Consider the following 57,671-nt stretch of genomic DNA (forward strand, 5'->3'; position numbering starts at 1 on the left):
CCCCCTATATTCTCTTTGATGTCGTGGAGCCACATACCCTCAAGCCGGTGGCATTCGGTGAACGTGGTCAGGTTGTTATGCACCACCTTAGCCGTTATGCTTTTTTCCCCAATATCCATGAACGCGATACTGCTATTCGCGTTCCACGTGACGATGACTTTCCCGGTGCGGCGGTAAGTCAGGTTAGCCCGCTATCAACCTTTGCCGGACATACGGTGATAGAGGGAGTTTATTAACGATGGATGTCTCTATTTCCCCGTCACCGGACGCCACTTGCGAGCCCCGTGACTGCCAGCGCATTGAGGTCTCTGCGTTAGGGCGCGACTATATGACGCAGCGGCGTGTTGCGGTCAACGATCTGCTCGGCGTACCCGTCGCGGACATGGCGGTTGCTCCGCCGATTTATATTCATAACACGGTCAATGCAATGAAGGCCGCACCGGCATTACCGCTCGCTGACATACATCAGGCTATGGCCCAGGCAGCGGATCGTTTCCAGCATGACACCATAGCGGGTTTATCCGCCGATGAATATTGTCGGCTAGTACAGCGCACGACGGGACTGCCGCTTGATGTACTTGAACATGCGCTTACTGCTATTGCAAATGCGTTGAGAACGATGCCGGAGATTATTGATGCCGGTATGCCTCGAGGTGCGCGGTGGTTATGGCGCGATCCTGATACATTGGCGGGTTGTAGCCTTTTTAGCCGTAGAGGAGATAGTTTCGCGGTTCTGGCGGCGGGCAATGGGCCTGGCATCCATGCTCTGTGGCCGCAGGCTGTGGCGTTAGGCTACCGTACACTAGTAAAGCCGTCCTCACGGGAGCCATTCACGGCGCAACGTGTGGTTTCGGCTATGGCTATGACAGGTCTGGAACACTATGTGGCGCTCATCCCCACGGATTATCGCGGTGCTGAGGAACTGGTCGCGTCGGCCGATCTGACATTGGCGTATGGCGGTCCGGATATTGTGGAAAAATACCGCGCTCATCCCACGGTGCGAGTGCAGGGGCCGGGGCGATCCAAGATGGTTATTGGGGTCGATGCCGACCGTGATGACGCTGCCTCGCTGGTAGCGAAAGCCATGACGGATCTCGGCGGCGCGGCCTGTGTGTCAACCAGCGCGGTGCTGGTTGAAGGCGAGGTGGCGGATTTTTGCCAGCGCTTAAGACAGGCGTTACAACAGGTGCCGCCGTACAGATTGCCGTACGCGTCGGCACAGACTGTAGAGAGGTTAAAACTCTCGCTGGGAGATGACGCCAGCTCGTCACTTCAGGCCATGCTAACACCGGAAGGCTATCTTCTTCATCCCGTCGTCATTGACGTTGCAGAACCGGACGACCCTCGCCTTCAGCGGGAGTTCCCCTTTCCCTGCGTCACCGTCGCTCCCTATCACGCCACGCGCAGCGTATCTGTGCTTGCAGGATCTTTGGTAGTCACGGTTTTTTCAGGGCGGCGTGAACTACTGGAGCCGATTCTGGAAGATGCCAGTATCAGTAATGTTTATATCGGGGATATTCCCACAACATGGATGTCACCTCTGGTTCCTCACGATGATTATCTCAGTGAATTCCTGATGTGCAATCGCGGGTTACGCGTCAGTGCCTCTTGGGCTGAAACGATGGGTAAAGGAAAAGAATTATGAGGATGCGTTATGCGCTGATTTTCGGACCTGCCGATGTTTCCCACATGATGGAGGATATGCATTGTCTCTATGAAAGCGATAGCGGCAAAAATACTGTACTCCGGCAAATAGCGTGTGTTGAAAGTAAGATGAGGGCGTCGCCGTCATCCTGTGCTACCCCACTTGGATTGAGGCAAAAATGAATAACGAAGAACAGTTACATGAAATATGCAACTTTATGAGTCAGGAGCGCGTATTAACACTAAGCGCCGCAGCTGAAGGAGAGGTGTGGTCAGCCAGTTGCTTTTATCACTTTCAGAAAGATGAAATGGCGGTGTACGTCATGAGCGACATCAATACACGCCACGCTAAATTGATGCTTAAAGCACCTGGCGTTTCAGGCACCATTATCGCCTCAGATACCTCAATGGTGCATTTGAAAGGGATTCAATATCAGGCCAGGGTCTCGCTTTTGTCGAGTGAACAGGAAACCGCTGCGCGGGCACGTTATTATCAGCGTTATCCGTTCAGTCGCATTATGGCTCTGCCAATTTGGTATTTGAAACTGATAGAGATCAAATACACGCAAAGCCGTGCGGGAATAAAGCGCCATATGCATTGGGCCTGTCTGCACATGCCGCAGGAAGTATCACGATGAAAAAACGAAATCTGGCCATCAATCGGCGGGAACCGTTGCCTCGGGTTTTTTGCACAAATAGCGTCCGACGCCTAAATTTACAGAACTTTTATTGAATGGGGCGGATCCGGATTTTTACTGGCAGAAATCACCCGGTATCAGCGGTATGGCGTTCTATAACAGCGATCGTTTCCCGCAGTGGAAAAATTCGCTGTTTATTGGCGCACTGGCCGAGAGGAATCTGATCCGGTTGACGCTGGAGGGTGACAAGGTCGTGGCGGAAGAGCGCTTATTGAATGACCGCGGCGAACGTATCCGCGAGGTGCGGCTGGGGCCGGATGGCTACCTTTATCTGCTGACCGATCATGATAACGGCAAGCTGCTGAAAGTGGGACTGGCCGCCGATTAAGCCGCCCTATGCCGGGCGCGTGCTACGCGACATGACATAAAAACGGCGGCATTCTGGCGCACGAAATAGACTCGGACGGTAACGCTTTCAAACGAATGCGCAACAAAGATTACGTCAACGGCAACATCACCGTTTGCTGATAAGCCGGGCGCTTGGTTAACTGTTGATACCAGCGTTCCAAATTTGGGTGGGGCTGACGTTCGATGTCCATGTTAAGCCAGCCATAGGCAATGCAGCCCAGCGGGATGTCGCCAATACCGAAATTATCGCCGGATAGCCACGGTTGATTTGCCAGGACGGTATCGACAATGCCCAATAATCGCTCACACTCCACCATGCCTTTCTGCACTAACGCCATATCGCGGTTTTCCGGCGCAACGCGCACCATAGTGATAAATACGCTGCCAAAAGCGACTGCCAGCGTGGCGGCCCAGTCCATCCATTTCTCAGCACTCGCCCGTGCGCCGGCATCAGCGAGATACAGTGACCCTTGTCCGTATTGCGCAGCCAAATAACGCACGATGGTATTGGATTCCCAAAGTACCCGTTCGCCGTCCTGCAAACAGGGGATCAGCCCGTTTGGGTTCATTGCCAGGTAGTCAGCATCATGATTGCGGCCAAACTGCCCACCCGCCAGAATGTGCCGATATGGCAAGGCTAATTCCGCCGCACACCAGAGAACTTTCTTGACGTTAGTCGAATTTTCCCGACCCCAGATTGTAAGCATATCGAACCTCGCCGTAAGAGAAGAAAATTTATTCTGCCAATGACCGGGCAGACAGGAAAGCCCAGGGAGATGAGAAATAATAATATGCCTTTTTAGTCTTTATGATTTAACTTATCGTTCTTAATAATGACAGTAAGTGATATTCAGACAGGAAAGCTATTCAATGAAATTGACGTATTCTCTTCGCGCAACATTAGGTATTGCGCTGCTAGCCGCTGGAATTCAACTGGCTTGCGCGAACAGCGATCCGCACACTATCGTCTTTGGCGTAGCGCCGGGGCCTTACGGCGATATGGTTAATCAGGCGATTAAGCCCGAACTGACGAAAAAAGGTTACAAAGTGGTGGTACGTGAGTTCAGCGATTATGTTCAGCCGAATCTCGCTCTGGCCAACGGCAGTATTGACGCCAATCTGTTTCAGCATACGCTGTATCTGGATAAATTCGCGGCCGATAAAAATTTGAAAATCACCAAATTGATAACCGTACCCACGGCCAGCATGGGGCTTTACTCTAATAAAATAAAATCGCTGGATGAACTGAAAAAAGGGGATGTGATCACCTTATCCAATGATGCCACCAATCTGGCTCGCGGCCTGCGCTTTCTGCAATCGCTGGGGTTGATCACCATCAAGCCCGATATTGACCCAACCAAGGCTTCGGAAAAAGATATTGTCGGCAATCCGCGGGGGTTGGTATTCAAACCCTTAGAAGCCGCACAGCTACCCCGCACGCTGGATAGCGTGACCGCTTCGCTGGTTAACGGTAATTTTGCCTTTGCCGCCGGACTGAAACTTTCTTCTGCGCTTAAGCTGGAAACGCTGGATGAAAACCTGAAAAACGTAATTGCGGTGCGTACGGACGATCTGGACAAGCCGTTTGTCAAAGATACCAAGGCCATCGTTGAGTCACCCGCTTATGCGGCGGTGATTAACCAGCCAGACTCAATGTTCAGTCAATTTCAGAAACCAGAATGGATGCAGGCGAAAACGCAGTAATATACAGGCCGATACTGATTGGCGATTAGCGTGCGGTATATGTCTGGCCGGTTATTGACCGGCTTTGTTCTTTTTTCCGCGGGTGGCAGGAGTTTGCGGATAATGATTCAGTTAGAGAGTGTGAGTGTTGATTTCCCACAGGGGAAGCAACAGGGAAATCGGGCTGTTGATAATGTGACGTTGCATATCCGGCCGGGAGAGGTTTATGGCATTGTCGGAACCAGCGGGGCAGGTAAAAGCACGCTGTTGCGCACGATCAATCTATTGCAGCGTCCCACTGCCGGGGTCGTCCGGGTCAATGGGGTAAAGATCAGCGATCTGAATGGCAAAAGTCTGCGTGAGCAGCGTCAGAAAATCGGCATGATCTTCCAGCATTTTAATTTAATGCAAACACGCACGGTGGCGGAGAACGTCGCGTTTAGCCTGAAAGCGGCGGGAAAGTCCAGCACGGAAATCGATCAGCGGGTGCCGGAAATTCTCAATTTGGTGGGGTTGTCCGATAAATATGCTGCTTTTCCGTCTCAGCTCAGTGGCGGACAGAAACAGCGCGTGGGGATTGCCAGAGCCATTGCCAATCACCCTGAAGTACTGTTGTGTGACGAGCCAACCTCGGCGCTTGATTTGGAAACGTCAGCGGCGATTTTGCTGTTGCTCAAAGAGATCAATCAGAAGCTTGGTATAACTATCATATTGATTTCACATGAAATGAGCGTCATAAAGTCAGTTTGTGACAGGGTTGCGGTGATGACCGGCGGTAAGGTTGTAGAAGAGGGGGATGTATTTGATATTTTCGCCGCGCCGCAGCATTCATACACCCGTCAATTGGTGGCGCATACGTTGAATCTTGAGCTTCCTCCCCGTCTGCTGCAAGATTTACAGGGAACCTTACTGAAAATCCTGTTCGTTGGTGAATCGGCGGAGCAGCCGGTGCTGTCTGATGTAGCGACCCGCTATGGTGTGTCCGTTAATATTCTGCACGGTAAAATTGAGTATATTGGCAATCGTGCATTGGGGATACTGGTTGCGCTGCTGACACATCCTTCCGATGCCGAAAAAGTTGTGGAAGCAGTGGAATATATTCAGATAAGGACGGCGCAGGTGGAGGTGTTGCATGGCTGATTTATGGATCGATCTGGTCGTGGCGTTCGGTGAGACATTCCAGATGGTCGGCATCTCAACCCTGTTTGCGATTGTCGGCGGTTTACCGCTGGGATTTCTTATTTATGTTACCGATCGTCACCTGTTTTGGCAGAACCGGGCGGTATATCTGCTCAGTACCGTGCTGGTGAATATTATTCGCTCAATTCCGTTTGTGATTTTGCTGGTGCTGTTGTTACCGCTGACGCAGATTCTGTTAGGGAATACCATTGGACCGGTGGCGGCAGCCGTACCCATGTCTGTGGCGGCAATTGCTTTCTATGCCCGTCTGGTTGACAGCGCGCTGCGCGAAGTGGATCCCGGCATTGTTGAAGCGGCTGAAGCCTTCGGCGCCAGCCCGATGCGGATTATCGGCACGGTGTTATTGCCGGAAGCCAAAGCCGGCTTATTGCGTGGTTTGACCATTACGTTGGTCAGCCTGATCGGCTATTCGGCTATGGCGGGGATTGTCGGCGGTGGCGGTGTGGGCGATCTGGCCATCCGCTTTGGCTATTATCGTTATGAAACCGAGGTCATGATTGTTACGGTTATCGCGCTGGTCATTCTGGTGCAAATCGTGCAAACGCTGGGCGATTGGCTGTCAAAGCAGGCAGATAAGCGCGAGCGGCGTTAAGTCAATAGCAAGGGCGCCTCAGGGAAGAGGTTGTCCCAGAAATATGAGGGCGTCCTCCTCAGTACCCTCTGCGTAAGTGCAATTCACCTAGTAAGACACTTCTCATTGCCAACGCCATTCCTATGTTTATCTTTGATTTTTTGACCTTTTCATTTCTTTGATTATCTTTACAGACTGAACGGTTTCCTTGAGGGAAATGAAACGTTACCTTTGGATGTTGCAAAAAGTTTTCAAAAGATATTGAAAAGTAATCATTTTTAACGACTTATGGATATCGCGGCGATCTCATGAAGACAACTATTTCCCATTCCAGTCTAAAATCTTTCATTGCGGGGACGGTATTACTGACAGGGCTGATGCCTTTAGTGTATGCCGAGCAAGTGCCAGCAGTTCCTCAGGTTGATGCTAAAGCCTTTATTTTGATGGATTATCACAGTGGAAAAGTGCTGGCTGAATCTAACGCGGATGAACGTCTTGATCCTGCTAGCCTGACGAAAATCATGGCGAGCTATGTCACCGGGCAGGCAATAAAAGCCGGGAAAATACGCCCCACGGATGAAGTCACCGTTGGGAAAGATGCCTGGGCAACCGGTAATCCGGTATTGCGTGGTTCATCACTGATGTTTCTCAAGCCTGGCGATCGCATTCCGGTTTCAGAACTGAATAAAGGTATCGTTATTCAATCGGGCAATGACGCCAGCATTGCTCTGGCTGACTATGTTGCCGGCAGTCAGGATGCCTTTGTCAGCCTGATGAATAATTATGTTAAAGCTCTGGGGTTAACCAATACCCATTTTCTCACCGTGCATGGACTGGATGCGCCGGGCCAGTACAGTACCGCGCGGGATATGGCATTGCTGGGCCAGGCATTAATCCGGGATGTGCCGGATGAATATGCGCTGCATAAAGAAAAAGAGTTCACGTTCAATAATATCCGTCAACCTAATCGTAATCGATTGTTGTGGAGCACCAACCTGAATGTGGACGGTATTAAAACCGGTCATACCAGCGGAGCCGGGCATAATCTGGTGGCATCGGCCACGGAAGGGAATATGCGCCTGATCTCCGTGGTGCTGGGGGCGCCGACCGATGCGACGAGATTTCGCGAAAGTGAAAAACTGCTGACCTGGGGATTCCGCTTCTACGAAACGGTAATACCAATCAAAGCGGGGGCGCCGTTTACCACGCAGCGGATCTGGTTTGGCACGCAAAAAGAGGCCCGACTCGGTGTGGCGCAAGATGCCGCATTGTCGATCCCCAAAGGGCAGATGAAAAACCTGAAAGCCAGCTTTACGCTGCTTCAACCACAGTTATCTGCGCCACTGGCGAAAAATCAGGTCGTCGGCACCATTGATTTTCAGCTTGAGGGGAAAAGCATAGGACAGCGACAACTGGTAGCGCTGGACGACATTCCCGAAGCAGGGATCTTCAGCAGACTGTGGGATTCAGTGATGATGAAACTCCAGCAGTGGTTTGGCGGTTTATTCAGTTAATGGCCAGCATTCATTAACATGATGCCGTTATCGCTGAAGTAGCGAATATAGTCTGCGGTTGGTTCACGGTTGGTTATCAGGGTATCAAACAGGGCCAGTGAGCCAATACACGCCGGTTTGATCTGGCCGAACTTGCTGGCGTCGGTAATCAGCATTGCCCGTTGAGACACTGCCAGCGCCCGCTGTTTCATGCTCAATTCAGCAAAGTTAAAGCAGGTTGCGCCAGCAGTCAGGTCGATGCCTGCTGCTGAAATAAACGTTTTATCGGGGCAGATATTATCAAGTTCGCTGTGTTGGCCGAGCGCTGTGAAAATGGCGTTGTCCGGGTGAAATTCCCCCCCGCAGAGGATCACGTTGCAGGCGGTTTTTTCCTGTAATGCCAGAAAGGTGTTCAGAGAATAGCAAACACCGGTAAAAGGCAAATCGTCTGGAATGGCTTTAATAACAAAGGGTGTGGTGGTGCCACAATCGAAAAAAACCGTATCCTTTGCATCAATCAGGCGGGCAGCCACTTCTCCGACTGCCTGTTTTTCTTCCACATGTTTGGTCTGTTGGTCGGACACAACGTAATTGGCGACATTATTATTTTTCAAATCACTGACGACATAGCCGCCGAGTAGCACCACGGCTGCGGATTCGGCGTTCAGATCGCGGCGAACGGTCATTTCCGAAACACCCAATAGCCGGGCAGCCTCTTTAAGATGGAGTTTATCGGCTTTTTTCAAAGCCTGAGCAAGTCTGTTGATCCGTTCTTCGCGCCGCGTTTCCATGTGATTTCCTGATAATGATCCTGCATTAGCGGGACAGTAATTAGTAGTTTCCTGTGGCAGCCGATTCGCCGCAAACAATCGCAACGCCGGAGCTGGTGCCGATACGGGTAGCGCCTGCGCGGATCATGATTTCTGCCGTCTGACGATCGCGTACTGCGCCTGATGCCTTAACCCCCATCTCCGGGCCTACCGTTTTGCGCATCAGTTTCACGTGTTCTTCACGAGCGCCGCCGGTGCTGAACCCCGTAGATGTTTTAACAAACGCCACCTCCAGTTCACGACAAAGGTTACAAACCAGGGCGATCTGTTCATCATCAAGCAGGCAGGTTTCCAGGATTACTTTCAATGGTATCGCGCCGCAAACCTGGCGAACGGCATGAATATCGGCTTTAACGGCGGTAACATTACCGCTTTTTAACCAGCCAATATTGATCACCATATCAATTTCCTGCGCGCCGGCATCAATGGCGGCTTTCGCTTCAAAGACTTTGGCCGACGTCAGGCCCGCGCCGAGCGGGAAACCAATCACCGAGCACACCTTGACGGTTGTACCTTTCAACTGATCGGCGGCTAACGGCACGTAGCCTGAGTTGACGCAAACTGCATAAAAGTGATGTGTTTTTGCCTCATCACATAGCTTGATGATTTGTTGTTCAGTGGCATCGGCGGCCAACAGGGTATGGTCGATATAGTGTGCGTAATTGCGCGTTTCAGTGATCATTACTGGCTCCCGGAGCTATTCAATAAAATCTTATTGTTATAATTATAACATTTTTATGGGAATTTATAACTATCATTTGTTTTTTGCATAAAATATCGTACTTTCTGGGTGGTTTATGTTGTTTTAATAACAAATGATTATTATTTTTTATTTAAGTAACATCGGAATTAAATTGGCTTGATGTCAGTGAGAGAGTGGTATTGAAGTCATTTCGGAGAAAAGAAAAGGCCCATCGATCTTGAACCTTAAGGGCGGGAACGATGGGCTCCTCAATATGGGGATATCTAAAGAAAAGCAGTGGCACTCATTCAGACTCTGGCCTTAAAGAAAAGTTCTGTCTTTTCTATGAAATATTAACGATTTTTTACATCTTTCATCAACCCGGCAATTCGGGCCAGATAATAACAATAAGTGAACCCGCTAATGTCAGCAATACGTTGGCGATGGCGTAGGTTCCGGCATATCCCAAAGCCGGAATATTACTGCGGGCGGTATCGCTGATAATTTCCATTGCCGGAGCGCAGGTTCGTGCGCCCATCATGGCGCCAAATAGCAGTGCACGATTCATCCGAAGAACATAAGCGCCGAACAGAAAGCAGATAACTACCGGCACCAGGCTGACAATCAACCCCGATATCAGCATTTGCGCGCCTATCTCACCAACACTACGACCGATGCTGCCGCCAGCGCTTAACCCAACGCCTGCCATAAATACCATCAGGCCAAACTCTTTCACCATATTCAGCGCCCCTTGCGGTATATAGCCGAAAGTCGGGTGGTTGGCCCGCAGAAAACCCAGCATAATGCCGGCAAACAATAAGCCCGCAGCATTTCCTACGCCGAATGTGAAATTACTGAACTGGAAGGTGATCAGGCCGACCATGATGCCGATGATAAAGAAAGCGCAGAAGGCCAGCAGGTCAGTCACCTGACTGTGAATAGAAATAAAACCGATTCTGTCAGCGATGCCTTTTACCCGTCGGGCGTCGCCGCTTACCTGCAATACATCACCTTTATTCAGTACCACGCCATCATCAATCGGCATTTCAATTTGGCTGCGAATGATGCGGTTAAGGAAACAGCCGTGGTCGGTCAGTTTTAACTGACTGAGGCGTTTACCGACAGCATTGTGGTTTTTCACCACAATCTCTTCGGTCACGATGCGCATATCCAACAGGTCACGGTCAAAGACCTCTTTCCCGTCGCGAAAGTTAGGATTGAGGCGGGCGTGAGCATCGGGGTAGCCAACAAGGGAAATCTCATCGCCGATTTGCAACACGGCGTCACCATCAGGGTTTGCCAGAATACCATTACGCCGGATACGTTCGATGTAGCAGCCCGTCTGGCGGTAAATTCCCAGTTCCCGCAGATTTTTACCATCAGCCCAGGCGACCAGTTCCGGCCCGACGCGGTAAGCGCGAATAACCGGAAGGTAGACTTTCCTTTGGCTGTCGGCATCAAGCCCTCGCTCACGGGCAATTTGCTGGGCACTGGTGGGTAAATCCTGATGCTGTAATTTGGGCAGGTAGCGCGCACCAAAAATCAGGCTGACTAAACCAATCAGATAGGTGAGGGCGTAACCCAGGCTAAGGTGATCCTGCTCTATACCGATCCGCACACCGATGCTGGGCATATTTCGCAAGGTATCACCGGCACCGACCAACACGGGCGTTGACGTCATGGAGCCTGCTAGCATACCTGCCGTCAGCCCGATCCCCCAGCCGAAAAACTTTCCTAGTCCAAGCGCTAAAAGCAGCGCGCTGCCAACCATTACCAGCGCCAGCATTAAATAATTTTTACCATCACGGAAAAAAATGGAAAAGAAATTAGGCCCGGCTTCAACGCCGACGCAGAAAATAAATAACATAAAACCAAGACTTAGTGCTTCAGTATTAATCGAAAAATGTTGTTGCCCTAGTAATAACGATACAACTAAAACACCAATAGAATTACCGAGTTGTATTGGCCCCAGGCGTAATTTTCCAAGACAGAGTCCTAATGAAAGAACCACGAATAGCAGCAGAATGTAATTCCCGTTTAACAAATCAGCGACGTTTATATTCATGGGATGTAACTTGTTGTTTACCAGTAAGCTCTTGATATAAATGGTTATAGGGACTAAATTTATCCATACATATACGTACAAAATTCCACTGACATCATAAATAACTGTCCGCTGTAAGGAATCAGACATGGCATGTCAGTATAAATTATTCAGTGCAATTATTGTGGCGCCACTATTCTAGATGTTTGTTGACCGGACAACCAGTATATGCCGAATAAATAGTGGTGATACCTCACTTTGTGTCATATCGGAGATGTTCAGACACGCTTGCTTATTGCGCCAGATTTAACCATTTTACGGTATCAGACAAGTATGCCGTGGGGCATATCAACAGAGGAAGTATATGGCAAGCGATAAAGGTTGGGGTGGTGCGACCTGCTGTTTTTTATTGTTTACCGTGGTTTTTTTGAGCCAAAAAATGAATGCGTCCGATACGGTTGCAGGGAATGGATTGCACGGCGACCCCGGAATGCTGTTTTTTTTATTACCCGGCATGATTGCCAGTTTTCTGTCTGCACGGGGACGGCTGCTTTATCCGTTGATAGGATCGTTGACAGCCATGCCGCTGTGCCTGTTTATACTGCATTTTTGGCGCTCACCGCCTCACTCTTTCTGGCAGGAGTTGGCCTATGTGTTGAGCGCCGTTTTCTGGAGTGTACTGGGTGCGTTGGGGTTTTTATTTTTTCATGCGATCTACCGGCGGTATTTTCGCTGAACAATCTTCTGTTTATGTATCAGCATATAGAAAAAGACGCATTTCGCGTCTTTTTCTATATGCTGAAGCCGTTGTTACTGAAACAAACGCTACTGGAACAAACTCAGGTTTTCTTTTGCGTAAGCTTCGAAATCAGTGCAACCGCCAATATGTCTTTCATCAAGGAAAATCTGTGGCACGGTTTCAACAGGTTTACCTACGGTATTCGATAAATCGTTTTTCGTGATGCCTTCCGCATGGATATCCACATAGCGGTATTTGAAGTCATCACGCTGTTCTGTCAGTTTTTCTGCCAATGCTTTCGCACGCACACAGTAAGGGCAGCCAAGACGCCCGAAAATAACAGCGAACATGTAAACTCCTTAATAAAATTGTGAAAAGATTATTTTTCTAAAAACTTTGGCCTAATGCCTATTTTTAATGGGGTTACTATGCCCACATTAGGCCATGAAAAAAAGCAGTAATTACCTGTTATAACGATTCGCCTTACCTATCGCTATGTCGTGATGCACAGACGGGCGTTGGTATGAGGTGCCGGCTGACATATAATAATCCTTGCGCTATGCGGATTATTATATGTTGATTGCGTCGGTCTGTCTGGGATTCAGATGGCATTATGAAGCGATTTATCACGGTTTTTCACCGTCAAGTACCTTAATTTGTGAGGGATATACAGCATGACGCCCACCATTGATCTACTACGACGCCATCGTTCCATCCGTGCTTTTACGTCACAGCCGCTGACGGATGAACAGCGCAGCGTGATTATTGCCGCCGCGCAGAGTGCGTCCAGCTCCAGCTTTTTACAGTGCAGTTCAATTATCCGCATTACCGATCCCGCGATTCGGCAAACACTGGTTCACTATACCGGTGAACAAGGTTATGTCGCGCAGGCGGCGGAATTTTGGGTTTTCTGTGCGGATTTCCATCGTCACCTGCAAATATTCCCACAGGCGGAAACCGGGCTGGCGGAGCAGTTGCTGATAGGCTGTGTCGACACGGCCATGATGGCGCAAAATGCCCTGATCGCCGCAGAATCATTAGGCCTGGGCGGCGTGTTTATCGGTGGGGTCCGTAATAACATTGCGGATGTCACTACGTTACTGAAACTGCCTCAACAGGTATTACCGCTATTTGGACTTTGCCTGGGATATCCTGATGCAAATCCTCTGTTAAAACCTCGGATGCCACCTGAAATGTTGATCCACGAGAATGGCTATCAGCCACTTGATCGTGAGAAATTGGCAGAATATGACCAGCAACTGATGGAGTATTACCTACAGCGTACCGGCGATCGCCGTGATAGCTGGAGTGCGCATGTACAGCGTTCGCTGAAAAAAGAGCTACGTCCGTTTATGCTGGATTACTTACATCAACAAGGATGGGCGATACGGTAGTATCCGTGCATTTATGAAGATAGCTATTCTGTCTCGTGACGGTTCGTTATATTCCTGCAAACGTCTGCGCGAAGCTGCGGAAGGGCGCAGACATCAGATTGATATTATTGATCCGCTGTCCTGCTATATGAATATTAATTCGGCGGCGCCTTCAGTGCATTATCGTGGCCGACGGTTAGCAAAATATGATGCGGTCATCCCGCGGATTGGTTCGCTTATCACATTTTATGGTACGGCAGTGCTGCGCCAGTTTGAAATGTTGGGCGGTTTCCCGCTGAATAATTCCGTCGCGGTTATCCGTGCCCGTGACAAACTACACTCCTTGCAGTTATTAGCCAGTGCAGGAATCGATTTGCCGGTTACTGGCTTTGCTCACTCTCCCGATGATACCGGTGACCTGATAGAGATGGTCGGTGGTGCGCCGCTGGTGGTTAAGCTGGTGGAAGGTACGCAAGGCATCGGCGTGGTGCTGGCTGAAACCCGGCAGGCCGCTGAAAGCGTTATCGATGCCTTTCGGGGACTGAATGCCCACATACTGGTACAAGAGTATGTTCGGGAAGCAAATGGCAAGGATATCCGCTGCCTGGTCATCGGCAACCGGGTGGTGGCGGCGATCGAGCGGCAGGCTAAACCGGGGGAGTTCCGTTCCAATCTGCATCGTGGCGGTTCGGCAAGTAAAGTCCGGATTACCGCCGGAGAGCGGGCCATTGCCATCAAAGCAGCAAAAACGCTGGGGCTGAACGTGGCGGGCGTGGATATTCTGCGCGCTGCAAGAGGCCCTTTAGTGATGGAAGTGAATGCCTCTCCGGGGCTGGAAGGAATCGAAACCACCACCGGGATTAATATTGCAGGCATGATGATTGAATTTATTGAACAGCATGTACGTGCGCTATCGGTGAAAAAAAGTTAGTTTTCCGAATGCCGGTCAGGGCGCTAAAATAGCAAACGGGTTGTTGGTGGTTTATCGCGGTTTAATCTGATTAAAGATGTGTTTATCATGGCATGAGAACGGAATATTCCGTAAGCTATGGCCCTTTTTAACAACAGTCAGTATGAGGCAGAAAATGATGGATTCACTCATCGTCCCGGATTTGGCTATGCTACGGCGGTGGCTGGATCAATTAAACATTGTTTTTTTTGAGTGCGATTCCTGCCAGGCGCTTCATTTGCCTCACATGCAAAATTTTGACGGGGTGTTTGATGCGAAAGTCGATCTGGTGGATAACGTGGTGCTGTTTTCTGCTCTGGCGGAAGTGAAACCCAGCGCGTTAATACCGTTAGTCGGCGATTTGAGCCAAATCAACGCCAGTTCCCTGACGGTAAAAGCATTTATTGATGTTCAGGATGATAATTTGCCGAAGTTGATTGTCTGCCAGTCTTTCAGCGTTGCCGCGGGTATGACGGTGGAACAGTTCAGGCATTTCATGCAGCAGTCTGAAGAGCAAATCTCAATGGTGATTTTAGAAGCCGGCGCCAATAATCTGCTGTTTATCGGGGATGAAGAAGATATCTCTGCTGGCAGAATGAATACATCTCACCTTCATTAATTCTATTTTTTTCAACGGTAGCAATCAGTTTTTCTTATTTTTCATTACCAGACGTTTATTCTGCATTTATAGCGGAATTGCCGGGCATTATCTCTGTTTACTGGTAAATGTCCGTATTACATAGATAAAACGTGAATAAATAATCGATAAAAACCATTTTTTACGTTCGACTATGGTATGACTGGTGCAGTGCGGTTATGCTTAATTTCTGTAGTCGTTACGCGATAATATCCTATTTATATCGGTGTCTACTATGATGAATTGAGTGCATAGCCATGCATGATTTTTATCGCTGCCGCATAGACGCAGGACGAGTTTTGTATCTGTATGGTACAAGTTTATTCCCATGAATCACCCCCTGGTATGGAGGAAGGAACGGATGTTCACCCAACGTAAAAAATGGTTATCGGGTGTTGTTGCCAGCTTGCTGATGGCCGCTTCCGTCACCGCATCTGCGCAAGAGAAAACGCTGCATATTTACAACTGGTCTGACTATATTGCACCGGAGACATTACAAAATTTCCAGAAGGAAACGGGCATTAAAGTGGTTTATGACGTGTTTGACTCCAATGAAGTATTGGAAGGCAAACTGATGGCTGGCAGCACCGGGTTTGATTTGGTCGTACCCTCTGCCAGCTTCCTGGAGCGCCAGCTTGCGGCGGGGGTATTTCAGCCATTGGATAAAACCAGGCTGCCAAATTACAAAAATCTTGATCCTGAACTGTTGAAGTTGATTGCCCAGCACGACCCAGATAACAAATTCGCGCTGCCCTACTTATGGGCGACTACCGGGATTGGTTATAACGTTGATAAAGTCAAAGCTGCGCTGGGGGCGGATGCGCCCGTGAACAGTTGGGATCTGGTGCTGAAACCAGAGAATCTGGAAAAACTGAAAAGCTGCGGCGTCTCTTTCCTGGATGCGCCCGAAGAAATTTTCGCCACCGTTTTGAACTATCAGGGCAAAGATCCTAACAGTACAAAAGCGGATGACTACACAACCTCAGCGACAGATTTGTTGTTAAAATTACGTCCCAGCATTCGTTACTTCCATTCATCTCAATATATTAACGATCTAGCCAACGGCGACATTTGTGTGGCCATTGGCTGGGCGGGGGATGTAATGCAGGCCGCTAACCGTGCCAAAGAAGCTAACAATGGCGTCAATATTCATTACAGTATCCCGAAAGAAGGGGCGATGGCTTTCTTTGACGTATTTGCTATGCCTGCTGACGCCAAGAATGTGGATTCTGCCTATCAGTTCCTGAATTATCTGCTGAAACCTGACGTTATCGCCAATATCAGCAATCATGTGTATTACGCCAGTGCGAACAAAGAATCGGTGCCATTGGTAAACGAGGATATTCGCAACGATCCGGGTATCTATCCGCCTGCGGATGTACGTGCCAAACTGTTCACGCTCAAGGTTCAATCACCACAGATTGATCGTACCCGTACCCGAGCGTGGACGAAGGTAAAAAGTGGTAAATAAACGCTTTTCATCATGATAAATAACAGGCGGCTAACCCCGCCTGTTTGTACTTTACTCTATGTGTCGCCGCCTTGATTAATGCGGTGGTGTGTTCTGCTTTTGCCGGAGAGCAATACTAAGTGAATGACGCTATTCCCCGCCCCCAGCCCAAGCCCCAAAAAGCGGTTACACCGTTGCTGGAAGTACGTAATCTGACCAAGTCATTTGATGGTCATGCCGCTGTTGATGATGTCAGTCTGACTATTTATAAAGGCGAGATATTTGCCCTGCTGGGCGCATCCGGCTGTGGAAAGTCCACGCTGTTGCGCATGTTGGCAGGTTTTGAACATCCAACGCAGGGACAAATAGTCCTGGATGGTGAGGATCTTTCGCTGGTTCCTCCCTACCAGCGACCAATCAACATGATGTTCCAGTCTTATGCTCTGTTTCCCCATATGTCGGTGGAAAAGAATATTGCTTTTGGTCTTAAGCAGGATCGGTTGTCCCATTCTGAAATCAAAGATCGGGTGGAAGAAATGCTGACGCTGGTGCATATGCAGGAGTATGCCGCCCGCAAACCGCACCAGCTTTCCGGTGGTCAGCGTCAGCGCGTGGCGCTGGCCCGCAGCCTGGCAAAACGCCCTAAACTGCTGTTGCTGGATGAACCTATGGGGGCGCTGGATAAAAAACTGCGTGACCGAATGCAGCTTGAGGTGGTCGATATTCTGGAGCGTGTCGGCGTAACCTGCGTAATGGTGACGCATGATCAGGAAGAAGCGATGACGATGGCAGGCCGAATCGCCATCATGAATCGCGGAAAATTTGTTCAGATCGGTGAGCCGGAAGAAATATACGAACACCCTAATACCCGTTTTAGCGCTGAATTTATTGGTTCAGTCAATATGTTTGAGGGAGTGCTGACAGAGCGCCGGGATGATGCACTGATTATCCAAAGTCCGGGGCTGGTACATCCGTTGAAGGTCGATTCCGATGCTTCCGTGGTGGATGGCGTGCCGGTTTATATCGCCCTCAGGCCAGAGAAAATCATGCTCTGTGATGAAACGCCGCCCGATGGCTGCAATTTTGCCGTTGGGGAAGTTATCCACATTGCCTATCTGGGTGATTTGTCGATTTATCATGTCAGACTGAACAGCGGGCAGATTATCAGCGCACAGTTGCAGAATGCCTATCGTTACCGCAAAGGTATGCCGACCTGGGGCGATGAAATGCGGTTGTGTTGGGATGCTGACAGTTGTGTCGTACTGACGGTGTAACGAGGAATGACGCCATGACAATGTTTCCTGAACATAACACCGTGGAGCCGCCGATCGAGGAAAGAGGGCGGCTAACCAGATTGATGGCTCGCTGGCGTCAGGATCACGGACGCAAGCTGGTGATCGCGCTGCCTTATTTTTGGTTGTTGTTGTTGTTTCTGCTGCCTTTCCTGATTGTATTCAAGATCAGCCTGGCGGAAATGGCGCGTGCGGTGCCGCCTTATACCGACCTGATTTCCTGGGTGGACGACCGGCTGGATATTTCATTAAATCTGGCGAACTATCTGCATTTGCTAAGTGACCCGCTCTATGTTGATGCCTACCTGCAATCATTGCAGGTCGCGGCGGTGTCAACGTTGTGCTGCCTGTTGATTGGTTATCCGCTGGCCTGGGCGGTGGCGCATAGCAAGCCTTCTACCCGTAATATCCTGCTGTTATTAGTGATTTTGCCTTCCTGGACATCATTTCTTATCCGTGTCTATGCCTGGATGGGGATTTTGAAAAATAACGGTATTCTGAATAATTTCCTGCTGTGGCTCGGCGTTATTGATCAGCCGCTGGTGATTCTGCATACCAATCTGGCGGTATATATCGGCGTGGTGTACTCCTATCTGCCCTTTATGGTGTTGCCGATCTATACCGCGCTTACCAGACTGGATTACTCGCTGGTTGAAGCCTCACTCGATTTAGGCGCCCGTCCGTTAAAAACTTTCTTTAGCGTTATCGTGCCGTTGACCAAAGGCGGGATCATTGCGGGGTCGATGCTGGTATTTATCCCAACCGTGGGCGAGTACGTGATCCCTGAACTGCTGGGAGGCCCGGATAGCATTATGATCGGCCGTATTCTCTGGCAGGAGTTCTTTAACAATCGTGACTGGCCGGTTGCGTCGTCTGTGGCAATTATTATGCTGTTGTTGCTGATCGTTCCGATTATCTGGTTCCACAAGCATCAGAGCAAAGCATCGGAGGGTGAAGCATGAACAGTTTGCCGGTTGTTCGTTCGCCGTGGCGCATCGTTATTCTGGTGCTGTGTTTTACGTTCCTCTACGCGCCCATGTTGATGCTGGTGATCTATTCATTCAACAGCTCCAAACTGGTGACGGTATGGGCGGGATGGTCGACGCGCTGGTATGTCGAGCTGTTCCATAATTCCGCCATGATCAGTGCAGTCGTTCTCAGCCTGACGATTGCGGCGGCCTCCGCCACAATGGCGGTGATATTAGGTACGCTGGCGGCGTTGGTGATGGTGAGGTTTGGCAGTTTTCGCGGTTCAAACGGCTTTGCATTTATGCTGACCGCGCCGCTGGTCATGCCGGATGTGATCACCGGGCTTTCGCTGTTGCTGCTGTTTGTGGCGCTGGGGCACGCTATCGGTTGGCCGGCGGAGCGCGGAATGCTCACCATCTGGCTGGCGCATGTGACATTCTGTACCGCCTATGTCACGGTGGTGGTTAGCGCACGTCTGCGTGAGCTGGATCGATCTATTGAAGAGGCGGCGATGGATCTGGGCGCCACGCCGTTAAAGGTTTTCTTCATTATTACGGTGCCAATGATTGCCCCGGCGTTGATCTCTGGCTGGTTGCTGGCGTTTACCCTTTCGCTGGACGATCTGGTTATTGCCAGTTTCGTTGCCGGGCCGGGATCAACCACGCTGCCGATGCTGGTGTTCTCCAGCGTGAGGATGGGAGTTAATCCGCAGATTAACGCACTGGCTTCTTTGATACTGTTGGTGGTAGGGGTTATTGGTTTTATTGCCTGGTGGTTTATGGCAAAGGCTGAGAAACAGCATCAGCGTGATATGCAAAAAGCGAGGCGAGGGTAATTCGCCGCACGTCTTTTTTTATCAATCCGCTGAGTTAACAACAACGCCGCCATAGTCTGGTGGCGTTGTTGTTATGTATCAAGAGAGAGGGGAAATTCTGGACCGTAAAAAAGAAGTTATACAGCGAAAAGCTTACGCCCCGGTTCCCATCATGGTAGCGGGGATCGCTATTATTGCGACCCGTTTTGTGGGCGTTTTATTGTTGGTCTGGGAATTAGGGTTGAGCGGCCTGGGGGACTGGGTAGGGAGCAGTGCGCAATCATGGGAGTCAACGCTGGTTTTACTGTTATCTATGGTGATTGTTTGTGCTGAGATACGCTGTGGATTTGCTGTGTTGACCGGCGCTAACTGGGGGCGTTGGGGCTATGTTGCCTGCCAGTGCCTGGTGGTACTGTATATGCTGCTTGCATCTGTGAGTGAATATTTCCCGGCAATATTCCATATTTCTGGCGAAAACAATGCAGCGGTGCTGCACCAACTGTTATTACAGAAAATACCGGATTTACTGGTGATCTTTCTGCTCTTCTTCCCGCGCCGTAGTCGGCGTTTTTTTACTCGTCTCATCCATTAGACTCGCCCTGCGGACCGCTGCAAGCGGCGTTGAAAACGCTGCTGGCGATAAAGGTCGATAATGCGGTAACTCAATCACTGACAAGGGGAACTTAGCGATATTTCAATGCACTCAATCAGGGCATTTTTATGCATTAATTAACCCTAATTGAGAGAGTTGAAATTTTGTATGGATAGAATCAACAGATACTCCCCTGCATCCACCTGGTCCTCTTCCTCTGTTTCATCTTCTGGTGTGGCGGCGGCTTCATCAAGTCGTTCAGCAGCGCTATCTGAACGAATTAGCGCACTGACAATAGAAATTGGCGACAGAACCCGTTTATCCACAACTGGCTATCAAATGGCGATGGATCGTATAAATAACCCGAACAAATTGGATTCTGATTCTCTTATGACGATGAGAAGAGCGCAACAATATACGGATGCGGCGAAAAGAGCGTATCCGACAGAAACGCTAAAATCTCTTGGATTGTTGCAACAATCCTATATTTATAATACCGCCGATCATGGCTTGCGCGGCGCGATTGAGATGTCACCTAAGGAACTGTCCAGATGTCTCGAAAAATGCAGGGAATACGGTTTTTCAAACTGCGATATGCAAGCATTAGAGGTTGCTATAGCTCTAAAATACCGGTTAGGTCTCGACGAATTCAAAATAGTAAGCAACCACAAACTGAGTCATAATTACATTGTTATTGATCCTTGTAATGATTTTCCTAAAGGGGTGATAGTTGATTCCTGGACCGGCCAGGGTGTTCTGGAGTTGAATTTGCGAACGAAATTGAAGTTTCAACATAAGGAGCAAAACTGCCATATAAATGAAAATATGCACGAATGGCTTGATAATTATGGGAAAAACTATGTTCTACCGCGATAAATAATGCTTTTACGGCAAGCGAAAGGCAGTTGCAAGGGGAAAAAACTTCCATAACCCCCTGGCCACGTGAGTAATAAAACCTGATATCGTCGTTTAAAAAGCCTCCGTCATTTGAACGTTCAATCAAAATTATTCCTTATTAATATCAGGCCATGATTGTCCCTGGTTCCATGTACTAAGGGTATCTTAAGACGCGCTGTGCTTTGCTGGCATTGATTCGAAACGTTATGAGGCACCTTATTTTATTTTCTGGGGGTGGTACAATCCGCCCCATCCAGTTTTGACCCCTCTTATCGTTAGATTTTGTCTATGCATTGTGCGCGATATAGCGCAGGAACCTGCCGTTCCTGCCAATGGTTGGAAAAAGCCTATCCACAGCAACTCTCTGATAAACAGCAACACCTTGCTGATTTACTACAGTCACGTGCTGTTCAGCAATGGATGCCCACCTGTCCTTCGGCGCAGTCCGCGTTTCGCAACAAAGCGAAAATGGTGGTCAGCGGGAGTGTTGAGCGGCCATTGCTGGGTATGCTGCATCGGGATGGTACGGCGGTCGATTTGTGTGATTGTCCGCTTTACCCCGACAGCTTTAGCCCGGTGTTTGACGTTTTGAAAATATTTATCGCCAGAGCAGGGTTGACGCCTTATAACGTCGCCCGTCGGCGTGGGGAGTTAAAGTATCTGCTTTTGACGGAAAGTACCCACCGTGGCGTCTTTATGTTGCGCTTTGTGCTACGTTCAGAAACCAAACTCGCACAATTGCGTGCGGCGCTACCGTGGTTGCAACAGCAGTTACCTCAGCTTGAGGTGATATCAGTGAATATTCAGCCGATACATCAGGCGATTATGGAAGGGAAAACGGAAATCATACTTAGCGACACGGCGTCGCTGGCGGAGCGGTTCAACCATGTTCCGCTCTATATCCGCCCGCAAAGTTTTTTCCAGACCAACCCACAGGTGGCGAGCGCCCTGTATGCTACCGCCCGTGATTGGGTGGCTGAATTGCATGTCAGCAGCATGTGGGATTTATTCTGCGGCGTGGGAGGATTTGGCCTGCACTGCGCATCACCACAGATGCGTCTGACCGGTATCGAGATCAGCGCCGAAGCCATTGCCTGCGCTCGTCTGTCTGCCGAACAATTAGGATTAACCCAGATAGCGTTTCAGGCGCTGGACTCAACACAGTTTGCCACTGGTAACGAACAGATCCCGCAACTGGTGCTGGTGAATCCGCCACGCCGGGGCATTGGCAGTGAGCTATGCGCCTATCTGAACCGTATGGCGCCCGACTATATTCTCTACTCCAGTTGCAATGCGCAAAGCATGGTCAAGGACATGGATGCACTGAGCCACTATCGTACCTTGCGTATACAACTGTTTGATATGTTCCCGCACACAGCCCATTATGAAGTATTGACGCTGTTGTACAGAGAGGGTGTGAACGGATAGCGGGGGAAGTAAGAAAGATTGCGCGGCATGTGCGGCCGCGCAGTGGACATCAGATAATTACTGTGGGAACCACTTATCGTTAATCGCCTGATAAGTACCGTTCGCTTTAATGGCGTCCAGGGCCATATTCAGTTTTTCCAGCAGGGCTTTGTCGTTCGGACGAACGGCAATACCCAATCCTGTACCGAAGTATTCCGCATCCGTTACATGTTCACCGACCACCGCCAGGTCCGGGTTGGTTTTCAGCCACGTATTCACGGCAGCGGTATCACCAAACACACCGTCGATGCGGCCATTTTTCAGATCCAGCACCGCATTTTGATAGTTATCGTAAGAAACGGTCTGAATCTCAGGATGCTTATCTTGCATGTATTTTTGATGGGTTGTGCCATTTTCCATGCCGATACGTTTACCTTTCATGGCGGAAAAATCGCTGAACTTGCCCTTTTGCGCGATAACAATTGCTGAATTTGCGTAATAGGGTTGAGTAAATGCCACCTGTTTACTACGTTCAGCCGTGATATCCATACCTGAAATAACCGCATCATAGCGTCGGAATTTGAGTGCGGGGATCAGGCTGTCAAATGCCTGATTGGTAAAGGTACAGGTGGCCTCAATCTGTTTACACAGCGCTTTCGCCAAATCGATATCGTAGCCTACGATATCGTTATTGGCATCCAGATATTCAAATGGTGGGTAGCCCGCTGATGAAGCGAAGCGGATCGTGTCTGCGGCCATTGCGCTGCATGTTATGCCAGCCAGTAAGGCGGCGATCAATATTTTCTTCATGTACTACTCCCGTCTGTTTTTATGTTTTGGAGATTAATTTCGCCGTTCAAACGCCAACGCACGTCGCTCAACCAAACGCATCAGCAAGGTCAGTAATCCATTGACGCAAAGATAGATAATGCCCGCAGCGCCGAAAACCAACACGTCGTAGGTGCGGCCATACATCAACTGGCTATAACCCATGACGTCCATCAGGGTAATGGTATAAGCCAGAGAGGTACTTTTAAACACCAGCACCACTTCATTTGAATAGGATGAGAGTGCGCGTTTGAACGCAAACGGCAATAAGATATGCAGTGTTTGCTTCTGTGACATGCCAAGTGCCGCACAGGATTGCCACTGCCCGTCAGGGATGGCTTTTACCGCACCATAAAATAGCTGCGTGGTATAGGCGGCGCTATTGAGCGCCAGTGCGGTCATGGCGCAAAGCCAGGGCTGTGACAGCAGGTGCCATAACCACGGAATTTGCTGGATAGCAGTGAACTGACCTGGCCCGTAGTAGATCAGGAATATCTGCACCAACAGCGGCGTACCGGTAAACAGCGTGATATAGCCTTTTGTCAGGGAGGATATCACCGGCGTTTTCAACGTCAGCGCCACCGTCAGCAGCAGCGACAGCAGCAGTGACACAATAAGGGCAACCACGGTGAGAGTCAGGCTGGTATGCAAGCCATTGAGCAGCGCAGGTAAGTAAGCGAGCATCAGCAGGGCCTCCGTTCAAAACGCGTGGTTCTCAGTTCAATTCGCTTTAGAACGTACTGGCTGATCAGCGTAATCACCAAATAAATGGCGGCGGCGATCACGTACCAGGTGAAGGGTTCCTGCGTTCGCGTAGCAATGCTTTTGGTTTGCAGCATCAGGTCATTGACGCTGATCAGTGAAACTAATGCGGTATCTTTCAACAATACCAGCCACTGGTTGCCCAGCCCCGGCAGAGCGTGACGCCACATCTGCGGCATGATCAGGCGGATAAAAATAACCGATTTACTTAGCCCCAGCGCCTGACCGGACTCCCATTGCCCCTGTGGCACGGCTTTCAGTGCGCCGCGCAGCGTTTGGGAAGCGTAAGCGGCATACAGCAGGGCCAGTGCAATGACGCCGCACAGGAACGGACTGACTTCAAACATCTCAATGTCCAGTTTTACCGGGATCTGCACCAGATACAGATTCAGGGTAAAGCCGTCTGCCAGCATCAGCAGTAATTGGGATGAGCCAAAATAGATAAACAGCACCACCAGAATTTCCGGCAGGCCGCGCAATAGCGTCACCAGCGCGGTTCCACACCAACTGACCGCTTTCCAGCGGGCGGTTTCCCAAATGGCAAACAGCATGGCAAGTATGAGTCCGAGCACCAGTGCACAAACGGCAAGGCCGACGGTCATCCCGGCGGCGCTGGCAAGAGGGTGAAATTCAATCATTGAGCGTCAGATTACTTACTGCTGGAACCATTTTTGGTAGATGGTCTGATAAGTGCCATCCTGCTTGATTTTGCTGAGAGCATCGTTGAATTTTTTCAACAGTTCATCGTTGTTCTGACGAACAGCAATGCCCAGACCAATGCCGAAATAGTCTTTGTCCGTCACGTTTTGACCCACGGCGGACAGATTGTCATTCTGTTTAAGCCATTCGTTCACCACGGCGGCATCGCCGAATACCGCATCCAGACGGCCATTTTTCAGATCCAAAACGGCATTCTGATAGCTGTCGTAAGGCACAGTGGCAATGTCGCTGTGCTTATCCATCAGGTACTTCTGATGTGTGGTGCCGTTTTGTACGCCGACGCGTTTCCCTTTCAGCGCGGCAACACCGGCGACTTTGCCCTTTTGGGCAATGAACAGTGCGGCGTTGTCATAGTACGGTTGGGTAAAAGACACCTGTTGCTCACGTTCCGGCGTGATATCCATCCCCGCGATAACCGCCTCAAAACGACGGAATTTCAGACCTGGAATCAAACTATCGAATGCCTGATTGCTGAATGTACAGGTCGCCTGTATTTCTTTGCACAGTGCGTTAGCCAGATCGATGTCAAAGCCCTGAATGTTATTGTCGGTGTCAATGAATTCGAACGGAGGGTAAGAGGCTTCGGTGGCAAAACGGATCGTCTCCGCTGCACTGGCGGAAATGCTGACTCCAGCGAATAATGCTGCAACGATTAATGTTTTCATTGTAATTTTCCCGGTATCAATCAATGTGATAAATAACTGGCGAATGCGGGCGACTGTGGCTGGGCGAAATGAGCGGCATCCCCTTGTTCCACGATATGCCCGTTTTCCATATACACCACTCTGCTGGCTGTTTTCCGTGCGAACTCTACCTCATGGGTTACGATCACCTGAGTAATGCCGGTTTGCGACAGCTCATGGATGATGCTCACCACCTGAGCGGTAATTTCAGGATCCAGTGCCGCGGTGGGTTCATCAAATAACAACACCTGTGGCTCCATCATCAGGGCTCGGGCAATGGCGACTCGCTGTTGCTGACCACCAGAAAGATGGAGGGGGTAACGGTCGGCAAAATCATTCAGACGTAAACGGGTCAGCAACTTTTCAGCACGGGCTTGGGCCTGATCTTTATTCAATCCAAGCACACGGCAGGGGGCTTCTATCAGGTTTTGTACGACCGTCAGGTGGGGCCAGAGATTATATTGCTGAAAAACCATGCCGACATTCTGACGCAATTCGCGAATGGCGTTTTCACCGGGGGCATGATCGAAATCAAATTGATTTCCCGCGATAGCCAGTGTGCCGGAACGCGGCATTTCCAGCAGATTCAGAACGCGCAGCAGAGAGCTTTTACCGGCGCCGCTTGGCCCAAGCAGAACCAGCGTTTCACCCGCAGGACAATCAAAAGTGATGTTGAACAACGCCTGATATGCGCCGTAGAAACAGTTAATGCTGTTTAGTTGAATACTCATGCGTAAGAATTGAATAGCCATTGATGCGGCGAATGTTAACGTCGGCAGAATACTTATGCAATCACCGTAGGTTAAAATATGCTAATAAGCGATTTATTGCTTAAATAATAGCACGAAATACTGGCTTCCGCGCAATCAGACCAGATTTGTCGGGGCAGAAATAAGTGGAACAGATAATTTGCTTAATAAGAGTAAAGGCCGTTAAACAGGGCGCCGTTCTGGTGAAAAAAGGTTATTTCAATTCAAGGCGTTCCGAGAAAAAAACGGTGTAGAGTGTATCACTCTCATCAACTGGGTAGCGGGAATCTTATGATCAAATGTATCACTATGCTGATGTTGGTATTGCTGACCGGCTGCCAGTCAACCTCTTCCCTAAAGGATCAGGGGCGCTATAAAGTAGACACGGCGCATCAGGCTACGGCGCAGTCGGCGCGGATCCGTTTTCTGGTGATCCACTACACGGCGGAGGATTTCCCCACCTCGCTGAATACGCTGACGGATGAACACGTCAGCGCGCATTACCTCATCCCTGCGCAGCCACCGTTTGAGCGGGGCAAACCGGTGGTATGGCAACTGGTGCCGGAATCGCAGGCGGCATGGCACGCCGGGGCCAGTAGCTGGCGCGGTTTTACCCGTCTTAATCTCTCATCGATTGGTATTGAGCTTGAAAACCCTGGCTATCAGCGGACGCTAATCGGAGTATCGTGGACGCCATTTCCTCCTTCTCAGATTGCGGTACTGACCGATATTGCCCGACAGATTGTTGAACGTTATCAGATTACGCCGCAAAACGTGGTGGCGCACAGCGATATTGCCCCACTGCGTAAGCAGGATCCCGGCCCGCTATTTCCGTGGCAACAGCTTGCTCAGGCTGACATTGGGGCATGGCCGGAAGCATCGAGGGTGATTTTTTACCTTAATGGCCGGGATAATACGCAGCCGGTCGATATGACCAGCCTGCTGGCGAAACTGGCCCGCTACGGTTACGCCGTACCGGAAGATATGACCGATCGTCAGAAGCGGCAGGTTATTTCGGCTTTTCAAATGCACTTCCGTCCACAGAATTATCGGGGGGAGGCGGATGCGCAGACTGAAGCTATTGTAGACGCGCTGCTGGAGAAATACGGCGGCGCAGATAATTAAATCAAGGGTGATGAGGGTTTCTCTGCCAGTTCGGTAATACGTGCCGCCATGCCGCGAAAAATAAACAGGTGAGCCGGCATCATTAAAAACCAGTAAATGAGTCCGTTGAGGCCGGCAGGGTGCCATCGTGCGCGTACATCCAGCGTGCGGTATGTGCTTTTATCTGTAATGGTAAACGTGAGTTTCCCCAGGCCCGGCGCTTTCATCCCAAACAGCATAACCAGTTGCCGCTGTGGTTTGATGGAGATAACTTTCCAGCCATCAATTTTATCGCCGATCTCAAGGGTAGGGCGATCCGGGCGACCATAGACCACGTGGTTGCCGCTGAGGTCGTCCAGCTTTGCCCGCAGTTTCCACAGTACATTTGCATAGAAATAGCCTTCTTTGCCGCCTATCTGTTGAACAACCTGCCACAGCGCCTGGCTGGACGCCGATGTGTTAACCGAATGCCCGGCCTGCTTGGGATAGAAGCCGTAGTCCGGCTTCCAGCGAGCCCGGACTTCAGTGTCGTCGCCCCAGTCTGCGCGTTGCATCGTTTCCATTTCACTTTGCAGCATAGTCCGCACCGCTTCATCAAAATTGATCAGTGTCTGAGGGATCAGGGCCTGCAACGCCGTACCATCGGCCTGAAGATCATACTTAAGCCCCTGTATAAGCGCCTGGGCAATGGCCGGGGGAACGGACGTAATCAAGTGCAGGAACCATACGGAAACCCGATGGGTAGGTATGGGGAGCGGGAGCAATAATCGTCGTTTACCACTGATCTGGATAAAGCGTTCAAACATGGTCTGATAGCTAATATATTCAGGGCCAGCGGCATCCATAATCCGGTTTTCTGACGAGGGGTGACGGATGATTTCTGTCAGGTAGACCAGTAAGTTTTCCAGCGCGATAGGGGACGATTTTGAACGCACCCAGCGAGGCGGAGTTAACACCGGCAGGTTGTAAACCATATCCCGCATGATTTCTAACGCAGCGGAGCCAGCGCCAATGATAATACCGGCCCGTAGTTCAGTAACCGGGATGCTGCTACTGCGTAAGATATCCCCTGTCGTTTTTCGGGCCTGTATATGTGGTGAACTGTCGCCTTTCGGCTGTAAGGCACCCAGATAAATAATGTGCTTTACCCTGCTGGACGAGAGCGCCAGTAGCAGGTTCATCCCGGCCAGACGCTCTTTGGCGACGAAGTTATCGCCATCACCCATGCTGTGCACCAGATAATACAGAATCTCCGCATCCCATAGGCCATCCGGCAGGGCATTGGGTTTGCAAAGATCAACCTGCCGACACTCGACTCCGGGCCACTTTTGCTCCGCCAGCGAGTCGATATGACGGGACGCCGCAATAACCCGGCCGCCCCGCGGGCTTAGTCGCTCGGTCAAGTGGCGGCCAATATAGCCGCTGGCGCCCAGAATCAACACTGGCGCAGGTTGAGATGTCATTAGTGATAAGCTCCACTGCTCAAGAAAATTAACAATACAGGTATTACTATAGCGGGGAAACGGGGAATGCAGCAGGATGAAGACAGCCTTCTGTTCAAACTATGACAGAAACAGGCCGAGTGGCAGATCGTTGATGCCGCCGCCCAATTTCTCAGCCAGCTTGACTGCCAGAATAATAGCGGAGTAGGCATCGGTGGTTATGAGGAAAAAAAGGCCATCAGGATCGGGCCGGCGAGGCTAAGTAGGAAACCATGCACAATGGCGGCTGGCACCATACCTACTCCCGCACTGCGTTGTAGCACGGGTAAAGTAAAATCCATGGATGTGGCGCCACAGATGCCTAAAGCACAGGAACGGTTGCGCCGTACCAGCGCCGGTATCAGCATAATGGCAATCAGCTCACGGGCCAGATCGTTAAAAAAGGCCGAGCTGCCAATAACCGGGCCTAAAGCGTCGGTCAGCAGGATGCCGGACAACGAATACCAGCCATAACCGGAGGCTAGCGCCAGCCCGGTTTTCAGTGGTAAATTGAGCAGCCATGCCGCCAGTATGCCGCCCGCAAGTGCGCTGACGCAGACCACCAGTGCGACCATCATACCGCGACGGTTCAAAACAATCTGGCGCAACGTCATGCCACTGTTACGTAACTGTATTCCTACCAGGAACAGCAACAATATCAGCGCGTATTCGCTACCCTGACTGGCATAAATCAGACCGGACCACTGGGTTAACCCCAGCAGAAATCCTCCGAAGACCACCCCGCACAATTTGAACGATTCCATGATCAAATGCAGCCGCGAGGGAAGCGCTTCCTGTTCATGGCTGCCATGCCATGCATAACGTTTTTCCAATAACCATAGCGCTGCAATATTCGCCGTGACAATACAGGCGGCGCAGACGACGGTGTAACGAAAAATCAGTAACAGGTTACTGCCGAGATTGTCCAGAAACGCCAGACTGATGCCCATTAAAAACAGAATGATATACACCATCCAGCTCAACAACTGATTAATTGACTGTAATGCTTTTTTGGCGCGCAGCGGCACCAGGTAGCCAAACATGAGCGGTAATAGAATGATTAATAACCCTGAATACATCACAGAATTGACGTCCTTAGAGAGAAAAGCCGGTTGCAGGCGGGAAAAATGACATAATCTATTAAAATTAAACAAATTATCATCTTGAGTAAAGTATCGCCTGGAGGCATAACCTATGCAATAGGTTCAGACTGCTAACAAAGTCCGATATTAGGGACAGCGCCCCTCGGTGCGATAAGCCCGGGTATCTCGATCTCACCGCTATGGGTTTGTCATCAACCTCACCTATGCCATAGGTTGTTTTATTATCACGGCCGTATCAGCGAGACAAAAACAGGAGACGTGGATGCATCTGGAAAACGTAGAAATTGTGGGGTTCCGGGGGATTAATCGTCTGTCATTGGGGCTGGATGATAATACTGTGCTGATTGGTGAGAATGCGTGGGGGAAGTCCAGCCTGCTTGATGCGTTATCTCTGCTGCTGGCGCCGACATTGCCGCTTTATCATTTTGATTTACAGGATTTTCATTTTACGCCGGGTGATGAAACCAGTCGTGAACGTCACCTACAGGTGATCTTCACTTTCTGTGAAACGGCCCCCGGGCACCACCTTATGCCGCGTTACCGTACCCTGAATCGCGTATGGGTAGAAGGGGACGCATCGTTATACCGCATTTTCTACCGTCTGGAAGGTGAAGTCGACGAGAGCCAATCGGTATTTACCTGGCGAAGTTTTCTAGATGCCGAAGGGCACCCGATACCACTCAATGATATTGATGAACTGGTCGGTGAAGTTATCCGTTTACATCCGGTGCTGCGCCTGCGGGATGCACGGTTTATGCGGCGTTTACGTTCGGGAGACCTGAACGTTACCACTGATAACAGTAATGAAAAACTGGCGCGGCAGTTTGAACAACTGATGGGCGAACTGCTTCAAAACCCGCAAAAGTTGACCGATAAGGAATTGCGGCAAGGGCTGGTGGCGATGCGTCAATTGCTTGAGCACTATTTTTCTGAGCAAAACGCCCCCTTCAATGAGCGGCGTCACCACCGGTATGCGCGCGCTCACAATGGTAAATACTGGCGTTCACTGGATAATATCAATCGTCTTATCGCTGACCCGAATAGCCGCAGCCGCCGAATTATTCTACTGGGATTATTTTCCACGTTATTGCAGGCCAAAGGTTCGGTGGCGCTGGATCTGCATTCACGTCCTCTGTTGGTCATTGAAGATCCGGAAACGCGGCTGCACCCGATCATGCTGTCGGTGGCATGGGGGTTATTGATGCAGTTGCCGTTGCAGAAAATCACTACCACCAATTCGGGCGAGCTATTGTCACTGGTTCCGATGGAGCAGGTTTGTCGTCTGGTTCGGGAATCATCACGTGTTGCAACGTACCGTATTGGCCGACAGGGGATGAGTGCGGAAGACAGTCGGCGAATTGCCTTTCATATTCGCTTCAACCGGCCAGCGTCGTTATTTGCTCGCTGCTGGCTGTTGGTGGAAGGCGAAACGGAAGTCTGGATGCTGAATGAGTTGGCGCGCCAGTGCGGCCATCATTTTGAGGCCGAAGGCGTTAAAGTTATTGAGTTTGCCCAATCGGGGTTACGGCCATTACTGAAGTTCGCCCGGCGAATGGGCATTGAATGGCATGTGCTGGTCGATGGTGATGAGGCGGGGAAAAAGTATGCTGCAACAGCGCAAAGCCTGTTAACGATGCAGGGCGAAAGCGATCGGGATCATCTGACGGTTTTGCCTGCGCCGGATATGGAACATTATATGTATCGTGCAGGATTCGGACATGTCTATCACCGTGTCGCGCAACTGCCTGAAAAGGTGCCGCTCTCGATGCATAAAATCATCGTCAAAGCGATTCACCGATCGTCAAAACCCGATTTGGCTATTGAGGTGGCGATGGAAGCCGCGACACGGGGAAGTGAATCTATACCGCCATTGATTCGCGGTATGTTTTCCAGAGTACTCTGGCTGGCCAGAGGGCGGGCGGATTGATGTTGTCTGCGCTGGCCCACCATAAAAATGCTGGTCGAACAGACCAGCATTTTTTGTACTAACCTATGTATGCGTTGAGGCGATTTTAGGTAAAGAACAGTACTTATCAGGCAACAGTTTCGCTGATCAGAGGTACGATCAGACTTGCATGATTCCCTTTCGGCCCTTGATGAACATCAAACCTGACAACCTGTCCAGCCTTTAGCGTTCGGTATCCGTCCATTTGAATTGTTGAGTAGTGAGCGAAGATATCTTCACCGCCCCCTTCAGGACAGATAAAACCAAAACCTTTGGCGTTATTGAACCATTTAACAGTACCTGTCTCCATGCATGACATCCTTCGCAAGAGTATTCTTTATATTAAGGTGTAGGTTATTTGGTTAAAGTGAATACGAATTGATTAAAACCTCATCAATTCAACTCTACACTTTAGTGAAATCGATCCCGGCGTCAAGCGATCCACATTTTAAGCCCTGGATCAGTTTGTCAAAATTTGATGCAGATAACGCTATTGGCGGCTTTTGTTCAGTGTTACGTAGCGAATTCGAGGGATAAGAAACAATGAGTCTTGCTTTCTGGCAGCGATTTTGGTTCCTGGATGGTAAAATAAAAACCAGACATGCTACTGTAAATACAGTTCAGTACGATGATATTCAGATGACGTTGGACAGACAATGGGAAACGACAAGACGTGGCCACAATCAGAGAACCTGACTGCAGATCAATACAAAGAAAAACTGCAACCGCCATCAATGTATAAAGTGTTATTGAACAACGATGATTACACGCCGATGGAATTTGTTATTGACGTTCTGCAAAAGTTCTTTTCTTATGATATTGAACGTGCAACGCAACTGATGCTGACCGTTCATTATCAGGGAAAAGCGATTTGTGGCGTATTCAGCGCTGAAGTGGCTGAAACCAAAGTTGTACAAGTAAATCGTTATGCCAGAGAAAATGAGCACCCGTTGCTCTGTACGCTGGAAAAAGCCTGAAGTCAGGCAATTTATTGGGGGAGGGGCCTATGCTCAATCAAGAACTGGAACTCAGTCTCAACATGGCTTTCGCCAGAGCGCGTGAGCACCGACACGAGTTTATGACCGTGGAGCATTTGCTGTTGGCTCTGCTCAGTAATCCGGCCGCACGTGAAGCACTGGAAGCCTGCACGGTGGATTTGACCGCGCTTCGCCAGGAGCTTGAAACCTTTATTGAACAAACCACGCCAACATTGCCGAAAAGTGATGATGAGCGTGAAACGCAGCCGACACTCAGCTTCCAGCGGGTGTTGCAGCGTGCGGTCTTTCATGTCCAGTCATCGGGGCGCAGCGAGGTTTCCGGGGCAAATGTCCTGGTCGCCATTTTCAGTGAACAGGAATCTCAGGCGGCATACCTGCTGCGTAAACATGATGTCAGCCGTCTGGACGTGGTGAATTATATCTCGCACGGCACGCGTAAAGAAGAGTCCGGGCAGGCGCCAAACCCGGAGCATCCCGTCAATGAAGAACAGGCCGGAGGGGAAGACCGTATGGAAAACTTCACCACCAATCTGAACCAGCTTGCGCGTGTTGGCGGTATTGATCCCCTTATTGGCCGGGACAAAGAACTGGAGCGAACCATTCAGGTTCTGTGCCGTCGCCGTAAGAATAACCCGCTGCTGGTGGGGGAATCGGGCGTTGGTAAAACGGCGATTGCCGAAGGGCTTGCCTGGCGTATTGTGCAGGGCGACGTGCCGGAAGTGATGGCGGAATGCACGCTGTATTCACTGGATATCGGCTCTTTGCTGGCCGGGACAAAATACCGGGGCGACTTTGAAAAACGGTTCAAGGCGTTGTTGAAACAGCTTGAACAAGATCAGAGCAGCATCCTGTTTATTGATGAAATTCATACGATTATTGGTGCGGGTGCGGCCTCCGGTGGTCAGGTTGATGCTGCCAACCTGATTAAACCTCTGTTATCCAGCGGCAAAATCCGCGTGATTGGATCTACAACGTATCAGGAATTCAGCAATATCTTTGAAAAGGATCGGGCGCTGGCGCGTCGTTTCCAGAAAATTGATATCACTGAGCCCAGCGTGGAAGAAACCGTACAGATCATTAACGGCCTAAAGCCGAAGTATGAAGCTCACCATGACGTACGTTATACGGCGAAGGCGGTACGTGCGGCAGTGGAACTGGCGGTGAAATACATCAACGATCGGCATCTGCCGGATAAAGCGATAGATGTGATTGATGAGGCGGGCGCCCGCAGCCGTTTGATGCCAATCAGCAAGCGAAAGAAAACGGTTAACGTGGCGGATATCGAATCTGTGGTGGCACGTATCGCCCGTATTCCTGAGAAAACGGTGTCGGCCAGCGATCGTGATGTACTGAGAAACCTGAGCGATCGCCTGAAAATGTTGGTGTTTGGTCAGGACAAAGCGATTGAAGCACTGTCTGAATCAATCAAGATGAGCCGGGCAGGGCTAGGGCAAGAGCGTAAGCCCGTTGGTTCTTTCCTGTTTGCCGGGCCGACTGGCGTGGGGAAAACGGAAGTCACGCTGCAACTGGCGAAAGCATTGGATATTGAGCTGCTGCGCTTCGACATGTCCGAGTATATGGAGCGTCACACCGTCAGCCGTTTGATTGGCGCGCCTCCGGGCTATGTCGGTTACGATCAGGGCGGTTTGCTGACTGATGCGGTGATTAAACACCCTCACTCTGTACTGCTGCTCGATGAAATCGAGAAAGCGCATCCTGATGTCTTCAACCTGCTGTTGCAGGTAATGGATAACGGTACGCTGACCGACAATAATGGCCGCAAAGCCGACTTCCGCAACGTTATCGTGGTGATGACCACCAACGCTGGCGTACGGGAAACCCAGCGTAACTCTATCGGGATCATCCAGCAGGATAACAGCACCGACGCGATGGAAGAGATCAAGAAAGTGTTTACGCCTGAATTCCGTAACCGTCTTGATGGCATTATCTGGTTCAATCATCTGTCTGCGGAGGTTATTCAGCAGGTGGTGGATAAATTCATCGTTGAACTACAGGCACAGTTGGATGCGAAAGGTGTATCGCTGGAAGTTAGTGACGAAGCGCGTGACTGGCTGGCAGAGAAGGGTTATGACAAAGCTATGGGCGCACGACCAATGGCGAGAGTGATGCAGGAAAACCTGAAAAAACCTTTAGCGAATGAACTGCTGTTTGGTTTGTTGGTCGATGGCGGCTCTGTCAAAGTTGAACTGGATAAAGAGTCTCAGCAACTGACTTATGGTTTCCAGAGCGCTCAGAAGCGTAAAACGGAAGGCGCAGTCCAATAAGGGGCAAGTCTGGTCGGTTATACGAAGTTAATAAGGTAAAGGGTGATGCTCAGGCATCACCCTTTTTTGTCAATGTTTTGCGCAAAGAGGCGTATCAATAGCCCAAACACAAAAGCCCTTGCCGATTACGGAAAGGGCAGCAGAGGTGGAACATCCTCGGATATCGCGTTATGTCAGCGATGGGTGAGCCGGTTAACGGCTACGGAAGACAATGCGGCCTTTGCTCAGGTCGTACGGGGTCAGCTCTACAGTGACTTTGTCACCCGTCAGGATGCGGATATAGTTTTTACGCATTTTACCGGAGATATGAGCGGTAACCACGTGCCCGTTTTCCAATTCAACGCGGAACATGGTATTGGGCAGCGTATCAAGCACGGTGCCTTGCATTTCAATATTGTCTTCTTTGGCCATCGAATCCTCTAGGTCTAACTACCTTTGTTTTTAACCGGCAAGATAATGCCGAAAAACCCACATTATGTAAAGGAGCGTTCATAAACTGAGTACTATTTATCAACTGCTGTTGTCTATTGTGGCATTGGTTGGGCTAGCGTTTGCGGCCACCAACAGCCATCAGCCATCGGGTTATCCCGCAACTGAAAAAGAAACTGCAAAAAGCGATCACGGGGGATTTCACATACTCCCAGGGAGGCGGTATGTGTGTTAAGCACCTGACAGTCGATCAGATAACCACCATGACGAATAAAATGTTGTTGAAATGTCAGCAAAGCGTATTTAGATGCATTATCGGCACGGCTGAACATTGACTCGCCGCAGAACAACCTACCTTGCGAAATACCATACAATCCGCCAACAAGCGTGCCATTCTGCCACACTTCGACAGAATGTGCTTGTCCTGACTGATGAAGTTCACTATAAGCCAAAATAATGTCCGGACTGATCCAGGTTCCGCCGTCCCGTTCATCGGCACAAGCGGTAATCACGTCATTAAATGCGTGGTTGAGCGTTACCTGAAAATCGTGCTTACGCAGAAATTTCTTCATGCTGCGACTGATATGAAATGCTCCCGGCAATAATACCGCCCGCGGATTAGGCGACCACCATAAAATAGGTTCGCCGGGGGAATACCAGGGAAATATCCCCTGCTGATAAGCCGCCCGCAGCCGGGCAGGAGAAAGATCGCCGCCTATCGCCAATAATCCATTTGGCTCATCCAATGCATTAATCGGGTCTGGAAAGCGAAGAGAGTCGGGTGAAAGCTGGTACAGTTGCATAATCGTCCGGGTGTAGGGTAAACAATGGCTTGCGCATGATACGCCATGCTATAAATTAAATGTGCTGATGAAATTGCCAGTAACGCCCCTGCCGGGACATTAATGCTTGATGATTCCCCTGTTCGATTATCTGACCGCCGTCCATTACACAAATACGATCCATTGATTCTAACGCATACAGCCGATGAGTAATCACAATCAGCGTTTTTCCTGCACAGTGCTGGCGCAGTAATTGTAAAATGCGCTGTTCGGTTTCAGCATCCAATCCTTCGGTTGGCTCATCCAGTAATACCAGCGGAGCCGCCGGCAACAAAGCCCGCGCAAGGCCGATACGACGCTGTTCGCCACCCGAGAGCTGGCGTCCGCCTTCACCAAGCCAGGCATTCAGCCCTTCATTCTCCAATAGCTTATCCAAACCGACCTGTTGCAACACCGTCACTAGCTGTTCATCACGGGCGGCGGGAGCGGCCAGTAACAGATTATCGCGTAACGTAGCGCTAAAAATATGAACACGCTGTGGCACGACGCTCATCATGCTGCGCAGATCATCCTCACGCCATGAAGATAATGGAAAACCGTTCAACGCTATTTCACCCTGTTCACAGTCCCATGCGCGGGTAAGCAGTTGCAGCAGGGTGGATTTACCACATCCGGTACGTCCAAGCAGCGCCAGATGCTCGCCAGCACGGATATTGAGCGAGATATCACTCAGGACGGGCAAGGGTTGATCCGGGTAGGTGAAGCTGACGCTATCTAAATCAAGCGAGGCCGCCTGTGCCACCGGCGGGCCTTGCTCCGGGAAGGTAATCTCCGTCGGCTGGCGGATGATCTGATCAACACGGGCGGCAGATGCGATGACCTGCCCCATATGCTGGAACGCGCCTGCTACCGGTGCCAGCGCTTCAAAGGCGGCCAGCGCGGCAAAGACGAATAGGGCAATCAACGCGCCGGGCTGCGTGTTTTCGCCAACGCCTGTCGCGGCCAGCCATAACATCAGGGTGACGGTCAGCCCACTACACAAAATCATCAGCGCCTGAGACAGGCCCGTCAGAGTAGCCTGCTGCTGTTGACGCGCCAGCCAGCGTATTTCTAACTGCGCCAATTGCTGACGCGAGGCTGATAGCGCGCCAAAGACGGTCAGTTCCGCCTGCCCCTGTAGCCAGCCTGTCAACTGGATACGATATTGCGCCCGTAAAGCCGTCAGTTCCTGCCCGATAGGCTGCCCTGCCCGATAAAACAGCACTGGCAGAAGCAGTAACAGGGACAGCATGATGGCGCACAATATCAGCGCCAGCGAAACGTCCAGCCAGCTTAAACCATAAGTGACGATCAGAATAACCAGCAGTGCGCTGACAATCGGAGAAATAACACGCAGGTATAAATGGTCGAGCGTATCGACATCGGCGACCAGCCGGTTCAGCAGGTCAGCTTGGCGAAACCTTGCGATACCGCCGGGAGAAAGGGGCAGGATACGAGAAAAGGTAAATACGCGCAGGTGTTGCAGAACGCGGAACGTCGCATCATGGCTGACCAGCCTTTCGGCGTAACGGCCTGCGGTTCGGGCAATGGCCGCGCCTCTCACCCCTGCTGCGGGCAGCATATAGTTAAAGGAGTATAATCCGGCGACACCTGCCAATGCCGCCCCGGCCAGAAACCAGCCGGACAACGCAAGCAGCCCGATGCTGGCCAACAGCGTCACGATGGCTAAAATGACGCCCAGACTCAAGCGCCAGATATGACGGCGATAGAGTGCCAGAAAGGGTTTTAAAACCTGCATTGCTTTTATTTGCGGCGACATATCATAACTCTCCCTGGCGTTGTGCCATCAGTTCAGCAAAGGCGCCGGATTGTGTGCTGAGTGCCTGATAATCACCCTGCTGCACTAACTGACCATGACTCATCACCCAAATGGCGTCGTAATCGATGGTGTCATTCAATTGATGCGTGACTAAGAGTGTGGTCTGATTACGCGCCGCCTCATTTAACGCCCCCATGACCCGCTGTTCACTGTGTGCATCCAGGCTGGCCGCCGGTTCATCGAGCAGCAGCAGGTGGCAGGGATTAATAAGCGCACGGGCCACCGCGACGCGTTGGGCCTGTCCCACTGAAAGACGTGCCGCGCCATCGCCAATGGGGGTATCTAAACCCTGTGGCAGTTGAGGCAGGAATTCATGTACATACGCCCGTTCAATGGCTTGTTGCAATTCATTGTCGGTGGCCTGCGGTTTTCCCAGCAAGATATTGGCCCGCAGGCTTTGTTCCGGCAGATGAGGGTTTTGTCCCACCCAGCTTAACTGCTTGCGCCACGATTCAGGTGAGAGCGTATTCAGCTCGATGCGGTTAACGGTCAGGGAACCGCGGTAAGGCAAGAAACCAAGCAGCGCATTCAGCAGAGAGCTTTTTCCCGCGCCGCTGATGCCAACCAGCGCGATACGTTTGCCCGCCCCCACGGTGAACGTCAATGGCTGAGTCAGCGGCGTACCATCAGGCGCCAGAATGATCAGATCGTTAGCACGGATTTCAATGGCGCCATCACTGCTGAATTCATGCTCTCCAGAACCGACGGTTTCGCCTTCCGCCGCCAGAAACGTCACCAATGATTCTGCGGCGCCGACAGCCTGAGCTTTGGCGTGGTAAAACGTGCCGAGATCGCGCAATGGCTGGAAGAATTCAGGCGCCAGAATCAACACCAGAAACCCGGCAAACAGTGTAACGCCCATACCGTAATGACCGAAATTCAGCTCTCCCAGATACGAAAAACCAAAGTAAACCGCTACTACAGCGATAGAAATAGAGGCGAAAAATTCCAGTACGCCGGAGGATAGGAAAGCCATGCGCAGCACTTCCATCGTGCGGATACGAAAGTCTTCGGAAGCGTTGCTGATTTGTTCCGTTTCCGCATCACCCCGATTAAACAGACGCAGGGTCTCTAATCCGCGCAGACGATCGAGAAAATGTCCGCTCAAACGCGCCAACGCCAGAAAATTACGACGGTTGGCATCGGCTGCCCCCATGCCCACCAGCGCCATAAAGAGTGGAATCAGGGGAGCGGTCAGCAACAGAATAAGACCTGCGGCCCAATTGATTGGAAAGATTGCGATCAGAATAAGCAGCGGGATCAGTGCAGCAAGATACATCTGGGGAAGATAGCGGGAATAGTAATCCTGCATATCTTCAACCTGTTCCAGAATCATGGTAGCCCAGCTTCCCGCCGGTTTCCCCTGAACCCAGGCCGGGCCTAACTGCTGTAGTCTGTCTAACACCAGCTTACGGATTTGTTGCCGTACAGCCTGCCCGCACATAAAACCCACCCGCTCCCGCAGCAGGCTATTTAATGCCCGCAGAACAAACGTGGCGACAAGCAGCAGAAAGGGCGAGAGCAAGGAATCACGCGGCGTATGATCCATAATCAAGGCATGTAGCAGCGAAGCTAATAGCCATGCCTGCGCAATAATCAGAACTCCACTCAGAAAACCGAGCAGCAGTGAAAGTCGCAACCAGCGCTGCGCCAGCGTGCTTTGTTGTTTTAGCCAATGCGTGAGTTCTTGCTGTCTGGTTTTTTTCATCAGATACCAGGTCGTTATTTGTATGGAAGAACGCTAATAAAAAATAACGTCTATATAACCGTTATTTAACAATGTTGCCGTCCTGTGCTCAGAATGCCGTCATGTTACCTCGACAAAATCACTCTGCAAACGAAAAGGCGGGAGATGATCAATTTTTGAGTGATAAAGCAGGGGGGGGACATATCTATCCGGGGCAGCGTTCGCCCCGGATGGCAAAAGCGTGTTAGTTGGCGGGGGTTAACCCATCCAGATAGCGTTCGGCATCAAGCGCCGCCATGCAGCCAGTACCGGCAGAGGTGATGGCCTGACGATAAATGTGATCCATAACATCACCGGCAGCAAAGACGCCGGGAATACTGGTTTGGGTCGCATTACCGTGGATACCCGACTGTACCTTGATATAGCCATTCTCCAGTTCGAGCTGACCGCCAAACACGGCAGTGTTAGGGCTATGACCGATGGCGATAAATACGCCAGCCAGTTCCAGCTCTTCGGTCGCATCTGTACGGGGATCTCGCAGGCGTACACCGGTTACGCCCATCTGGTCGCCGAGGACTTCATCAAGCGTACGGTCGGTATGCAGAATAATATTGCCGTTTTTCACTTTATCCATCAGACGGTCGATCAGGATTTTTTCTGAACGAAAGCTGTCGCGGCGGTGAATCAGATGCACTTCAGCCGCAATATTGGATAAATACAGCGCTTCCTCAACGGCGGTGTTGCCTCCGCCCACTACGGCAACTTTCTGATTGCGATAGAAGAAACCGTCGCAAGTGGCGCAGGCAGATACCCCCTTACCCTTGAAGGCTTCCTCGGAGGGCAGGCCTAAATAGCGGGCGGAAGCGCCGGTTGCGATAATCAGCGCATCACAGGTGTATTCATCGCTGTCGCCAAAAAGACGAAAAGGACGGTTTTGCAAATCGACACGCTGAATATGGTCGAATACTATCTCGGTATTGAATTTTTCTGCATGGGCCTGCATCCGCTCCATCAACAGAGGTCCCGTTAAATCCTCTGCGTCACCTGGCCAGTTTTCTACTTCGGTCGTGGTCGTTAATTGACCGCCTTTCTCCATGCCGGTAATGAGTACCGGATGTAAATTAGCCCGTGCAGCATAAACTGCGGCTGTGTATCCAGCTGGCCCTGAACCCAGAATCAATAACTTATGGTGTTTAACGGTACTCATGCGTTCCTCATTTCACGATGACGGACAAGAAATGTGATTGTAAGTAAATTATCTGAGTAAAAAAAGTGTGTGGCGAAGTTGTTAGCTATTTGTTTAATCGTTAATGACTATGTCCCCCATAAACTGCTGATAGATCAGCGACATTCATAAGAAAAATGACTAAGAACGCTTCAGAATACCGCTTTGCTTTAATCAATCTGGTACTTTCTTCTGATTTTAGTTGTTTTACTTTGACAATCCGCTGTGCTTTTGCGAAAACATCTGGGTAAGAGGAAATTTTTTGTATGCGAATAGTCAAAAGCTCGGCTTTTTATTCGCCGCTTGTCTGGCTGGTCATTGGGCCACGGATAATTCGTTTTTGCCTGGTTTGACAATTTTACCCATGTATAGTGCATAGCGATGACAGATAGCGGCGAAAGGGAAATGACGTTTGATATACAAAAAATAGGCAGCGGATCTTCTTTAGGGCGGCTCTGATACATTGAAGTTGGTCGGAGTGTAGCAGGTGCAGGGAAGAGTGAGAGAGACAATAATAATGGTAGATTCTAAAAAACGGCCAGGAAAAGATCTCGATCGTATCGATCGCAACATCCTGAACGAATTACAAAAAGACGGGCGTATTTCTAATGTCGAGCTTTCCAAACGGGTGGGATTATCTCCGACGCCCTGCCTGGAACGCGTACGTCGTCTGGAACGACAGGGCTTTATTAATGGCTATACCGCACTGTTGAATCCGCATTATCTGGATGCATCACTACTGGTTTTCGTTGAGATAACGCTAAATCGTGGTGCGCCTGATGTGTTTGAGCAGTTTAATTCGGCAGTTCAAAAACTTGAAGAAATTCAGGAGTGTCATCTGGTTTCCGGCGATTTTGACTACCTGTTGAAAACCCGCGTACCGGATATGTCCGCCTATCGTAAGCTGTTGGGCGAGACGCTGCTGCGGCTGCCGGGCGTGAACGACACCCGCACCTATGTCGTGATGGAAGAAGTTAAACAAAGCAATCGTTTGGTCATTAAGACCCGATGAATGCATGGGTGCAAAACCCGATAAATTCAGCTACACTCCTGTGAATTTATACAGTTTCAGCGCCGGGTTTTCCTCGGCGCTTTGTCATAAACCTTTACAGGCCCCTGGAGAGACGCTTGAGCCAGGAATATACAGAAGATAAAGATATTACCCTGAGAAAACTCAGTGGTGCCCGCCGTTTACTTGAAGCGATTTTGATCGTAGTGGCGCTTTTTGCTGTTTATCTTAGTGTCGCATTACTCAGTTTTAGCCCTTCGGATCCCAGTTGGTCGCAAACCGCGTGGCATGAACCTATCCACAACGTTGGTGGTGTGGCGGGCGCCTGGCTGGCTGACACCCTGTTTTTTATTTTTGGCGTGCTGGCCTATGCCATTCCCCCGATTATGCTGTGTCTGTGCTGGTCGGCTTTTCGTCAGCGTGATAACCAGAACTCGGTGGACTATTTTACCTTTTCGTTACGCTTGATCGGGACTCTGGCGTTAATTCTGACCTCATGTGGTCTGGCGGCGTTGAATATTGACGACCTCTACTATTTTGCCTCCGGCGGTGTATTAGGCAGCCTGTTAAGCAGCGCTATGGTTCCCCGGTTTAACAGCATGGGCGCGACGTTGATCTTATTGTGCGTCTGGGCAGCAGGTCTGACGCTGTTTAGCGGTTGGTCATGGTTGACGATCGCCGAAAAAATAGGTGCGGCGGTAATGGGCTGTCTGACATTTATGTCTAATCGCTCGCGTAGCGATAGCGGGCCTGAACCGTTGTCTCTTGACACCGCCGATAACCGGGATTCGTCTGAAGCGTCAGCAGATAGTGAGAATGACGCATTATTTTCAGCACCGCCGATAACCGGCGAGCCTGAAGAGGCGAACCCAGTGGAGCAGGAGAGGGAGCAGCAATTGCCCACCCCGGCGGCATCAGATTCGTCACCAATGATTTCGCCGGCAATGGAAAGGCAGCAGACTGATCAGCAGGTTGCGCCGGAACAAACTGCCGTCCGGCAGCAAATTGATGCCGCCTCAACGCTCAATCCGCCTCTGTATTCTTTTGAAGTGCCGGATACCGTTGCCGATCCTGATAGCCGTGCGGGGGCGTATCATCCTTATGGTAGCGCGGATATCCCGCCGATTGCGCAACCGCAGATCATCCATCCTATTGATCGGAGCTCCCAGAGTGGGCAGGCTGATACGCCAGAGGGAATGGCGGCGGCATTTAAGGCCACTAATACTTTTATGCCGGCCTTCAGTACTGATGATGAAAACAATTCGCAGGTAAAACAGGGGGTAGGGCCGGAATTACCCCGCCCAAACCCGGTGCGTATTCCAACTCGCCGCGAACTGGCCTCGTATGGCATTAAATTGCCATCACAGCGCCTGGCTGAACAACAGGCCAGAGCGTCGCACGTGCAGGAAGACACGGTTAACAACGGTACGACGCATGATGATGCGTCTCTGGATGATATTGCGCAGCAGGAAGCCGCGTTACAGCAGGAGTATATCCAACAGCAGCGTCAGCGTTATGGCGAAGACGCTCTTCAGCAGGAAGAGGATGAAAACGCGTTACTACAGGCGCAACTGGCTAAAGATTTTGCTGCGCAGCAGCAATCCCGTTATGGCGACGTGGATCAAGCGCCCTCAGACCAGCACGAACCGGCGCCGAACCATACTGCTTTGTCTGATGAAGAGCCTGCGGCGCCCATCCGTCAGCCAATAATGGATAGTCTGATTCATCCGTTCCTGATGCGTAACGAGCAGCCGCTGCAAAAACCGACGACGCCTTTGCCAACGCTGGATTTATTGACGTCGCCGCCGGTAAGTGAAGCGCCGGTAGATGATTTTGCGCTCGAGCAAACTGCACGTCTGATTGAGGCTCGTCTGGGGGATTATCGGGTAAAAGCGGACGTAGTCGATCACTATCCCGGGCCGGTAATTACCCGCTTTGAGTTGGATTTGGCGCCGGGCGTGAAAGCGGCGCGTATCTCTAATTTATCACGCGATCTGGCGCGTTCGCTGTCAGTTGTTGCGGTACGTATTGTGGAAGTTATTCCGGGCAAACCTTATGTGGGGCTGGAATTGCCTAACAAGCATCGTCAAACCGTTTATCTGCGGGAAGTGCTCGATTGCGCCAAATTCCGTGATAATCCTTCGCCACTGGCCATCGTGCTGGGTAAAGATATCGCCGGGCAGCCTGTGGTTGCCGATCTGGCGAAAATGCCCCACTTACTGGTGGCCGGTACGACCGGCTCAGGCAAATCCGTCGGCGTCAACGCCATGATCATCAGCATGTTGTATAAGGCGACGCCGGAAGAAGTGCGCTTTATCATGATCGACCCGAAAATGCTGGAGCTGTCTGTCTATGAAGGTATTCCGCATCTGTTAACGGAAGTGGTCACCGATATGAAAGATGCGGCTAATGCATTGCGCTGGTGTGTCGGTGAAATGGAGCGCCGTTATAAGCTGATGTCAGCACTTGGGGTCCGTAACCTGTCTGGATATAACGAGCGGGTCATGGAGGCGAATGCGATGGGGCGCCCTATTCCCGATCCGTTCTGGAAGCCGGGCGACAGTATGGACATGACGCCACCGGTTCTGGAAAAATTGCCTTATATCGTCGTTATGGTGGATGAATTTGCTGATTTGATGATGGCGGTGGGCAAGAAAGTTGAAGAACTTATCGCCCGACTGGCGCAGAAAGCCCGTGCGGCAGGTATTCACCTGGTGTTGGCCACGCAAAGGCCGTCAGTGGATGTGATAACCGGCTTGATCAAGGCGAATATTCCGACTCGTATCGCGTTTACGGTATCCAGTAAGATTGACTCGCGGACTATTCTTGATCAAGGCGGCGCCGAATCATTACTGGGGATGGGGGATATGCTGTATATGGCGCCCAACTCATCAATACCGGTGCGAGTGCATGGCGCATTTGTTCGTGATCAGGAAGTTCATGCCGTGGTGCAGGATTGGAAAGCACGCGGGCGGCCTCAATATATCGACAATATCGTCAGCGGCGGTGATGACGGCGAAGGGGGCAGCCTGGGTCTGGATGGCGATGAAGAGCTTGATCCCTTATTTGATCAGGCGGTTGCCTTTGTGGTGGACAAACGTCGGGCATCTATCTCCGGTGTGCAGCGCCAGTTCCGCATTGGCTACAATCGTGCTGCGCGCATAGTGGAGCAGATGGAAGCGCAGGGCATCGTCAGTTCTCCTGGTCATAACGGTAACCGTGAGGTGCTGGCTCCACCACCAATGGAGTAAATATATCAAGGGCTGCGGTTGCAGCCCTTGTGCAAAGAAGCGTAAGAGCCGCAATTAGCAGACAATTCACCTATCTCTGTCTGAGTGGGTTCAGCTAAAGTATTAGCCACGCAGAGAGTCTGATTTCTTCACAACAATGGCTGTGATGTCAGAAAATTCAAAGGATTTTTGTATGATGAAAAAATGGTTAGTGGCCTGTTGTTTGATGTCGGGAATAACATCAACCCTGGTATGGGCTGACGCTGCCAGTGATTTGCAAGGTCGGCTTAGTAAAGTAAATAGTTTTCATGCCAGTTTCAGCCAGACGGTAACGAGTGCTGATGGTGCGGCAGTACAGGAAGGCGAAGGCGAATTGTGGCTGAAACGGCCTAACTTATTTAACTGGCAAACCACCTCGCCGGACGAGAGCGTATTGGTGTCCGACGGAAAAACGCTTTGGTTTTACAACCCATTTGTTGAGCAGGTTACGGCTACCTGGTTAAAAGATGCGACAGGCAATACGCCGTTTATGCTGATTACCCGCAATGACGCCAGTGACTGGCGTCAATACAACGTGATCCAAAAAGGCGACGACTTTGAGCTGACGCCAAAGTCCGCCAATGGCAATCTCAAACAATTTGCGATCAGCGTAACCACTAGCGGCACCATTAAAAAATTCACGGCGACCGAGCAGGATGGGCAGCGTAGTATCTATGTGCTGAAGAATCAGCAAAACAGTGCGGTTGATTCAGCGAAATTTACTTTTACTCCACCGAAAGGTGTGGCGTTGGACGATCAGCGTCAGTGAGGTCAGGGTGAGTAATCTGTCACTTGATTTTTCCCGCAATGAGTTTCAGCCACTGGCTGCACGTATGCGGCCGGCAACGTTGGCGCAGTATATTGGTCAACAGCACCTGCTGGGCGCAGGCAAGCCTTTACCGCGAGCGATTGAGGCCGGGCAGCTCCATTCCATGATCCTTTGGGGGCCGCCAGGGACAGGGAAAACTACGCTGGCGGAATTAATCGGCCATTGTGGACACGCGGACGTTGAGCGGATTTCGGCTGTCACGTCGGGAATAAAAGAAATTCGCGAAGCGATCGAACGGGCGAGACAAAACCGTCAAGCCGGGCGTCGAACGATTTTATTTGTTGATGAAGTCCACCGCTTCAATAAAAGCCAACAGGATGCGTTTTTACCGCACATTGAAGATGGAACGATCACCTTCATCGGCGCGACTACTGAAAATCCTTCTTTCGAACTCAACTCAGCATTGTTATCCCGCGCTCGTGTGTATTTGCTAAAAGCGCTAACTGCGGAAGATATTGAGCAAGTGCTGCAACAGGCGATGAATGACAGTCAGCGGGGATACGGCGGGCAAAATGTCGTATTGCCTGATGATACCCGGCGGATGCTGGCCGAGTTAGTCAATGGAGATGCCCGCAGGGCGCTGAATAGTCTGGAAATGATGGCAGACATGGCTGAGGTCGATGCGCAGGGCATTCGTACTTTAACGCCAGCCCTGCTTAAGGAAGTCTCCGGCGAACGCAGCGCCCGTTTTGATAACAAAGGCGATCGTTATTATGACCTGATCTCAGCGCTGCATAAGTCGGTGAGAGGTTCAGCGCCAGATGCGGCGTTGTATTGGTATGCGCGGATCATTACTGCGGGAGGCGATCCGCTCTACGTTGCCCGCCGTTTGCTGGCTATTGCGTCTGAGGATGTCGGTAATGCCGACCCTCGGGGGATGCAGGTTGCTATCGCTGCCTGGGACTGCTTTACCCGTGTTGGTCCGGCGGAAGGTGAGCGCGCTATTGCACAGGCGATTGTTTATCTGGCCTGTGCAGCGAAAAGTAACGCGGTTTACACTGCATTTCAGGCCGCTATGCATGATGCACGAGAAAAACCGGATTATGATGTCCCTGAGCATCTGCGCAATGCCCCAACCCGCCTGATGAAAGAAATGGGTCTGGGAGCGGAATATCGTTATGCCCATAATGAACCCAACGCATATGCGGCAGGAGAGAACTATTTCCCACCCGAAATGGCATCTACGCAGTATTATACACCGTCGTCGCGTGGCCTTGAGGGTAAAATTGGCGAAAAGCTCGCCTGGCTAGCTGCCCAGGATCAAAATAGCCCGACAAAACGCTACCGCTGAACTAAGCGTTGCGGTAAGGTTAACGGGATAATTTCTGGCACACGGCAGCGCAAGATGTGCTGTGTACGACAATATTTCATTTGATAATCATAAGCATAGGATTAGCATGATCGATCCCAATTTGCTGCGTAATGAGCTAGACGCAGTAGCCGAAAAACTACAGGCTCGTAGAGGTTTTAAACTGGATGTTGACACCCTTCGCAAGCAGGAAGAACGTCGTAAAGTTTTACAGGTAGAAACTGAAAATCTACAGGCAGAACGTAATTCCCGATCGAAAGAGATTGGCGCTGCAAAATCCCGTGGTGAAGATATCGAGCCATTGCGCCGCGAAGTGAACGTGTTGGGCGAGAAACTGGATGCTACTAAAGCAGAACTGGACCAACTGCAAAATGAAATCCGCGATTTAGCGTTGGCTATCCCCAATTTGCCGGATGACTCCGTTCCTTTGGGTAAAGACGAGCGAGATAATAAAGAAGTTAGCCGTTGGGGAGAACCCCGCAAGTTTGATTTCCCAGTACGTGACCATGTGGAGCTTGGTGAGATGGTCGACGGCGTTGATTTCGCCGCCGGTGCAAAATTAGCTGGCGCACGTTTTGTTGTGATGAAAGGGTCGATTGCCCGTCTGCATCGTGCACTCTCTCAGTTTATGCTGGATCTGCATACCGAGCAGCACGGCTATCAGGAAGCGTATGTTCCTTATCTGGTCAACCATGCGACCCTCTATGGTACCGGTCAGCTCCCTAAATTTGGCGAAGATCTGTTTCATACCAAACCGTTAAGCGAAGAGGCGGATGCCAGCAACTACGCCTTGATCCCTACAGCAGAGGTTCCGCTGACTAATCTGGTGCGTGATGAAATTCTGGAAGAAGCGTCGCTACCGCTGAAAATGACGGCTCATACGCCATGTTTCCGCTCGGAAGCGGGTTCCTATGGCCGTGATACCCGTGGTTTGATCCGGATGCATCAGTTTGACAAAGTCGAACTGGTACAGATTGTTCGCCCGGAAGAGTCGATGCAGGCGCTGGAGGAATTAACCACCCATGCTGAAACCGTATTGCAATTGCTGAAACTGCCGTACCGTAAGGTTCTGTTGTGCACCGGGGACATGGGATTTGGTTCCAGCAAAACCTATGACCTGGAAGTGTGGTTACCTGCTCAGGATACCTATCGTGAGATTTCTTCCTGTTCCAACATGTGGGATTTTCAGGCCAGACGTATGCAAACCCGTTGCCGCAGCAAGACGGATAAGAAAACCCGTCTGGTTCATACCTTGAATGGCTCAGGATTGGCAGTAGGTCGCACGCTGGTGGCGGTGTTGGAGAACTATCAGCAGGCCGATGGCCGGGTTGCCATTCCCGAAGTTTTGCGACCTTATATGGGCGGACTGGAATTTATTGGTTGATTGGTTTTGTTTGTTTCATAAAAAAGCGCCGGATGGCGCTTTTTTAATTCTGTGACACGGCAATATTTTTTAATCAAAAAAACATTTTTTACAACTCAATATGTTGGCTTTGGTGATATTCCGCCACTAAATTTATTTAAAATCATGGTGATAGACATTATCCCATCCAGCTATTTACACATTTGATTTTTTGATTGATTAATTATTTAAATCAACGGAAAGATAAGTGTATTTATCCCGTTCTGGCTGGATTGACTTTTAAATACGCGGTGGCATGATGCGCTCACTCTTTTTTCGGTTGTCTGGTTATCCATTTCACTATGCCTGCATACACTCGCCCAGTGCTCTTACTGCTCTGCGGCCTTTTGCTGCTGACGGTCTGTATTGCCGTGCTGAATACTTTGGTGCCACTTTGGCTTAATTATCAGCAGCTTCCTGTCTGGCAGGTCGGACTTGTAGGATCGTCTTATTTCACCGGGAATCTGGCCGGGACATTATTTGCCGGCAGGTTAATCAGGCTTTATGGATTTAATCGCGGTTATTACTGCGCCGCAGTGTTATTTGGAATAGCAACCATTGGGCTGGGAATTTCTGTTGATTTCTGGAGTTGGTTATTCTGGCGTTTTTTGGCGGGGATGGGTTGCGCATTAATTTGGGTTGTTGTGGAAAGTGCGTTGCTTTGCAGTGGTACACCCTCCCAGAGGGGGCAGCTTTTAGCCTCATACATGATGGCATATTATCTTGGCAGCGTAATTGGTCAGTTATCGCTTGGTGTTTTGCCAACGGCGTTATTGAGTATTTTACCCTGGGTTGCGGCGCTGGTTATTCTGTCAATATTGCCGTTACTGTTTACCCCTATTCCTGTGCCAATAGGGCAGGAGCAAAACATCAATGTATGGCGGATGCTTAAATATCGTAGCGCCCGTTTAGGCGTTCACGGTTGTGTTATTTCCGGTGTTATTCTGGGTTCGCTGTACGGGTTAATGCCGCTTTATCTTTCCCATCAGGGAATGAGTGATGCGCGAGTAGGATACTGGATGGCGCTGCTGATTAGTGCGGGTATTGTCGGTCAGTGGCCGGTAGGGCGAATGGCCGACCGGTATGGTCGCCTGCTGGTACTGCGGGTGCTGGTTTTTGCGGTTATTGTCGGCTGTCTTGCCATGTTGAGTATCAGCAATTATGCCTTGGCTCCCGCATTGTTTGTGTTGGGATGTGCAGGCTTTACGCTTTATCCCGTCGCCATGTCATGGGCATGTGAAAAGGTTCGTCCCGATGAATTAGTCGCCATGAACCAGGCGCTGTTGCTGAGTTACACGCTGGGTAGCCTATGTGGGCCTGGTCTGGCGGCGGTATTGATGCAAACGTATTCAGATCGGTTGTTATTTGTGCTGATTGCCGTGGTTTCATTGTGTTATCTGGCTATCTTGTTGAAGAAGGCCGATCATCATCCGACGCCGTTAGCGGCGGCCTGAATCTATGACTGTACGCTGGCAAGTGAACTCTGGCCAGCGTCGACCATATTGTTCCACAATGCCTCTGCAACAGGACTTAGCCGCTGTTTGGCATTTCTGATTAGATAAAAAATACTGGTCAGCTTGAGTTCTTGAGGAGCGATAGCGGCAAGTTTTCCCTTTTCTATCCATGGGGCTGTGTAATGGTCAGGAAGAAAGCCAATATGTGTGCCAGCCAACAGAAGCAATAAACTTCCTTCAAGATGCCAGGCGGTTTGATGAAATCCCTGTTTTGCAACTGGCCCCAACTGTTTGCATATTTCATTGAAAGCGTGTCCTCCAATCAGTAACCTTCGCGGATTAAGTTTTCCAGTTCTCCATTCTTGTTCAATTTTTTTAGCATCTTCTGCTGTTGAGTAGAAAAAACTATGTTCTATAAAAACAGGCTGATAATAGATATCTGCAGGGATATCGTCGGGTAATGCACTGAGAACGATATCAATATTGTTATTTTTTAAACGCTCCATCAGGGGAATGTACTCTGTGATCTCAAGTTCTACATTGACTTCTGGACTTTGGTTATAAAGTTTGGAGATCGCTTCTGACACCACGTTGTTAGGATGGGTAGCTATGTTATCCAAACATCCCAATCTTACTGTACCAATGAGCTGATGCTTAATTCTCGCTAATCGATTGGCAAAATCATCCAGTGTGGCTATAACGGACTTTGCTTCCTGATAGACAACTTCACCTTCGGTTGTCAGGGCGAAACCACCCCGGCCCCGTTCACAGAGTACCAGACCCAGTGTGTCTTCAAGCCGCGAAAGGTAGTGACTGAGCACGGGTTGGCTTAACCCTGTCGCGGTCTGGGCGTTGGTAATTCCTTGTTTTTCTACTATTTTACAGAACAGTTTTAACCAACGAATCTCCAGTTTATCTAAGCGCATAGCCGTCCCTTTGAATACATAACATATTTAAATGTTAACATCATAATATATCCGTATTAATCAATATAATTCCCATTTATCTTATATGCACGTCACATACTAATGTGAGTTCCACAAGAAAACGTGGTTTTATGCGTCACACCGGGGTTCCTCTCATAAAAAATGGCACGGCCAATTATTTGGTCGTGCCATTTTTCTATACGGCATCACCTAACCGCTATAAAATATAACAAAGGCAAGGTAATTATTAGCTGGTTATTTAATGGAGGACATATGTCCCAAGGGGATGTTGTATCGGTAGATGAACCTGAGGCGCGGCAAATCTATGACTATGAATATGAACCCGTACCGCCCGAGGCCCGCAAACGCTGGTATGTTATTGCCCTGATATGGCTGGCGATTGGTATTGATATTTCAGGTTTATTTCTCGGCGCTTTTTTAAGTTCCGGCTTGCCTTTCACACAGGCGGTCAGTGCTACGCTTATTGGTTCAGCTCTGTTGGGAATACTGGCGGCATTATGTGCTAACGTCGGATATGGCTGCGGGCTGTCCACCACATTACTCAGCATTTCTGTATTTGGCCGTCTCGGCGGTAAATTGATTGGTATTTTCTCCGCGATTTCCCTGATTGGATGGTTTGCGTTTCAGCTCGATTTCTTCGGCGTTATGCTGCAAAAAGCATTAATGCACTATCAATTAGATCCCGGTCGCTTACCCATACTTTTATTCGGTATGGTGTTAATGACGTTTACCGCTATTTGGGGAGTCAGGGCGCTGGGAAAGTTAAGCATATTCAGTGTGCCGCTTATGCTGATATTAATTGTCACGGGCATTGTGCTGGCTGCCACAAGTCATTCTCCTCCACCCTTGATGGTAATTAAATCACCTATCAGTTTAGGCTCGGCCATCTCCTATGTTGTCTCTATCTGGATTGTTGCTGCGGTGATGTCCCCGGATATTGCCCGTTATGCTAAAACCCAGAAAGATGCAATATTGGGAGCAGGGATAGGTTTTTTTCTGGGGAACAGCTCAACAATACTTGTTGCGTTAGTATTGACCAAAATGGTTGGCAGTAATGATCTTGTTGAGGTTTTTTTCAGTATAGGACTAGGACTATCGGCTATTTTTGTGTTGATCTTTGCACAATGGACAACGAACAGTTCTAATCTCATTTCTGCATCTTTAGGGCTATCAGTCGTTATCAGAATACTATCACGCCCCGTTTTGGTCATATCTATGGCTGTAGTGGGCTTGATACTGTCCTTTAATGGCATGATTAATAACTTTGCCACCTTTTTATCACTCCTCGGTGTGCTTATTTCACCTATAGCTGGTGTTTATCTTGTCGAATATTACTTTTTTGACCTTCCCAGTTTGAAACAAGCACTATCTCAATCTTCAGCTCTTAATATCCCAGCAGCTATAGCTTGGATGTGTGGTGGTGTAGTGAGTTTATTATCATCTCCCGATTTTTTAGGCGTATTGACCATCAGCACTATTCCCGCTTTAGACGGGGCTTTGATCAGTATGGCGGCTTATATCTTCTTATATAAATTTATATCACATCAGAGAAGCTAACGTATCGTTGGCAACTGTGGGTAATAGCCATAACAACTAGGTAAATTATGCTCCGTTATGTTGATGATGAAAAGATTGATGATATTTCTCTGGGCGCGGCTATTCTCGGTACAGGTGGTGGCGGTGATCCACATATCGGTTCTTTAATAGCAAAACATGCACTGCGGGAAGGTATGCCAGTTCCTATATTAAATTTGGATGATGTAAAAGATGATGATCTTTTCATTCCATGTAGCACAGTAGGTGCGCCAACCGTTGCTGTCGAAAAAATTATCTCTCCGCGCCAGATTGTATTGGCATTTGAAACGATGGAGCAAGTGTTAGCGCGGTCTGCTGCCGGAACATTTTCAATTGAGGTCGGGGGTATTAACTCCCTAATACCTTTCATCATTGCAGCAAAAAAAGGATTACCCGTTATTGACTGTGATGCAATGGGGCGAGCTTTTCCAGAAGCACAGATGGTAACGTTTTTCCTGGATGGTTTACCCTCGGCCCCCAATACGCTGGCCGATGAGAAAGGGAATTCAGTGATCCTTAACCCTATAGACGGTATATGGTCTGAACGCCTGGCGAGAGCGATTACTGAACAAATGGGGGCTGCCTGTGCCATGTGCGACTACTCGTTAAATGGCAGGCAGCTTAAGCAAAGCGCGCTTAAGGGAACCCTGACGCTAGCTGAAAATATTGGAAATACCCTACGGCTGGCTCATCAATCGGGAAGTAACGCGGTTCAATCCTTACTTTCAGTATTAAATGCGCACATCATTGCATCTGGCAAAATTATTGATGTTGACCGGCGTACCACCGGAGGTTTCGCCAGGGGAAAAGTGGTTCTTGGCGGTACGGGGCATTCGAAAGGCGAGATGTTTACCGTGCTTTTTCAGAATGAGCTTTTGCTGGCTTATCGCTCCTCTGAGGCTGCGATGCCGACTCAGGATAATCTGCTGGCTGTTGTGCCTGATTTGATTTCAATACTAGACAGTGAAACAGGGCACCCCATCATTACTGAGCAACTGCGCTATGGCCAGCGTGTAGAGGTCATTGCCTATCCGTGTAATGAAAAGTGGCGAACGACTAAAGGACTTGAGGTTGTCGGACCGGGCTATTTTGGGTATCCGGTACAGTATGTGCCGATAGAGCAGCTTGCGAACCGCTGAGGTCTTATGTCCGGGAAAAATGATTACCGCCTCGGCATTGATGTCGGCGGCACCAACACTGATGCCGCTATTTTGGATACCGATCTTCGGTGTATCGCCACGGCAAAGTGTCCCACCAGTGATGATATTTATAGCGGTATTAGACAGGCTATCTCACAGGTAGTTGAACTGTCTGGTATTCAACCGCAAGAAATTCGTTATGCCATGCTGGGTACTACGCAATGCACCAATGCGATTGTAGAGCGAAAAGGGTTGAATCGGGTGGGGCTTTTAAGACTGAGTTTACCCAGCAGTGATGGCATTCCTCCTCTATTTGACTGGAGCGATGAATGGCGCCAAACTCTCGGCCCACATTTTTATCAGCTTCATGGTGGTTATGAGTTTGACGGCAAGGAAATTCATGCCGTTATGTTTGATGAGGTCATGGCTGCGTGTGAAAAAATGCGTGGGAATGTTGATAGCGTAGCCATTTGTGGGGTGTTCTCACCGGTGAATAGTGCGCAGGAACAACGGGTTGCTGACTGGATTAGCGACGCCTTACCTGATGTTTCCCTGTCGCTGTCATATCGAATAGGGAATATTGGCCTGTTGGAAAGAGAAAATGCCACTATTCTCAACGCCGCGCTACAGCGCACCGCACATCGCTTTGTCGATGGTTTTATACAAGCGTTATCACACCAAGGCATTAAAGCTACCCCCTTTTTCGGACAAAATGATGGGACACTGATGTCTGAAAATACGGTCAAACAGTATCCCATCCTGACGATGGCCTGTGGCCCGACCAACTCTATTCGCGGAGCTTGCCATTTGTCGGGGCTCGACAATGCATTAATCATCGATGTTGGCGGTACGACGACGGATATCGGAGTGTTGGTAAATGGCTTTCCGCGAGAATCGGCAATTGCAGTAGAAGTGGGGGACATTCGCACTAACTTCAGAATGCCGGATATCGTCTCTATTGGTATCGGCGGCGGCACCTGTGTGCGGCGGGATCCGGTTGGAAACATCACCCTGGGGCCTGATAGCGTTGGCTATCGTCTTTTACAAAAAGGTCTGAGCTTTGGCGGCAACACACTAACCTTAAGCGATGTGATGTTACAGTTAGATGCGAGCCGGTGGCCTTCGGATCTTACGCAGACATTACCTGAGCTGGACCCGGTATTTTGCTGGCAAACGTACCAGAAAATGATTCAGCAGGTTGAGGAGGCGATAGATCGCATGAAATCGTCCGTCGACAGTGTTCCGGCCATATTAGTCGGCGGCGGAAGTATATTGTTGCCTGACACGCTCTCCGGTATCAGTACGGTGATCCGCCCGCAGCACTTTGATGCGGCTAATGCAGTTGGTGTTGCTTTAGGGCTGGTAGGAGCCCAGACCGATAAGGTAGTCAAAATGTCTGAACACGATCGCGACCGTATAAGGCTCGATTTGCAGCAGCAGACCATTGCGCTGGCGGAGCAGACGGGGGCGCTTGTGGGCAGCGTTGTGATCATTGACTATCAGGAGATCCCGCTGGCCTATTTGCCGGGAAATGCGGTTCAGGTGAAGATTAAAGCGGCAGGCCTGCTGGCATAACGGCTGCCCATCAGTCATGTGAGACTGATGGGCGGTTTGGTCTTCGGTGCGTGAATTAATACATCACTTTATGACCGTATCCTTCAAGAATGGATTTTACGCGATCCATTGACTCCGCTTTGGGTGGTTTCACACCATCTAGCTGGTACTCCTCACCCATTGCTATCCACTTGTGCTTACCGAGTTCATGGTAGGGAAGCAATTCGATTTTTTCGATGTTCGACATGTCCTTAGTGAACTCACCAAGCATATGCGCAGATTTATCATCATCTGACCAGCCGGGGACGACAACATAGCGTATCCAGGTACGTTGGTTACGTTTTGCCAGATAGCGGGCAAAATCGAGTGTCCGATGATTAGAAACGCCCACCAGATTCTGGTGTACATCATCATTCATCTGCTTCAGATCAAGCATCACTAAATCGCTGACATCCAGAAGTTCATCAATTACCGGATCATAACGACGTACAAACCCGTTGGTATCCAGACAAGTATTGATGCCTTCCTCACGGCAGGCGCGGAACCAGTCACGTACAAATTCAGCCTGTAGAATAGCTTCCCCGCCGGAGGCTGTAACACCGCCGCCTGACGCGTTCATAAAATGGCGATAAGTTACTACCTCTTTCATTAACTCTTCTACCGTAATTTCCTTACCGGCGTGAGTGTCCCAGGTATCCCGATTGTGACAGTACAGGCAGCGCATCAGACAGCCTTGAAAGAAAACGATAAAGCGAATTCCAGGGCCATCGACAGTACCGCAGGATTCGAAAGAGTGGATGCGACCGATTACTGACATTGCGAGGTGTTCTCCAGGTTTGACCGACCAATAGCGGTCTTTGTGGGCGCAGTCATTAGAAAATAGGCGGGATAGCTGTCAACGAGGGGAGGACAGCGCACACCACCCGGTTGATGCTGCGTCGAATCTATTTTGCCAGCCATCCACAACATTGCCGCGATATAGCGGGCTGGCAAAACAGATTTAGTACGATGTTAATACCGCGGTTTAACCCTATATGGAGTGAGAAAAAGGCCCCACTTACGTGGAGCCTTTATTTTACGCCTTTTCAGACAGTCAGGGAAATTAGATCGACTGCGTGAAAGTACGGGTAATTACATCCTGCTGTTGTTCTTTGGTCAGCGAGTTGAAACGCACTGCATAGCCGGATACGCGGATGGTCAATTGCGGATATTTTTCCGGATTTTCCATAGCGTCAAGCAGCATTTCACGGTTCATCACGTTGACGTTCAGATGCTGACCGCCTTCAATGCTGGCCGCTTCATGGTGGAAGTAACCGTCCATCAGACCCGCAAGGTTAGCTTTACGAACATCATCATCTTTACCCAACGCATTCGGAACGATGGAGAAAGTATAAGAAATACCGTCTTTAGCATAGGCGAACGGCAGTTTCGCCACTGACGTCAGAGAGGCAACCGCACCTTTCTGGTCGCGTCCATGCATTGGGTTGGCGCCCGGTCCGAACGGCGCACCGGCACGGCGTCCATCTGGCGTATTACCGGTTTTCTTACCATATACCACGTTAGAGGTGATGGTCAGAACAGACTGAGTCGGTGTTGCGCCACGGTAGGTGGTCAGTTTCTGAATTTTCTTCATGAAACGTTCAACCAGATCGCAGGCCAGTTCGTCGACACGTGCGTCGTTGTTACCAAACTGCGGATATTCGCCTTCAATGTCAAAGTCGACAGCCAGGCCCTCTTCGTCACGGATTGGTTTGACTTTGGCGTATTTGATGGCGGACAGGGAGTCGGCGGCAACAGACAGACCCGCGATACCACAGGCCATCGTCCGGTACACATCACGATCGTGCAGCGCCATCAGTGAGGCTTCATAGCTGTACTTGTCGTGCATGTAGTGAATGATGTTCAGTGCGGTGACATACTGTTTTGCCAGCCAGTCCATGAAGTGATCCATCCGTTCCATCACTTCGTCGAAGTCCAGAACGTCGCCTTTGATCGGCGCAGATTTCGGACCAACCTGCATTTTCATTTTTTCGTCCACGCCGCCGTTGATGGCATACAGCATGGTTTTTGCCAGGTTTGCACGGGCGCCGAAGAACTGCATTTGCTTGCCAACAATCATCGGACTTACGCAACAGGCAATGGCGTAGTCATCGTTGTTGAAGTCAGGACGCATCAGATCATCGTTCTCATATTGCAGAGAAGAGGTATCGAT

The 57,671-nt window shown here is 50.1% G+C and carries 52 protein-coding genes and 2 pseudogenes (2 of these 54 cut by a window edge); 32 read left to right on the forward strand and 22 right to left on the reverse strand.

All coding sequences use genetic code 11. The features are described 5' to 3' along the window. The 4 genes and pseudogenes from BIY29_RS03545 to BIY29_RS03565 all read left to right on the forward strand — a co-directional run. Positions 1–236, forward strand: the end of a protein-coding gene (locus BIY29_RS03545; protein WP_240629937.1) for a phenylacetate--CoA ligase family protein. 829 nt of this gene lie to the left of the window's left edge; the window shows 236 of its 1,065 coding nt (coding positions 830–1,065); its start codon lies beyond the left edge, outside the window; its stop codon occupies positions 234–236. 2 nt (positions 237–238) lie between these two features. After that, positions 239–1,645: an aldehyde dehydrogenase family protein gene (locus BIY29_RS03550; RefSeq protein WP_240629940.1), complete on the forward strand. Its 1,407-nt coding sequence runs from the start codon at positions 239–241 to the stop codon at positions 1,643–1,645. Between the two features lie 178 nt (positions 1,646–1,823). After that, entirely contained in the window at positions 1,824–2,282 is a 459-nt protein-coding gene (locus BIY29_RS03560) for a PNPOx family protein (protein WP_121573771.1), read from the forward strand. Positions 2,283–2,388: 106 nt separating this feature from the next. Next, positions 2,389–2,670: pseudogene (locus BIY29_RS03565) on the forward strand (PQQ-dependent sugar dehydrogenase); the annotation flags it as partial. Between the two features lie 109 nt (positions 2,671–2,779). Here BIY29_RS03565 and BIY29_RS03570 read toward each other — a convergent pair. Then, a complete protein-coding gene (locus BIY29_RS03570; protein WP_121573772.1) occupies positions 2,780–3,397 on the reverse strand; it encodes a glutathione S-transferase family protein in 618 nt (205 codons plus the stop codon). Between the two features lie 163 nt (positions 3,398–3,560). On the opposite strand from BIY29_RS03570, the gene BIY29_RS03575 reads away from it, so the two are divergent. The 4 genes from BIY29_RS03575 to BIY29_RS03590 all read left to right on the forward strand — a co-directional run bounded on the left by BIY29_RS03575 (position 3,561) and on the right by BIY29_RS03590 (position 7,658). Next, entirely contained in the window at positions 3,561–4,394 is an 834-nt protein-coding gene (locus BIY29_RS03575; protein ID WP_121573773.1) for a MetQ/NlpA family ABC transporter substrate-binding protein, read from the forward strand. A 102-nt stretch (positions 4,395–4,496) separates the two neighbouring features. Next, complete coding sequence (locus BIY29_RS03580; RefSeq protein WP_121573774.1) at positions 4,497–5,513, forward strand: methionine ABC transporter ATP-binding protein; 1,017 nt, start codon at positions 4,497–4,499, stop codon at positions 5,511–5,513. Continuing rightward, on the forward strand, positions 5,506–6,165 hold the full coding sequence (locus tag BIY29_RS03585) for a methionine ABC transporter permease (protein ID WP_121573775.1): 660 nt from the start codon (positions 5,506–5,508) through the stop codon (positions 6,163–6,165). The genes BIY29_RS03580 and BIY29_RS03585 overlap by 8 nt, the downstream gene beginning before the upstream one ends. 356 nt (positions 6,166–6,521) lie before the next feature. Continuing rightward, the gene (locus BIY29_RS03590; RefSeq protein WP_420808404.1) at positions 6,522–7,658 is read left to right on the forward strand and encodes a serine hydrolase; all 1,137 of its coding nucleotides are present in this window, start codon (positions 6,522–6,524) and stop codon (positions 7,656–7,658) included. Here BIY29_RS03590 and deoR read toward each other — a convergent pair. The 3 genes from deoR to BIY29_RS03605 form a co-directional block, all read right to left on the reverse strand. After that, positions 7,655–8,428: a DNA-binding transcriptional repressor DeoR gene (gene deoR, locus BIY29_RS03595; protein ID WP_121573777.1), complete on the reverse strand. Its 774-nt coding sequence runs from the start codon at positions 8,426–8,428 to the stop codon at positions 7,655–7,657. The genes BIY29_RS03590 and deoR overlap by 4 nt on opposite strands. 40 nt (positions 8,429–8,468) lie before the next feature. Further along, positions 8,469–9,149 carry a deoxyribose-phosphate aldolase gene (deoC, locus tag BIY29_RS03600; protein ID WP_121573778.1) on the reverse strand — a complete coding sequence of 227 codons (681 nt, stop codon included), beginning with the start codon at positions 9,147–9,149 and terminating at the stop codon, positions 8,469–8,471. Positions 9,150–9,525: 376 nt separating this feature from the next. Next, on the reverse strand, positions 9,526–11,214 hold the full coding sequence (locus BIY29_RS03605) for an aspartate:alanine antiporter (protein WP_121573779.1): 1,689 nt from the start codon (positions 11,212–11,214) through the stop codon (positions 9,526–9,528). Positions 11,215–11,557: 343 nt separating this feature from the next. Here BIY29_RS03605 and BIY29_RS03610 point away from each other — a divergent pair, with 343 nt between their 5' ends. Beyond that, complete coding sequence (locus BIY29_RS03610; protein WP_121573780.1) at positions 11,558–11,929, forward strand: inner membrane protein YbjM; 372 nt, start codon at positions 11,558–11,560, stop codon at positions 11,927–11,929. An 89-nt stretch (positions 11,930–12,018) separates the two neighbouring features. Here BIY29_RS03610 and BIY29_RS03615 read toward each other — a convergent pair whose 3' ends face one another. Then, positions 12,019–12,282, reverse strand: coding sequence for a GrxA family glutaredoxin (locus tag BIY29_RS03615; protein WP_121573781.1), 264 nt, complete (start codon positions 12,280–12,282; stop codon positions 12,019–12,021). A gap of 324 nt (positions 12,283–12,606) precedes the next feature. Between BIY29_RS03615 and nfsA the strand changes: the two genes are divergently transcribed. The 10 genes from nfsA (at position 12,607) to rlmC (ending at position 22,333) form a co-directional block, all read left to right on the forward strand. Then, on the forward strand, positions 12,607–13,326 hold the full coding sequence (gene nfsA, locus BIY29_RS03620; protein WP_121573782.1) for an oxygen-insensitive NADPH nitroreductase: 720 nt from the start codon (positions 12,607–12,609) through the stop codon (positions 13,324–13,326). A gap of 13 nt (positions 13,327–13,339) precedes the next feature. Further along, entirely contained in the window at positions 13,340–14,236 is an 897-nt protein-coding gene (rimK, locus tag BIY29_RS03625) for a 30S ribosomal protein S6--L-glutamate ligase (RefSeq protein WP_121573783.1), read from the forward strand. Between the two features lie 157 nt (positions 14,237–14,393). Continuing rightward, positions 14,394–14,873, forward strand: coding sequence for a type III secretion system chaperone family protein (locus BIY29_RS03630; protein ID WP_121573784.1), 480 nt, complete (start codon positions 14,394–14,396; stop codon positions 14,871–14,873). 379 nt (positions 14,874–15,252) lie between these two features. Further along, a complete protein-coding gene (gene potF / locus BIY29_RS03635) occupies positions 15,253–16,362 on the forward strand; it encodes a spermidine/putrescine ABC transporter substrate-binding protein PotF (protein ID WP_121573785.1) in 1,110 nt (369 codons plus the stop codon). Between the two features lie 119 nt (positions 16,363–16,481). After that, positions 16,482–17,615 carry a putrescine ABC transporter ATP-binding subunit PotG gene (potG, locus tag BIY29_RS03640; protein WP_121573786.1) on the forward strand — a complete coding sequence of 378 codons (1,134 nt, stop codon included), beginning with the start codon at positions 16,482–16,484 and terminating at the stop codon, positions 17,613–17,615. A gap of 14 nt (positions 17,616–17,629) precedes the next feature. After that, the gene (potH, locus tag BIY29_RS03645) at positions 17,630–18,595 is read left to right on the forward strand and encodes a putrescine ABC transporter permease PotH (RefSeq protein ID WP_121573787.1); all 966 of its coding nucleotides are present in this window, start codon (positions 17,630–17,632) and stop codon (positions 18,593–18,595) included. Continuing rightward, on the forward strand, positions 18,592–19,437 hold the full coding sequence (potI, locus tag BIY29_RS03650) for a putrescine ABC transporter permease PotI (RefSeq protein ID WP_121573788.1): 846 nt from the start codon (positions 18,592–18,594) through the stop codon (positions 19,435–19,437). The genes potH and potI overlap by 4 nt, the downstream gene beginning before the upstream one ends. Positions 19,438–19,510: 73 nt before the next feature. Beyond that, on the forward strand, positions 19,511–20,008 hold the full coding sequence (locus tag BIY29_RS03655; protein WP_121573789.1) for a YbjO family protein: 498 nt from the start codon (positions 19,511–19,513) through the stop codon (positions 20,006–20,008). A gap of 168 nt (positions 20,009–20,176) precedes the next feature. Continuing rightward, on the forward strand, positions 20,177–20,884 hold the full coding sequence (locus BIY29_RS03660; protein WP_205680304.1) for a hypothetical protein: 708 nt from the start codon (positions 20,177–20,179) through the stop codon (positions 20,882–20,884). A gap of 309 nt (positions 20,885–21,193) precedes the next feature. After that, positions 21,194–22,333, forward strand: coding sequence for a 23S rRNA (uracil(747)-C(5))-methyltransferase RlmC (gene rlmC / locus BIY29_RS03665; protein ID WP_121573791.1), 1,140 nt, complete (start codon positions 21,194–21,196; stop codon positions 22,331–22,333). Between the two features lie 57 nt (positions 22,334–22,390). Here the strand turns inward: rlmC and artJ (BIY29_RS03670) are convergent, their stop codons facing one another. The 5 genes from artJ (BIY29_RS03670) to artP are packed head-to-tail and all read right to left on the reverse strand — an operon-like array spanning position 22,391 to position 26,036. Further along, the gene (gene artJ, locus BIY29_RS03670) at positions 22,391–23,122 is read right to left on the reverse strand and encodes an arginine ABC transporter substrate-binding protein (RefSeq protein WP_121573792.1); all 732 of its coding nucleotides are present in this window, start codon (positions 23,120–23,122) and stop codon (positions 22,391–22,393) included. A gap of 33 nt (positions 23,123–23,155) precedes the next feature. After that, positions 23,156–23,824, reverse strand: coding sequence for an arginine ABC transporter permease ArtM (artM, locus tag BIY29_RS03675; RefSeq protein WP_121573793.1), 669 nt, complete (start codon positions 23,822–23,824; stop codon positions 23,156–23,158). Beyond that, positions 23,824–24,540, reverse strand: coding sequence for an arginine ABC transporter permease ArtQ (artQ, locus tag BIY29_RS03680; RefSeq protein ID WP_121573794.1), 717 nt, complete (start codon positions 24,538–24,540; stop codon positions 23,824–23,826). The genes artM and artQ overlap by 1 nt, the downstream gene beginning before the upstream one ends. 15 nt (positions 24,541–24,555) lie before the next feature. Then, entirely contained in the window at positions 24,556–25,287 is a 732-nt protein-coding gene (gene artJ / locus BIY29_RS03685; RefSeq protein WP_121573795.1) for an arginine ABC transporter substrate-binding protein, read from the reverse strand. 20 nt (positions 25,288–25,307) lie between these two features. After that, positions 25,308–26,036, reverse strand: coding sequence for an arginine ABC transporter ATP-binding protein ArtP (gene artP, locus BIY29_RS03690; RefSeq protein WP_121573796.1), 729 nt, complete (start codon positions 26,034–26,036; stop codon positions 25,308–25,310). A gap of 309 nt (positions 26,037–26,345) precedes the next feature. Here artP and BIY29_RS03695 point away from each other — a divergent pair, with 309 nt between their 5' ends. Beyond that, the gene (locus BIY29_RS03695) at positions 26,346–27,179 is read left to right on the forward strand and encodes an N-acetylmuramoyl-L-alanine amidase (protein ID WP_121573797.1); all 834 of its coding nucleotides are present in this window, start codon (positions 26,346–26,348) and stop codon (positions 27,177–27,179) included. Here BIY29_RS03695 and BIY29_RS03700 read toward each other — a convergent pair. From BIY29_RS03700 to BIY29_RS03705, 3 genes and pseudogenes are all read right to left on the reverse strand, one after another. Further along, the gene (locus BIY29_RS03700) at positions 27,176–28,621 is read right to left on the reverse strand and encodes a DUF2867 domain-containing protein (RefSeq protein ID WP_121573798.1); all 1,446 of its coding nucleotides are present in this window, start codon (positions 28,619–28,621) and stop codon (positions 27,176–27,178) included. The genes BIY29_RS03695 and BIY29_RS03700 overlap by 4 nt on opposite strands. Before the next feature lie 102 nt (positions 28,622–28,723). Further along, positions 28,724–28,813: pseudogene (locus BIY29_RS20500) on the reverse strand (hypothetical protein); the annotation flags it as partial. 5 nt (positions 28,814–28,818) lie between these two features. Next, positions 28,819–29,718, reverse strand: a complete 900-nt coding sequence (locus BIY29_RS03705) for a LysO family transporter (protein WP_121573799.1) — start codon at positions 29,716–29,718, stop codon at positions 28,819–28,821. 286 nt (positions 29,719–30,004) lie between these two features. Between BIY29_RS03705 and BIY29_RS03710 the strand changes: the two genes are divergently transcribed. Next, positions 30,005–31,669, forward strand: a complete 1,665-nt coding sequence (locus tag BIY29_RS03710) for an ATP-dependent endonuclease (RefSeq protein ID WP_121573800.1) — start codon at positions 30,005–30,007, stop codon at positions 31,667–31,669. Positions 31,670–31,775: 106 nt separating this feature from the next. Here BIY29_RS03710 and cspD read toward each other — a convergent pair whose 3' ends face one another. Beyond that, positions 31,776–31,997, reverse strand: a complete 222-nt coding sequence (cspD, locus tag BIY29_RS03715) for a cold shock-like protein CspD (RefSeq protein ID WP_121573801.1) — start codon at positions 31,995–31,997, stop codon at positions 31,776–31,778. Positions 31,998–32,343: 346 nt separating this feature from the next. On the opposite strand from cspD, the gene clpS reads away from it, so the two are divergent. Both clpS and clpA read left to right on the forward strand, forming a co-directional pair. Next, a complete protein-coding gene (gene clpS / locus BIY29_RS03725; RefSeq protein WP_121573802.1) occupies positions 32,344–32,664 on the forward strand; it encodes an ATP-dependent Clp protease adapter ClpS in 321 nt (106 codons plus the stop codon). Positions 32,665–32,693: 29 nt separating this feature from the next. Continuing rightward, positions 32,694–34,970, forward strand: a complete 2,277-nt coding sequence (clpA, locus tag BIY29_RS03730; RefSeq protein ID WP_121573803.1) for an ATP-dependent Clp protease ATP-binding subunit ClpA — start codon at positions 32,694–32,696, stop codon at positions 34,968–34,970. A gap of 192 nt (positions 34,971–35,162) precedes the next feature. On the opposite strand, the gene infA is transcribed toward clpA, so the two are convergent. The 5 genes from infA to trxB form a co-directional block, all read right to left on the reverse strand. Next, entirely contained in the window at positions 35,163–35,381 is a 219-nt protein-coding gene (infA, locus tag BIY29_RS03735; protein ID WP_002211347.1) for a translation initiation factor IF-1, read from the reverse strand. A gap of 113 nt (positions 35,382–35,494) precedes the next feature. Next, complete coding sequence (gene aat, locus BIY29_RS03740) at positions 35,495–36,202, reverse strand: leucyl/phenylalanyl-tRNA--protein transferase (RefSeq protein WP_121573804.1); 708 nt, start codon at positions 36,200–36,202, stop codon at positions 35,495–35,497. Positions 36,203–36,257: 55 nt separating this feature from the next. Then, a complete protein-coding gene (gene cydC, locus BIY29_RS03745; protein ID WP_121573828.1) occupies positions 36,258–37,979 on the reverse strand; it encodes a heme ABC transporter ATP-binding protein/permease CydC in 1,722 nt (573 codons plus the stop codon). Between the two features lie 22 nt (positions 37,980–38,001). Next, positions 38,002–39,768 (reverse strand): heme ABC transporter permease/ATP-binding protein CydD, encoded by a 1,767-nt coding sequence (gene cydD / locus BIY29_RS03750; RefSeq protein ID WP_121573805.1) that lies wholly within the window; start codon positions 39,766–39,768, stop codon positions 38,002–38,004. Between the two features lie 223 nt (positions 39,769–39,991). Next, complete coding sequence (gene trxB, locus BIY29_RS03755; RefSeq protein ID WP_121573806.1) at positions 39,992–40,954, reverse strand: thioredoxin-disulfide reductase; 963 nt, start codon at positions 40,952–40,954, stop codon at positions 39,992–39,994. 535 nt (positions 40,955–41,489) lie between these two features. On the opposite strand from trxB, the gene lrp reads away from it, so the two are divergent. The 6 genes from lrp (at position 41,490) to BIY29_RS03785 (ending at position 50,244) form a co-directional block, all read left to right on the forward strand. Then, positions 41,490–41,984 (forward strand): leucine-responsive transcriptional regulator Lrp, encoded by a 495-nt coding sequence (lrp, locus tag BIY29_RS03760; RefSeq protein ID WP_121573807.1) that lies wholly within the window; start codon positions 41,490–41,492, stop codon positions 41,982–41,984. Between the two features lie 116 nt (positions 41,985–42,100). Further along, positions 42,101–45,232 carry a DNA translocase FtsK 4TM domain-containing protein gene (locus tag BIY29_RS03765; RefSeq protein WP_121573808.1) on the forward strand — a complete coding sequence of 1,044 codons (3,132 nt, stop codon included), beginning with the start codon at positions 42,101–42,103 and terminating at the stop codon, positions 45,230–45,232. Positions 45,233–45,407: 175 nt separating this feature from the next. Further along, positions 45,408–46,019 (forward strand): outer membrane lipoprotein periplasmic chaperone LolA, encoded by a 612-nt coding sequence (lolA, locus tag BIY29_RS03770; protein ID WP_121573829.1) that lies wholly within the window; start codon positions 45,408–45,410, stop codon positions 46,017–46,019. 7 nt (positions 46,020–46,026) lie between these two features. Next, complete coding sequence (locus BIY29_RS03775; protein WP_121573809.1) at positions 46,027–47,370, forward strand: replication-associated recombination protein A; 1,344 nt, start codon at positions 46,027–46,029, stop codon at positions 47,368–47,370. 106 nt (positions 47,371–47,476) lie between these two features. Then, the gene (gene serS / locus BIY29_RS03780) at positions 47,477–48,772 is read left to right on the forward strand and encodes a serine--tRNA ligase (protein ID WP_121573810.1); all 1,296 of its coding nucleotides are present in this window, start codon (positions 47,477–47,479) and stop codon (positions 48,770–48,772) included. Positions 48,773–49,092: 320 nt separating this feature from the next. Next, positions 49,093–50,244 (forward strand): MFS transporter, encoded by a 1,152-nt coding sequence (locus BIY29_RS03785; protein WP_121573811.1) that lies wholly within the window; start codon positions 49,093–49,095, stop codon positions 50,242–50,244. Positions 50,245–50,246: 2 nt separating this feature from the next. Here the strand turns inward: BIY29_RS03785 and BIY29_RS03790 are convergent, their stop codons facing one another. Beyond that, complete coding sequence (locus tag BIY29_RS03790; RefSeq protein WP_121573812.1) at positions 50,247–51,170, reverse strand: LysR family transcriptional regulator; 924 nt, start codon at positions 51,168–51,170, stop codon at positions 50,247–50,249. 273 nt (positions 51,171–51,443) lie between these two features. Between BIY29_RS03790 and BIY29_RS03795 the strand changes: the two genes are divergently transcribed. The 3 genes from BIY29_RS03795 to BIY29_RS03805 are packed head-to-tail and all read left to right on the forward strand — an operon-like array spanning position 51,444 to position 55,480. Next, the gene (locus tag BIY29_RS03795) at positions 51,444–52,748 is read left to right on the forward strand and encodes a cytosine permease (RefSeq protein ID WP_121573813.1); all 1,305 of its coding nucleotides are present in this window, start codon (positions 51,444–51,446) and stop codon (positions 52,746–52,748) included. 47 nt (positions 52,749–52,795) lie between these two features. Next, complete coding sequence (locus BIY29_RS03800; RefSeq protein ID WP_121573814.1) at positions 52,796–53,905, forward strand: DUF917 domain-containing protein; 1,110 nt, start codon at positions 52,796–52,798, stop codon at positions 53,903–53,905. 6 nt (positions 53,906–53,911) lie between these two features. Further along, entirely contained in the window at positions 53,912–55,480 is a 1,569-nt protein-coding gene (locus BIY29_RS03805; RefSeq protein WP_121573815.1) for a hydantoinase/oxoprolinase N-terminal domain-containing protein, read from the forward strand. A gap of 55 nt (positions 55,481–55,535) precedes the next feature. Here BIY29_RS03805 and pflA read toward each other — a convergent pair whose 3' ends face one another. Together pflA and pflB are read right to left on the reverse strand one after the other, a co-directional pair. Further along, positions 55,536–56,276: a pyruvate formate lyase 1-activating protein gene (gene pflA / locus BIY29_RS03810; protein WP_121573816.1), complete on the reverse strand. Its 741-nt coding sequence runs from the start codon at positions 56,274–56,276 to the stop codon at positions 55,536–55,538. A gap of 285 nt (positions 56,277–56,561) precedes the next feature. Further along, positions 56,562–57,671, reverse strand: partial view of a formate C-acetyltransferase gene (gene pflB, locus BIY29_RS03815; protein WP_121573817.1) — the 3' portion only. The gene runs 1,176 nt beyond the window's last position; the window shows 1,110 of its 2,286 coding nt (coding positions 1,177–2,286); its start codon lies beyond the right edge, outside the window; its stop codon occupies positions 56,562–56,564.

It is taken from the genome of Brenneria alni, from assembly GCF_003666245.1.
In the GTDB taxonomy this organism is placed as follows: domain Bacteria; phylum Pseudomonadota; class Gammaproteobacteria; order Enterobacterales; family Enterobacteriaceae; genus Brenneria; species Brenneria alni.

Coding starts and splice junctions, on each gene's coding strand:
- BIY29_RS03575 (WP_121573773.1), top strand. CDS start 3,561: ATGAAATTGACGTATTCTCTTCGCGCAACATTAGGTATTGCGCTGCTA.
- BIY29_RS03660 (WP_205680304.1), top strand. CDS start 20,177: ATGGATAGAATCAACAGATACTCCCCTGCATCCACCTGGTCCTCTTCC.
- BIY29_RS03795 (WP_121573813.1), top strand. CDS start 51,444: ATGTCCCAAGGGGATGTTGTATCGGTAGATGAACCTGAGGCGCGGCAA.
- BIY29_RS03705 (WP_121573799.1), bottom strand. CDS start 29,718: ATGTATTCAGGGTTATTAATCATTCTATTACCGCTCATGTTTGGCTAC.
- potH (WP_121573787.1), top strand. CDS start 17,630: ATGACAATGTTTCCTGAACATAACACCGTGGAGCCGCCGATCGAGGAA.
- aat (WP_121573804.1), bottom strand. CDS start 36,202: ATGCAACTGTACCAGCTTTCACCCGACTCTCTTCGCTTTCCAGACCCG.
- deoR (WP_121573777.1), bottom strand. CDS start 8,428: ATGGAAACGCGGCGCGAAGAACGGATCAACAGACTTGCTCAGGCTTTG.
- lolA (WP_121573829.1), top strand. CDS start 45,408: ATGAAAAAATGGTTAGTGGCCTGTTGTTTGATGTCGGGAATAACATCA.
- trxB (WP_121573806.1), bottom strand. CDS start 40,954: ATGAGTACCGTTAAACACCATAAGTTATTGATTCTGGGTTCAGGGCCA.
- BIY29_RS03790 (WP_121573812.1), bottom strand. CDS start 51,170: ATGCGCTTAGATAAACTGGAGATTCGTTGGTTAAAACTGTTCTGTAAA.
- artP (WP_121573796.1), bottom strand. CDS start 26,036: ATGAGTATTCAACTAAACAGCATTAACTGTTTCTACGGCGCATATCAG.
- BIY29_RS03800 (WP_121573814.1), top strand. CDS start 52,796: ATGCTCCGTTATGTTGATGATGAAAAGATTGATGATATTTCTCTGGGC.
- lrp (WP_121573807.1), top strand. CDS start 41,490: ATGGTAGATTCTAAAAAACGGCCAGGAAAAGATCTCGATCGTATCGAT.
- artQ (WP_121573794.1), bottom strand. CDS start 24,540: ATGATTGAATTTCACCCTCTTGCCAGCGCCGCCGGGATGACCGTCGGC.
- potF (WP_121573785.1), top strand. CDS start 15,253: ATGTTCACCCAACGTAAAAAATGGTTATCGGGTGTTGTTGCCAGCTTG.
- nfsA (WP_121573782.1), top strand. CDS start 12,607: ATGACGCCCACCATTGATCTACTACGACGCCATCGTTCCATCCGTGCT.
- serS (WP_121573810.1), top strand. CDS start 47,477: ATGATCGATCCCAATTTGCTGCGTAATGAGCTAGACGCAGTAGCCGAA.
- BIY29_RS03590 (WP_420808404.1), top strand. CDS start 6,522: ATGCCTTTAGTGTATGCCGAGCAAGTGCCAGCAGTTCCTCAGGTTGAT.
- BIY29_RS03615 (WP_121573781.1), bottom strand. CDS start 12,282: ATGTTCGCTGTTATTTTCGGGCGTCTTGGCTGCCCTTACTGTGTGCGT.
- BIY29_RS03710 (WP_121573800.1), top strand. CDS start 30,005: ATGCATCTGGAAAACGTAGAAATTGTGGGGTTCCGGGGGATTAATCGT.
- BIY29_RS03560 (WP_121573771.1), top strand. CDS start 1,824: ATGAATAACGAAGAACAGTTACATGAAATATGCAACTTTATGAGTCAG.
- BIY29_RS03580 (WP_121573774.1), top strand. CDS start 4,497: ATGATTCAGTTAGAGAGTGTGAGTGTTGATTTCCCACAGGGGAAGCAA.
- BIY29_RS03585 (WP_121573775.1), top strand. CDS start 5,506: ATGGCTGATTTATGGATCGATCTGGTCGTGGCGTTCGGTGAGACATTC.
- BIY29_RS03570 (WP_121573772.1), bottom strand. CDS start 3,397: ATGCTTACAATCTGGGGTCGGGAAAATTCGACTAACGTCAAGAAAGTT.
- clpA (WP_121573803.1), top strand. CDS start 32,694: ATGCTCAATCAAGAACTGGAACTCAGTCTCAACATGGCTTTCGCCAGA.
- deoC (WP_121573778.1), bottom strand. CDS start 9,149: ATGATCACTGAAACGCGCAATTACGCACACTATATCGACCATACCCTG.
- rimK (WP_121573783.1), top strand. CDS start 13,340: ATGAAGATAGCTATTCTGTCTCGTGACGGTTCGTTATATTCCTGCAAA.
- cydC (WP_121573828.1), bottom strand. CDS start 37,979: ATGCAGGTTTTAAAACCCTTTCTGGCACTCTATCGCCGTCATATCTGG.
- cydD (WP_121573805.1), bottom strand. CDS start 39,768: ATGAAAAAAACCAGACAGCAAGAACTCACGCATTGGCTAAAACAACAA.
- BIY29_RS03605 (WP_121573779.1), bottom strand. CDS start 11,214: ATGAATATAAACGTCGCTGATTTGTTAAACGGGAATTACATTCTGCTG.
- BIY29_RS03700 (WP_121573798.1), bottom strand. CDS start 28,621: ATGACATCTCAACCTGCGCCAGTGTTGATTCTGGGCGCCAGCGGCTAT.
- artJ (WP_121573795.1), bottom strand. CDS start 25,287: ATGAAAACATTAATCGTTGCAGCATTATTCGCTGGAGTCAGCATTTCC.
- BIY29_RS03610 (WP_121573780.1), top strand. CDS start 11,558: ATGGCAAGCGATAAAGGTTGGGGTGGTGCGACCTGCTGTTTTTTATTG.
- potI (WP_121573788.1), top strand. CDS start 18,592: ATGAACAGTTTGCCGGTTGTTCGTTCGCCGTGGCGCATCGTTATTCTG.
- BIY29_RS03630 (WP_121573784.1), top strand. CDS start 14,394: ATGGATTCACTCATCGTCCCGGATTTGGCTATGCTACGGCGGTGGCTG.
- BIY29_RS03785 (WP_121573811.1), top strand. CDS start 49,093: ATGCCTGCATACACTCGCCCAGTGCTCTTACTGCTCTGCGGCCTTTTG.
- clpS (WP_121573802.1), top strand. CDS start 32,344: ATGGGAAACGACAAGACGTGGCCACAATCAGAGAACCTGACTGCAGAT.
- cspD (WP_121573801.1), bottom strand. CDS start 31,997: ATGGAGACAGGTACTGTTAAATGGTTCAATAACGCCAAAGGTTTTGGT.
- BIY29_RS03805 (WP_121573815.1), top strand. CDS start 53,912: ATGTCCGGGAAAAATGATTACCGCCTCGGCATTGATGTCGGCGGCACC.
- artM (WP_121573793.1), bottom strand. CDS start 23,824: ATGCTCGCTTACTTACCTGCGCTGCTCAATGGCTTGCATACCAGCCTG.
- BIY29_RS03655 (WP_121573789.1), top strand. CDS start 19,511: ATGTATCAAGAGAGAGGGGAAATTCTGGACCGTAAAAAAGAAGTTATA.
- infA (WP_002211347.1), bottom strand. CDS start 35,381: ATGGCCAAAGAAGACAATATTGAAATGCAAGGCACCGTGCTTGATACG.
- artJ (WP_121573792.1), bottom strand. CDS start 23,122: ATGAAGAAAATATTGATCGCCGCCTTACTGGCTGGCATAACATGCAGC.
- BIY29_RS03695 (WP_121573797.1), top strand. CDS start 26,346: ATGATCAAATGTATCACTATGCTGATGTTGGTATTGCTGACCGGCTGC.
- BIY29_RS03550 (WP_240629940.1), top strand. CDS start 239: ATGGATGTCTCTATTTCCCCGTCACCGGACGCCACTTGCGAGCCCCGT.
- pflA (WP_121573816.1), bottom strand. CDS start 56,276: ATGTCAGTAATCGGTCGCATCCACTCTTTCGAATCCTGCGGTACTGTC.
- rlmC (WP_121573791.1), top strand. CDS start 21,194: ATGCATTGTGCGCGATATAGCGCAGGAACCTGCCGTTCCTGCCAATGG.